The organism is Haladaptatus sp. AB618, from assembly GCF_024136965.1.
In the GTDB taxonomy this organism is placed as follows: Archaea; Halobacteriota; Halobacteria; order Halobacteriales; family Haladaptataceae; genus Haladaptatus.
The window spans coordinates 1-56,363 of record NZ_JAMYJX010000009.1; the positions used below are offsets into that span (position 1 = coordinate 1).

The window sequence follows — 56,363 nt, forward strand, 5'->3', positions numbered from 1 at the left end:
CCTGCTTCCGCGTCGAGGAGACCCACGAGTACTGGAACAGTCCGCCAATCGAAGACCCCCAGGAGGGCGATATCGACGTGGATGGAAGTCAAGGGACGTCCAACGCCGATTGAGTTCGTGGATTCGAATCGACGGAGTTGATTTTTGGAAAGTTGGAACGACTACACGAGCGATGATCGGGTGGCGATCAATATAGCGACATAGAATTTATCAGTGCCGGATCGGACGGAGAGTTTCGGCGAATCGCGAGGAGGCACGTTATTCGGGCTGGGCTTCGGAACGGGCACGGTCGAAGATCGCCTGTCGAATCCACATTCGCTTGTCCCGTTCGGATGGGAACGTCAGATCCATATCGTCGAGTGCGTCCTGGATGTGGAGATAGAACTCCATCGAGTCCTTGATTGATTCGGAACGGGAGTACGTGGGTTCTTTCGTTCCCAACTCTTCGTCGAAGCGCTCGATGAGGTCGTCGTCTTCTCCGATCCAGATTCCGACGGTATTTCCGGGCATACTGACAGCCACAGACCGGGCAGGAATAAACCTTACAGGTCGGAACGGTGAATCACGGTCGTTGCTGCACTGTCGAGGGGCAGGCGGTGGTGACGACCACGATGGGCATCGTAGACCGCCCAATAGAGAGTCGCCCGATGGGACGGTTGGGGGTCTCCATCGGCCGACGGACCGGGTGCCAACGACCGACGAGTCGAACAGTGCTGGCTAGGATGATAGCTACTCGGTGACTGGCGACGAATCGATGACCCCGCTCGTCTGCCAGTGTGGCCAAACGCCCTGCAGAACGACCCTAAAAAGAAATATGAATGAGACATATGTCCGAAGATTTTGAGGAAAATGACAAACGGTCGATCTACAAAACATTTATAAATAGTGCCCCCGTTGGACGACCGAATCAACACGAACGACCGCTCCGAAAAAGCCCGAAATGGACTGCAAGGCTGCAAGGAAATCCTGCAAGGTACACCGAATTAACCCTGCAAGGACGCGAGAGAATCGCAATACGTCGACGGGGAGGTTGTTGTCCCACAAAGGGAGATTAGTTCGCTTATCACAGAACGTGGGACAGCTTGATATGCCCTGCGTGAGATGGAAAATCATGGTCGAAGAGGGAACCGAACGGACCGTCGTCAAGACACACATTCCAAAATATCAGAAAGAAGAGTGGCGATCCGACGCCGACGAACTCGACATGAGCCAGAGCGAATTCGTCAAGGCGATGGTTCAAGCCGGTCGGCGGGGGTTCGAACTCGATCCCGCGGAAGGCACTTCTAGCGACTCAACCCCTAGGGGTGATGACCTCGAAGAGAGGGTGCTCGAAACCCTCGCAGAGGAGGGGAACCTGTCGGGGGACGAACTAATCGAGCAGCTCATGGGGGACTTCGAGGAGCGACTCGACGAAGTGCTCAGCGAACTCCAATCTCGGAACCGTGTTCAGTACAGCGTGCGGCACGGAGGGTACGTGCTAGTCGAGGGAACGGATGGCGGCGAGTAGCCCCACCGATCCGAATCCCGACGACCCGGTTGGGTACTTCCTCCAGGACCTCCTCTATCACGGTAAGAGCGAGCGAACGCGAGACGCCTACGAACGCGTTTTACGACGGTTCGAGGCGTTCATCACCGACCCCGACCGAAACCCGTCGGGTCGGTCGGTCGCCCCGGGGGAGGCGACACAGCGTGACTGCATGGCGTGGATTCACACCCTGCGGGGGAAGAACGCGGAGAGCACGATTGCGACCTACGCGGCCTATCTCCACCGGTTTTACGCCTACATGACGCAGGTCGGCGCGTTCGAATCGAATCCGATGGCGCTCGTGGTCGAGGAGATGAACGAGTCCATCGACAAGGACCCGACTCGGCGTGAGATTTCGGTCGCACAAATGCGGGAGTTTGTGGACGGAATCTCCCACCCGTTGGAGCGGGCGGTCGTCTGCACGCTGTTGAAGACGGGAATGCGCGTCGGCGAGGTGAGCAACCTCGACGTGCGGGACGTGAATATCACCGACGAAGTCGTCCGGTCGGCGTACGACCTCGGGAGACGGCCGCAGCTCAGTGGCCGTCCCGACTCGATCTTTATCGGAGCGGACGCGGTTCGTGGGAACGTCGTCAATGGGGAGGAACGAACCGCTTCGAACAAGCGAAAGCGGGAGACAATCGTCCCCGTGGACGACGAACTCCGAGAGGTGCTCCTTCGGTGGTTAGCGATCCGGCCGGACTCCCAATCGCCCGCAGAGCCGCTGTTCGTCAGTACGAGCGGCAATTGGGGCGAGCGGCTCACGCCGAAGATGGTCCGGAACATCGTGGAACGACACGCCCGCGAAGCCGGATGGTATCGAACCGGCGGCGGTGCGGAAGAGAACGTCACCCCCCACTACTTCCGGCACTTCTTCACCACACATCTCCGCGACCGAACCGGCGACCGCGGTATCGTGAAATACCTCCGCGGCGACGTGGCGAGCGACATCATCGACACCTACACGCACAACTGGGGCGACAGGGTCCGAGAAGTGTACGAGGAGAACATCTACTCGCTACTGTAACCGTCCTCGCTGCCCGAGCAAGGTATTCCCGTTCCCGCAAACCGCCACACTGGACAGTCGGTTCGTAGCGATAGGACTTACTTTTGCATGATAACAACCCACATAATTTTTCGCGGAACGAGGATCCTCTCGAACACATAAATCGTATCTCGCTATATCAAGCGTCCGGGGGAGCGGTTGGAAGAGGTGGCATTTTTCCATCATCTCTGGCGGGCGAAAACGGTGGAACCGATGACAGGAGACGACGATTGCCGAAATACGTCTCGAACGCTGCAGCAGGAGTAGTATGAGAAAATATTTAGCAGAAATGATCTGTACTAACCGGTATGGGTAGCGTCATGTTCAAATCGGCACTGCTGGGGGCCGTTATCGGATTTTGCTGCGGTTTGGTTTTGTTCGGAGTACTCGGAGCGGGTGTCGGTTTCCTGTTCGGCGGTGTCGTCGGCGTTCTGTTCGGGTCGTTACTGCTGAAGCCGATAGAGGAGGCGAATCGCAAAATCGTGGAGTTAGAACGGCGGGTCGAACGGTTAGAGAGCGAATAGGAGTGGAACCGACGGAAAATCGATGGTGATCTTATTCACGCCGGATTTCAGCCCGCTGTCCTTTTTCTATCGGCGCACCGACCGTGTTCCCCCACTCCACCCACGACCCGTAGTAGTTGCGTACGGTCTCGTAGCCGAGCAGTTCGTGTAGCACGAACCACGTCAGCGCGGAGCGTTCGCCGATCCGACAGTACGTGATGATCTCGTCCGTGCTCTCGATACCCGCGTCATCGTAGATTTCGCGGAGTTCGTCCGCCGATCTGAATCGCCCCTCGCTGTCGACGACTTGGCTCCACGGGACGTTGACCGCGCCGGGGATGTGACCGCCGCGCTGGACGCCCTCGTTCCAACCGGGCGGCGCGAGGATTTCGCCGCGGTATTCCTCCGGCGTTCGAACGTCGACGAGCGACGCTTCGCGTTCGATTGCGTCCATGACGTCGGGTTGGTCGGCGCGAATGGATCGGTTCGGCGCGGTGACGTGATACGACCGTTCCGTGAACTGGGGTATCTCGTCGGCGAGGGGTGCATCCTGGTCCACCCACCGGTCACGTCCGCCGTTCAGCAACCGCACGTCCTCGTGCCCGTAGTAAGTGAGAAGCCAGTAGGCGTGGGCAGCGAACCAGTTCATCATGTCCCCGTACAGGACGACGGTCGATTCCTCGGAGATACCGAGACTCCCGAGTAGTTCCTCGAAGGCCGCTTTCGTCGGCACGTCGAACCTGGTCGAGTCCTGAAGTTGGGTTTTCCAATCGATCTTCAGCGCCCCGGGGATATGCCCCTCGTCGTAGTTGCTCGGGTCGATATCGACTTCCACCAACCGAAAGGAGGGATCGTCGCGCTGGAAGTCGTCGAGTCGGTCGATCACCCACCCGACGGAGACCAGCGCGTTGGTGGCATCGTTTGTCATTGTGGAACGTTACACCGGGAGCCGCATTAATCCCATGTTGCCGATAGATGGGGATTCATTCGAGCCACCTATCGGCTTCGTCCCCACCGGCATAGCGACGAACGAGTTGGGCTTCGGCCTGCCGAAGGCGATAGGAGAGCGTCGAACGGGGGATTTCGAGGTCATCGGCGATTTCGTTGAGCGTCGCCGCGCGCGGCCGCTCGTAGTAGCCCGCTTCGAGCGAGGCGCGGAGTGCGACTTCCTGTTCCTCGGGGAGCGAGACGGTGAACGAATCCTGCCGCCAGCCACTCGCATCGCGGAGGTGCCCCATTCGAAACGAGAGACCGGGACCGAGTCGCGCCCCGAGGTCGTCGTAGAAGACGCCGACGTTCCGGTCCGAGCGCATCAAAATCCGCCACCAGTGGGTCGATTCGCGGCGGCGGGTTTCGAATATCAACCCCGCCGGGAGGTGTTTCCCCGCAAGGGTGTGAACGGACTCACAGCCTCGAATGTCCGTCAGATATGTGTAGAGGACGAGTTCGTTCGAGGAGCGTTCGAGCACGTCGTGATAGCGCGTCGCGTCACACCGTTGCTCGGTAATCGACTCGCCACAGCACGCGTCGTCGAATCGAACCGTTTCGATCCGGTCGAGCGCGGACTGTGGCCCGGAGATGCGTTCGATTCGCCAAAACCGGTCTTCGGTCACGAATCCATCGAGCGAGTGTGCGACGACGGTCGGATGATCGATGAAGACATCCATGATCGGGTCCGCACCCGCTTCGTATTCGATGGCAAACGTGAACTCCCGCATCTACGTTGAGGGAACTCCCGCGCGAGCAAAAAGACTGCCGTTGGCGATTTCAGAACAACGCCTGTACGACGAACAACATGGCCGTGGCGACGACGAGCAGGGCGAGGAAAACGACGAGTATCGGTTTGTACCCTGTCGAGCGGAGTTCGTCGAGCCGCGTTTCGAGCCCAAGCCCGGCGAACGCGAGCAGGAACGCCCAATCGGACGCGTTCGAAAGCGACGTGATCTGCTGGCCGGAGAGGAAACCAAGGTTCGCGACGAGGAGGACCCCCAGAAATCCGAAGACGAATTTCGGGAACGTCCGCCAGAGGAACCGCCAGCCGCCGGGGACGTCGCCATCGTGCGAGTCCGAAGCGTCGCCCGTCCGGCGAGCGTAGTAAACAGCGTACGCGATTGCGGCGAGTCCGATCATCGAGTTGCGGGTGAGTTTCACCAGCAGTGCCCACTGTCCCGCTGTCTGCGAGAACGAGAATCCGGCGGCGGTTACCGGTCCCGTACTGAACATGGTCAGCCCCGCCCAGATGCCGAAGACGGTACTCGAAAGGCCGAGCGCGTGACCGACGGCCGGATAGACGAAGAGCGTCGTCGAATCGAATAGCAGGACCGTCGCGGCCGCGTAGGCGATGTGATTTTCCTCGACGCGGATGCTCTCGGCGATGGCGACGACGGCGGACACCCCACAAATACCGGAGCCAGCGGCCAGCAACGATCCGGTCTCCTCGTGAATCGAGAAGACGAGCCGTGCGAGCAGTTCGACGAGGAGAACCGTCGTCGTGACGGTGGCGACGACGAGCAGGAGGATGATGGGTCCGGCGGCGACGACACGGTCGAGCGCGACGCTCGCACCCATGACGACGATACCCGCTTCGAGCCAAACCTTGTGCGTCTCGACGCCGGGACGTGCCCAGTCCGGAACGCCGTACGTGTTACCGATGAGGAGACCGATGAGTATCGTGACGATGAGATAGTTGACGCCGGGAACGACGGACGTGAGAGCCCGGGCGAGGAGTCCGATGGTGAGGAGGGCGATGATTCCGGGAACGACGGTTCGTTTCATGGGTTACCACGGAATGGTGATGCCGAACGAGACGATGGCGACGACTGAAAGACCGACACAGACCGCCTGCCAGTCGTTTTCGAGTTCGGTCCACCAGCGCCGGACGCGTTCGGAGATACTATCGCTCACTGTGGAAGATAGTCGGCACGGAACCGAGATACGAATTTGGTTGGCGCACGCCAAGGTTGGCACACGCCAACTGTCGAATCACCCGCTGAGTGATTCGACGGGGGGACGCGGTGAGTCGATGGGACGAGCGCGGTGGTCTATCGTTGGTCACTCCGGATCCCGTTCGATGTACCACGTCGTCCCGCCGCTGTATCCCCATTTGGTAATGGAAAAGTCGGACCCCGTCTCTCGGAATTGGCGAAGCATCGCGCCGATCTCCTTCGCGGACAGATCGATGTCAACCGCGATCTTCCTGCTTTTGAAATAGTGGCCACCGTCCGCGACCTCTCGCCGAAGATATGATTCTAGCATATCGCGCTTCGCACTGGCACCTTGTTGGGTGTCGGATCGTGCTCCCATGGAAGGGGAAAATACGCGAGCGGTCATCAGGGATTTCCGAGATTCCGTACTAGTTCTCCGGAAATCAGGCACAAATTCGCCCGAATTTATGCGCCCTCCGTTCTCGCACCGAGGAGTGCTGAGTGGACCGACGAGACCATGTGGGATTATTGATCAGTCCCCTCATTAAATACAACCATCGCGGCGATAGCCCGGTGGCGTCCAGTGGCCGACGAAACCGATCACGGGCGCTCGGCCCGCCGGAAACCATCGACCGGTTCGAATGCCGTCCGCTTCCGTCCCGTTCGAAACCGCTCCGCGTGGAGGATATCGATTCCCTTCTCCGCACCCTCCGGGAACGGCCACCGCTGACTGCCGTTTCCGATTCCGTCGTACGACATTCCACCGTAGAGGGGGTTGAGACGTGTGAGTTCGTCGAACACCGCTTCCGGGGAGTCGTATTCGAATCGGACGTCGGTCAGTCGGTTTCCGATCTCGGCGATGATATCGAGGTCGCGCCGCACGCCTTCGGGCGGCGTCCGCAACGGATGCCGTCGTTGCACCTGGCGGTCGAGATTGGTGACGGTTCCCCCTTTCTCGGCCCAGAGGGTCGCCGGAAGCACGACGTCCGCGTGTTCCACCGTCTCGGTCGGGAAGACTTCCTGCACGAGCAGGAAGTCGAGCGAGGCGAGCGACCGGGCAACGGCCTGTGTGTCCCGCTTCTCGACGGCGGGATTTTCGCCGATGACGTACGCGCCGTGAATCGATTCGCCGAAGGCACGAACCGCGTCGAGTTCCGAGAGTCCGGGCGTGGTCGGGAGTTCGGTCCCCCAAACCGCCTCGACGTTCGCTCGTGCGTCGTCGTCGGAAATCGGTCGAAAGCCAGGGAGCGTCCACGGGCGACAGCCGACGTCGTTCGCGCCCTGTTCGTTGGTCAGTCCCCTGAGAAGGTTCATTCCGGTTCCCGGTTTCCCGAGGTTGCCGGTCACGAGGAGCAGATCGATGAGTGCGTCCGGTATCGCGGTTCCCCGGTGGTCGTCCGCCTCGGCACCCGTCCCGACGATGACGGCCGCGCGGTCGGCACTGGCGAATTCGCGCGCGACGCGGCGGACCGTTTCGGCATCGACGCCAGTTCGTTCGACGGCGGCGTCGAGGTCCAACCGTTCCATCGACCGAGCGAAGGAGTCGAAGTCAGTCGTCCGCTCGGCGATGAACTCCCCGTCTTCCAATCCCATTTCGAGCACCTGGGCGACCACTGCGTTCACGAACACGGCGTCGGTTCCGAGGTCCGGAGCGACGTGAACGTCCGCGATTCGCGTGGTTTCGTTGGCCTGCGGGTCGGCGTGAATCAGCGTCGTGCCGTCGTTGACCGTCGGCCGAACGTAGGAGTTGAAGGCGATGGGTTGTTGAGCGGCCGGGTTCGCGCCGACGACGAGGAACACGTCGGCCTCGGTCAGATCGTTCAGCGTGTTCGTCATTCCGGGCGAACCGAGTCGCTCGACCATCGCCCTGACCACCGACCCATGACAGATTCGAGCGCGGTTATCGACGTTGTTGGTCCCGAGGACGCGCGCGAGTTTCTGAAACAGATAGTTCTCCTCGTTCGTGCATCGAGGCGCGCCGAAGAAAGTGAGCGAGTCCGGCCCATGGCGGTCGCGAAGCGTTTCGAATCCGTCCTCGATTCGGGCGAACGCGTCGTCCCACGTCGCGGGGACCAAGTCTCCGCCCTTCCGAATCAGCGGCGTCGTGAGCCTGTTCTCGGCGTCCAACACGTCGAACGCGTGGATGCCGTTCGCACAGAGCCGTCCCTGCGAGTTGACCGGGGCACCCTCACGGCCGACCGCACCGCCGCGTCGCTCGCTGTATCTGACACGGCAACCGACCGAACAGCGCGGACAGACGCTTTCGGCGGTTGGGTGGCCGTCGGCTTCCTCGCCCATGCTATCCTTTCGGGACATCTCCCGTGATGACGTTGTAAGCGGCACCCAATCCGGCCAACGTCACGATGACGAGCAGAGTGAAGAGCGCGTTCGGGACCACCGTTTTCGTCCGGAAGAGGTGGCTCCCGCACGCCGGACAGGTGAGCCCCGTCGTCTCGAACTGCTCGCCGCAAACGGTGCACTCGTGGACGTCGTGCTGGCGGTCGCTCTCGACGCCGACGACGCCGTTGTCGATGCCGAGCGCTCGTTTGATGACGTAGCTTCGGTTCATACGCTCCCCGTGTGTTCCTCCGAGATGTGGTCGCGGAGTTCGTCCTCGCTGTCGAACGTCTCGTGACAGAACTGACATTCGTGATCGGTCGCGGTTGGGTTGTCTGGCATATTCGTATGGAGGTGATGTGAAACGCCGTCCGGCGTCGGTTATCAGTCGGTTCTACCGCCGTCAGTGGCCGCCCGTTCGGACACGTCGACGTCCGGTTTCGTCTCGGCCGGGGTTATCCGTACGTCCGTGACCTTGAACTCGGGCACGTGAGCCTGGTCGTCGAGGTGCTGTTCGTCGGTGAGTTCGTTCGCGGCACCGCCCTGTCCGAAGTAGTGCATCGGGACGAAGACGACGCCTTCGCCGGGTCGCTCGGTGACCTGAGCGAGGGCCGTGATGGACCCTTTCCGGGAAGTCACATCGACGTACTGCGCGTCGGAAACCCCGAGTTCTTCCGCGGTGGCGGGGTTGATTTCCACGAACAGTTCGTCGGTGTACGAACGGATACCGGCGTCCCGGTTGGTCATCGTCCCGGTGTGGTACTGGTAGAGGACGCGACCAGTCGTCATCGCCAACGGGAAATCCTCGTCGTCCATGTCGGCTTCGACCGGACCGGAGACGTGGGTCGGGAACATGTGGGCCTTCCCGTCGTCGGTGTTGAACTCCTCGTCGTAGAGGTAAGGTGTTCCGGGGTGGTCCTCGTCCCAACACGGCCACGGGATGCTCCCCTCCGTTTCGATGCGTTCGTGCGTGATGCCGCCGTAAATCGGCGTCAGGTCGTTGATCTCGTCCATTATCTCGCTCGGGTTGCGGAAGCCCCAATCGTAGCCGAACCGCTCGGCGAGTTCCTGGGTGATGACCCAGTCGGGTTTCGCGTTTCCGGGCGGGTCGATGGCCCGCTTGACGAGTTGAACGTGACGCGTCGAACTCGTGTACGTCCCGTTGGTCTCGAACGGCGAGTTCGCGGGCAGGACGACGTCCGCGTACTTCGCCGTGTCGGTGAGGAAGATGTCTTGGACGGCAAGGAACTCCAGATCTTCCACGATCTCCTCGGCGTGTGCGACGTTCGGTTCGGAGTATATGACGTTCTCGCCCTGAATGAACATCCCTCGAATCTCTCCGCGCTCGGCGGCGAGGAACTGCTCGGTGATGGTGTAGCCTTCCTCGTCCGGAAGCTCCACGCCGTAAGCGTCCTCGAACTTCTCGCGTGCGTCGTCAGTCGTCACCTTCTGATAGCCGGGGAAGTTACCCGGAAGCGGTCCCATGTCGCCACCGCCACCCTGGACGTTGTTCTGTCCGCGGAAGGGCGCGAGTCCGGAGTGTTCAGTACCGACGTGGCCGGTGACGAGCGCCAGGTTCGCCATCGAGATGATGTTCTCGGTACCGTGACTGTGTTCGGTCAATCCGAGCGTCCAGCAGAACACGCACGAATCCGCGTTCGCGACGGTTTCCGCGGCGCGCTCGAGTTTCTCCGGCGGTACGCCGGTCTTCTCCTCGACGAACTCGGGTGTGAACTTCTCCAATCCTTCCTTGACGTCATCGAAGCCGACGGTTCGCTCCTCGATGAACTCCTCGTCGTGGAGGTCGTTTTCGATGATGTAGCGGGTCAATCCGTTGATCCAGACAGTGTCGTATCCGGGTTGAACGCGCGCGTACTGCGTGGCGAACTGGGCGATCTGGACTTTTCGCGGGTCGAAGACGAACATGTCCGCCCCGTCCTTGACGTTCTGCTTGATTCTCGTGGCGATGACGGGGTGGGCTTCCGTCGTGTTCGACCCCGTAATGAGATAGCAGTCGGTGTTTTCGAGCGCCTCAACGCCGACCGACCCGGCACCGAAACCGACCGTCTGGGACAATCCGGCGACGGTCGGCGAGTGACAGAGCCGGTTGCAGTTGTCGATGTTGTTCGTGCCGAACACCTGCCGAGCGAGCTTCTGCATCAGGTAGTTCGCCTCGTTCGATGTCTTGGACGACGAGACGAAGCTCAATCCGTTTCGACCGTGTTCGTCCTGAATCTCGGAGAGTCCTTCGGCGACACGGTCGAGCGCTTCGTCCCACGACGCCTCGCGGAACTCGCCGTCCTCCTTGATGAGTGGCTCGGTAAGCCTGTCGTCGCTGTTCGCGTACTTGTATCCAAACTTCCCCTTGACACAGGTCGAAATCCCGTTGATCGGCGCTTTCTCCGGGTTCGGACGGACGCCGAGCACTTCGTCGTCCTTGGAGTAAACGTCGAAGCGACAGCCGACGGCACAGTAGCCACACGTCGTGTCCGTGACGTCGACGTCGTCCAGTCGGTAGTCGCTCAGCGCGTCGGCCATGTCGAACAGCCGCCCTTCGGACATCGTGTTCGCCGCGAAACTCTCGGCGACGTGCTCGACGGGTTGGAACGCCTCGCTCCCGTCGAGTTTTCTACTCGCAGTTTGGGCCTGCTCTTTCGCTCGGGCCATGAATCCCGCAACGCCTTTCTTTTCGGTATCGTCGTCAGTCATCGTCGGATTGTGCACCTCCCTTACGTCCCTTTCGCTCCTCTTTCATCGGCGTCATCTGCCGAGGCTGATGCTCGTAGTCCTCGCCGATGGCTTTGCCGATGCTATTGTGCTGGTTGAAACCGGGTGCGGGAATCGTGGCGATGTCGGCCATGTCCTGTTCGACCAGCGATCCAGTCGGACAGACGGTGGCACAGTGGCCACACGAAACGCACGTCGATTCCATCATCGTCTCCGCGCCGTTCTGGAATCCGATCCGCGTGTCATCCCCGTGGCCTTCCATCCGCAGGACACCCTCGACCTGCACGTCGTTACAGGCTTCCACACAGCGATTACAGAGGATACACTTGTTGCGGTCGATCTGGATGAACGGCGAGGATTCGTCTATCGGTTCGTACTCGTCACGGTCGTCGAAAACACCGTAGCGCGGTTCCACGACGTCGTTCTCGATGGAGACGTCTTGGAGTTCACAGCGGCCGTTTTTCCCGCAGGTCGTACACCGCAGGTTGTGATTCGAGAGCAGAAGGTCCAGATTCACGTCGCGGGCGTTCGCCGCCTCCTCGGCGTCCGTCCGGACGACCATGCCGTCATCCGCCGGGAAACTGCACGACGGGACGACGCCGTGCTCCTCGGTTTCGACCATACAGGTCCGGCATTCGCTTCGCGGGCCGATCCGGTCGTCCTCGTCGTACGAACAGAGTGCCGGAACGTAGCCATCGGTTTCGATCTGCTCGACCGCGTCGAGCAGCGTGTCGCCTTCCTCGACCGTGATAGACTCACCGTCCACGGTAACGGTGGCACGGTTGGCTCCGCCCACGTCGGGGTCGTTCGCCGTTCCGGTCTCGATGTAGTCGTTCAGCGAAATATCGGGACCCTCGGTATCGCGCGAATTCTCCCAGATGGGATCGGTACTCATACGCCTGCCTCACCGCCCATATTGTCGGATATTGTATGATATATTGTGTGACCGCGCATTGAATAACACACCGCATACAAATATCACGAGATTTTACTTAGTACTGCTGGCTAAACAGTCACACATCGAGAGTCAGACAACGGCGAACGAGCGGGAAAAGCCAGTAAATCCGGTCGGTATTCGTCTTCTGATTAGCTGGTCGAAACTGATGGTGGAGTTTTGGCAGAATAGTTGTGTATCAAAGACGTACATTTCCCAGACGAAGATAATTATACCAATATCTTATTGTATTCTCTATAAATATTTCACGATTGAAAATCATTTGCCGCGATAGTATGACTCGAAACCATGGCCCGTAAGTCCCTCCCGCGCCGCCGCGTGCTCGCAGTGACCGGTACTGCCCTCCTCGGAGGTTGTCTCGGTTCGAGACGATCCGGAACGAAACCGGACCGGACGGAATCGGAACAGACGAAAACAGACGAAACGAAAATGCGCGGAACGCCCGCTGCCGAGGGGTCGTGGACACAGATGGGACGGAATTCGAATCACAGTGGATACAACCCGACGATTCCATCGACGTGTTCGGACGTTCGATGGGACGTCGAGATGGACGGTCCGTTGACGACGCCGACCGTCGTCAACGACCGCGTCTATCTCACTCGGGGGGAAATCGACCGATAAGGGTCCTGTGGCGACGATCGAAGCGTACGATTTGGAGACGGGGAAACGGCAGTGGTCGTCCTCGCTCGACACGACGTTCACGTTCCACGCACAGACGGGTTTTCCCGCCGTCCCCGTCCTTTAGGCGGCCATCACCACTGTTCGTCATTCGTCTTCAGGCCGTACGAAACGCCGCGTAATCTACAATATCACGTCGATAACGTAGAATATTCACGTTCAGTGGTAGGTAGGATATACTTGGAAAACTGAAAGGTCTGTGCCCTTTATCAGCGAGTCCGGCATAGACCGGAGGCGAGGTAGAGATGACCGAAAGTGAAACTAAAGAACACGTCGAATCGGAAGACCGACGCTCGTTCATGAAGAAAGGCGCGCTCGCGACAGGTGCGCTCGCATTGGGATTGGGGAGTGCAGGAAGTGCCTCGGCGCAGGGCCGAAACGTGTTGGTGTACACCTACGACTACCACCCGAACGTCGAGTTCCGCGTGGTAAACTCGTTGGAGAAGTCCACGACGGTTCGGTTGCTCGAAAAACCGGGTGGCGGCAACGTCTCCGAGATCAGCCAGCCGGACAACTACAACGGCTACATCATCCGCTACCTGCTCGGTGGTGGCGGCGGCGGCCAGGGACAGATAACCACGTTCATGTTCGCACAAGGTGTCTCGCTGAACCAAGGCGACACCCGGCAGTTCAGCGGCAACGCGTCGGTGTTCAGCAGCACGCTCAACCTGCTCAGCACGAACCTCGAAGGCAGCGGTGGCGGGATGACGACGACCAGCAGCGGTAATTCGTCGTCGTCGTAATCCCCCATCCCATACGTTCGCCATTTTCTGACGAGCGTTTCGGGAATCGACTTCTGACCACACCTTTTGATAAAAATCGGCGACGCGAATCAGTCGTCGGCAGTGACTGGCTGACCGTGTTCGATATCGGTTCCGAGCACGTCGAGGAACTGTGAAATCCACTCGACGTGATCACCCCAGTCACGACCGGAAACGAGGTTTCCGTCCGTCGTCACGCCGTCGTAGTACTCGCCGCCCGCACCCTCCACGTCCGCTTCCAGCGCGGAGTACGCCGAACACGTCCGTCCCTCGATGACGTCCGCCGCCGCGAGAATCTGGGCCGCGTGACAGATGGCGGCGATGGGTTTGTCCTCGTCGTCGAAGTGCTGAACCGCCTCGATAACTTCGTCGTGTGTTCGGAGGTACTCCGGTGCTCTCCCGCCCGGCAGGACGAGACCGTCGTACTCCGTCACGTCGATGTCGTCGAACGACGCGTTGAGCGTGAAGTTGTGGCCACGGCTCTCCATGTACGTCTGGTCGCCGCGAAAGTCGTGAACCGCGGTTTTCACCGTATCGCCCGCGTCCTTTTCGGGGCACACCGCATCGACCTCGTGGCCGACGGCTTGGAGCGCCTGGAACGGTACCATTATCTCGTAATCCTCGCCGAAATCGCCGACGATCATCAGCAGTTTTTTGCCGTCCATTTCGCAGAGAGCTACGGTTGCAGAAGGCATAATCGTGCGGGTGGTCCGTTAGGACTCACGGATCATGTACGCCGTCTCCAACGGATAGCGTTCGTGGCGGTAGAGCGCGTAGTGGGCCGCGAGTGCAACCCCCAACAGGCCGAAGTTCCAGATGGGCGAGTCGTAGTAGATGACGTCGACGATGATGGGTTTGGCGTACACCGGCCAGAGCGGTTTCAGCGGCGGAGCGATGTCGGGGGCCGAGAGGAGGTCGGCGAACAGGTGGCTCATCCCGCCGGTCAGAAAGCCGACGGTGGCGAAGGCGAACACCGCCTTCTCACCGATGTCGTCGCTTCGAACCCACCGACTGGCCTCGAAATGGGACGTGAGCAGGTATGCGGCGAGCGCACCGGCGACGACGCTGAAGACGGTAACGAACAGAATCGTGTGCGTCACACCGTGGTGGTGGACGCCCGGAATGACGTGCCGTAACAGCAGGTCGGAATCGGGAAGCATCGCGGTCACGAGCGTGAATGCCCCGAACGCGAGGCTTGCGCGTCGACCCCAGAGAAACCACGCCGGAGCAGCAAACAACAATGCCATCGCGAAGTGACCACTGACATCGACCATACGGACGGAACCGGTTGTCAGCCGTATATACGTTTTCGCCGATGCGAAACGCGCTCCACTCTCGGGTGGGGCGAAAATGCAAACTCCATCGGTGAAGCGCGTCTCGATGAGCGGATCAACCGCGTCGCTTCAACCGTTGGCTGACGAACAGCGGAAGAAAAAAGCCGATGACGAGGAGGACGAGCGCCGTCAGTTCCATGCTGTGGGAAAATTCGTCCGTGATGATGGCGACGACGACTGCGAGGATAACGGCGAGAACGGTGATCTTCGTTGGGATGGCCATCAGTAGCGGTTCCTACACAGTTCTACAATATATAAATTTTCAGAGAGAGGCGAGAACGGAGTGATTCTCGTTCGAAACCGGTACCCGGCCGACCACGATCGTAACGGTATATGTGATCATTCTGATACATTACGTGGTCCACGTAATCCTATTCGCCGTGTGATACCAGACGACAAAACCAAATAATCGACCATCCCATTTCGAAGGGAATGCAAATCGACTACGAGCGCGAACTTTCGGAGTTCGAGTGGGAAATTCCGGAGGGGTACAACCTTCCGGCGGTTATCGAGTCACACGCGGCGGAATTCGGCGAGCGGCGGGCGGTGAAGTTCCGCGACGACGAGGGGAACGAGGAGGAGCGAACCTACGCCGATATCCGGGACGACATGAACCGGTTCGCCAACGCGCTCGAATCGCTGGGCGTGGGCGAGGGCGACCGGGTGATCCACCTGCTGCCCCGCCATCCCGACGTGTTCGCGATTCAGCTCGGTGCGCTGAAGCGCGGGGCGATTCTGGTACCGTGTTCGGCCATGCTGAAGCCCAAGGACATCGGATTCCGGGCTGACGACTGCGAAGCGACGGCGGCCGTCTGTCACGACGAGTTGACCGACATGGTCGAACCAGTGATGGACGAGACGCCGCTGGAGACGTTTGTCGTCCTCGACGGCGAAGGATCGGAGGAGTGGGAGTCCTTTGCGGCGCTCATCGACGGCGAATCGACCGAGCACGACGGACCGGATATCGGGGCGGACTCGCCGATGTCGATCAACTACACGAGCGGGACGACGGGGCAACCGAAGCCCGTCCTTCACCGCCATCGCTGGATGCACTGCTTCGAGCGCGTCAACGGACGCTACTGGTGGGGCGTCGAGGAGGGCATGGACTTCTCGGACGAACTGCTCTGGGCGACGACCGGGACCGGGTGGGCCAAGTGGTTCTGGAGTCCGCTCGGCGCGGCGCTGACGACCGGCGCACCGCAGTTCATCTACCGGGGGGACTTCGACCCCGCGACGTTCCTCTCGCTACTGGAGGAGGAAGGCGTCACGCGACTTTGTGCGGTGCCGACCCAGTACCGGATGTTCACACAGGAGGAGGACATGGCCGACTACGACCTCTCGCTGAAGGAGACGCTGTCGGCGGGCGAACCGCTGAACCGCGAACCGATTCAGGCGTTCGAGGAGGCGTTCGGCGTGACGCCGCGCGACGGCTACGGCCAGACGGAAACCGTCGCGCTGGTGACGAACTACCCCGGAATCGACGTGAAACCGGGTAGCATGGGCAAACCGACGCCCGGCCTCGGGACGATGATCATCGACACGGTGGACGAGGAGGAAGTCGAGCGGGGTGAAATCGGCGAGGTCGCGGTGCCCGTCGATAGCCCGGCCATCTTCGACGGTTACTTCGAGAAACCGGAACTGGACGAGAAAACCTTCGCCGGGGAGTACTACCGAACCGGCGACTTGGCGAGCGAGGACGAGGACGGCTACTTCTTCTTCGAGGGCCGCGCCGACGACATCATCATCTCCTCGGGCTACCGCATCGGCCCGTTCGAAGTCGAGGACGCGCTAGTTGGCCACCCCGCCGTCGCGGAGGCCGCCGCCGTCGGCAGCCCACACGACGAGCGCGGAGACGTCGTCAAGGCCTACGTCATCCTCGCGGAGGGCCACGAAGGAAGCGACGAGCTCGTGGAGGAGTTACAGACGTACATGAAGGAGGAGACTGCACCGTACAAGTACCCGCGACGGATCGAATTCGTGGACGAACTGCCGAAAACGTCGAGCGGGAAGATTCGCCGTATCGAACTCCGGCAGCAGGAAGTCTCGAAGTTCGGCAACTAATTCCCGATTCTTAATCGACTGCGTATCCCTTGTCCTGTAGTACGTCGATGACCCGCTCGCGGTGGTCCCCCTGTAGTTCGATTGCCCCCTCGTGCACCGTCCCTCCGGTCGCCATCTTGCGTTTGAGTTCGGACGCGAGTTCCTTCACGTCTACTTCGCTCGGGTCGAACCCCTCTACGACGGTGACCGGCTTGTCGTAGCGCCGTTTCTCGGTTCGGATGACGAGGCGTTGCTCCGTTCGCCCTAAGTCTTCGTCGATGCCGAGTTCTTCCGGGAGTCCCGTTATGGAACTCAGGTCGTCTTTGTCGTTTGCCACGGCAGAAAGAAGTAGGCTATCCAGTACCTTGGCTCTGTCTCAAGTCAGTTCGTGGATATCAGTCCCGATTATCGTCAGTTCGAGCACTCGGACAGCCATTACTCGTGAGGTCCGTGAAGAACCCGATTCGTCCCGAGTTGTATTCGATTATCAGGTCGTTACAATCGTCTTTCGTCACTGTCACGTCGGCCCGTGAATCCTCGACTCGGACCGTGGCAGTGTATCGCGCCGGTTTCAGCCAGTGACCGGAAACGGTCGAGTGGCCGGACTTGTTTTTGCCGTCCGATGGGCCAACTCGCCGCGTGACTTGTGCGACGGTCGTTTCGTATCGCTTGAGTTCGACGTGGAAGTCGTGCGGTTTCGTGTCCTCGTTGATGAGTTCGAGGTTCCCGATTCTCGCGGCGGCGGAGTCGAGAACGTGAAGGCACCCTGCGGTCGACCCCACGACAAAGCCTGCAGAGCTAGCGAGGAGTGTCCGTCGTTTCATGGAGATCATAGAAAATCCGACATAATAGGTGTTTCTTCCCTGAATCTCAAACTTCTAAACCCGTCCCCTCCTCGTGGCAGGTATGGATAGAGTCGCAGTCATCAGCGCGTCGATGACCCAGTTCGGGAAACGAGACGCGTGGATACGCGAACTACTGGCGGAGGCCGGGCAGGCCTGTCTCAACGATGCCGAAGTCTCGCCGCTGGACGTGGAACACCTCTACGTCTCGAACATGGCGAGCGGCGAGTTCGAAGGACAGACCGGCGTACCGAACGCACTGGCACACGACCTCGGCGCGCTCCCGGCGTACACGCAACGAATCGACCAGACGAGTTCCAGCGGTGGGGCCGGAATCTACGCCGCGTGGCAGTCGGTCGCCTCCGGCGCGAGCGACCTGACGCTGCTCGTCGGCGGCGAGAAGATGACCCACAAAACGACCGCCGAATCGACGGACGTCATCGCCTCGCTGACTCATCCGGTCGAGTACAAACACGGCCTCACGCTCCCGAGTTTCGCGGGGTTGACCGCCCGGCGCTACCTACACGAGTACGACGCGCCGCGCGAGAGTCTGGCGAAGGTCGCAGTAAAGAACCACAAAAACGGCGTGGACAACCCGCACGCGCAGTTCCGCAAGGAAGTCGACCTGGAGACGGTGATGGAGTCGCCCATCGTGGCCGACCCGCTTCGCTTGTATGACTTCTGTCCCATCACGGACGGGAGCGCGGCGCTACTGTTCTGCCCCGAATCGAAGGCCAAGGAGTACACCGACGAGTACACCGTCATCTCGGGAATCGGCGGCGCGACGGACACCCACGTCGTCCACGAGCGCGACGACCCGACGGTGATGGGCGCGGCCGTCGAGAGCAGCGAACTCGCCTACAACATGGCAGAGCGAGGACCCGAGGACATCGACGTGGCCGAACTCCACGACATGTTCACGATCCTCGAATTCCTCCAGAGTGAGGCCGTCGGCTTCTTCGAGCAGGGCGAGGGCTGGAAGGCAGTCGAGGAAGGCGTCACGGACCGCGATGGGGAGTTACCGATCAACACGTCCGGCGGCCTGAAGTCGAAGGGCCACCCGCTCGGCGCGAGCGGCGTCGCACAGGCCTACGAACTCCACCAACAGTTGCTCGGCAACGCCGGGGAACGGCAGGTCGATGCCGAGGTCGGCCTCGCGTGTAACGTCGGCGGGTTCGGTAATTGTGTCATCACCACCATCATGGAGCAAGCATGAGCGGAAATTCCAAATTCGAAGCGCACCGCTGTCCCAACGGCCATCTCTCGTACCCCGGTCACCCGCGCTGCCCGGAATGTGCCGAACCGCAGGAGGAGACGGTCGATCTGAGCGAGAGAACGGCGACCGTCATCACGTGGACGACCAGCACCGCGACCCCGCCCGGCGTCCGCCAACCCAACCACATCGCCATCGTGGAGTTCGACGTGGACGGCGAGTCGGTGCGCGCGGTCGGACAACTGACGAGCGACGGTGTCGAAATCGGCGACGAGGTGCGACCGGTGTACGCCGAGGAACTGCGCGACCCCGACGCCGGAATCCGGGAGCAAGCGAGTCAGGAGTGGGACGGCTATCGGTTCGAACCGGTCGAGTGAGATAGCGAGTGACGTGTTTAGTTTTCTCGTGGTCGAAAATCCGGGGATTTGGGTACATCGTCCTCGTTCGGTCCCGATGAGAGAGCTCTGATTTTACCGAGAGAACACGACCGCCCCGCATCAAGTACCGAAGAGAGATCAAAAACCGATTATGCCGCAGAATCGCCGCTTTCGTCGGCATCATCGCTATCGTCGGATTCGTCACCCGACGCATCGCCATCTCCCATATCTCCATCCCCGTTCTCGGGGACGCCCAGTTCGCTCCGAATCGATTTGAGTTCGGCGTCCACGTCTACTTGCGGTGATTCCTCTTCGTCTTCTTCCATCTCCTCCTCCGCGGCGTTCGCGATTTCGCGGCCTTCGTCGGCCTGCTCGGAGCCAACGGTAACCTCCTCGCGGATGTCGTCGCTGAGTCGGCGGGCGTCTTCGAGGATTCTACGCGCGCGGGGTTCCTCCGGAAGGCCGCCTTCCGTAAGAGCACCTTCCACGTCGTCCAGGGTATCTTGGAGGCGGTCGAGGGTGGCACGGCTAGCGCGACCGGCGCGGGCGCTCAAATCCGAGCGGGCCTGCTCGGTCGGGTCGTACTCGGGATCAACGAGGCGGATGATCTGTTGGAGGGCTTTGAGGGCGCGGACGTTGGCCTCCAGCATGGTGATGAGCGTCGGGATGGCGTACTCGCCGGTAAAAGAGAGTACTTCCCGCGGAGTCGGCGGGCGCGGGAGTCCGAGTGGGCCACGCGGCGGTCGGCCGAGTTCGGTCTGGAGGCCGCGAAGCGTGGTTTCCAACTCCTCGATGCGGTTTTCGAGGTCCTCCCTGTCCTCCCGGTCATCGTGGCCACTTCGGTCGTCGTGGTCGTCCGGGTCGTTCGACATGGCTGACCCTACACACCGCAGAACAAAAGTATTGGTCGGTCGGAAAGAGTCAGAAATGCTCCCGCAGGTAGACGTCCTCCTCCGGGAACAGGGCGGCGAAATCGTCACGGGCGTCGCCTTCGTGAACGTCCAGTTCTCCGAATCGCTCGGCGTCCTCGACCGAGTGGTATCCAGCGACCAACTGCGAGAGCGTGTTCACGTCGATGGTCACGTCCGGGTCGGCGTCGGTGCGGTTACACCGAACGACCCCGTTCGTGTCGAGTTCGAACGTCCCGTCGTTCCACCCGACCAGCGGGTCGGTGACGCGGAGGACGACGCCGGTTTCCGCGTCGTACGAAATGGCTTCGAGCGCTCGGGGGACGTCCACGAGGCGGAACATCGGCCCGGTTCGAATCTCACACTCCACGTTGCGCGGGTTGGCGACGATGTCGAGCAGGTCGGTGTTTTCCGGGACGAAGGAGAATTCGACCGTCTCGACCTGTGAATCGTGGTATTGGATGAACCGAAGGAGGTGGCGGTAGGCCTCGTCGTCGGCGGACGCCATCTCCCACACCTTGAGTCGTTTGCCGTCGTCCTCGTCGTCCACGCTGTAGACGATGTAGCTTCGTGCCTCGCCATCCCGTAGCCACGCGTACACGTAGGGGTCCTTCTTCCAGCCCTCGAACACCCGCTCGCGCCACCAGTCCTCCGTTCGGTCGACGCTGAGAGCGTAGTTCTCACCGTGGGCGTCGAACACCGGGACGAGCAGTTCCCAGTCGTCGGCGTCGAGGCGACGGAACTCGCCCGCCGCTTCGGTACCCAAATCGAGCGCGTCCGGCGTGGTCTCGTATCGCGTGTACTTGTTCACCGTCGCCCACCCGTACTTGCCGTAGAACTCGTACGAGAAGGGCCAGAGGGCCGAGAAGTACACCTCCTTCTCACGGTACTCGGCGAGCGATTCGGCGAGCATCTCCCGCACCAATCCCCCGTGGCGGCTTTCGGGAGGCGACGCGACGGCGGACAGGCCAGCCATCTGGTGCCAGTCGCCGCGGACGTTCGTCGTGAACCAGTACTGCTTGCAGACACAGAGCAGGTCGTCGCCGTCGAACATCCCACGGCGGTCGCCGAGATTCGATGTCTCCTCATCCTCCTCGTCGCTCGGATCCGTCTCCGGTTCGAAGGCGTAGCGGAGAAACCGTCGATACTCGTCCTCGTATTCGACCGGCAGCGGGCGATAATCGGACATAGTTGACAATTGATTGGCAATGAGAAATAGGTTCGTATCGACCATATGAATCGCATTTTGCTATATAAAATTGGGTGGTGTTCGAAGAGGGACCGGTCCGAACGGACACATGAACAACCACGTTGTTGTTTACGATTTGGGAACGATTTTGCGCCTGCATACCGTCCGTCGATTCGATGTCGGAATCGAATCCGGCCGCGCGAATCGCGCGACCTCCAGCGGAGATAGCGAATCCTGACGCGCACCTCGAACCGTTCGATTGGTATCGGGAGATGCGTGAAGAAGTCCCCATCCGATACGACGACGACCGCGAAACGTGGGACGTCTTCCGGTACGAGGACGTCGAGCGAGTCCTCATGGACCCGGACACGTTCACGTCGAATCGAACCGAGGCCGTCGGACCCGGGAGTGTATCCGACGACCGTCCGGTCGCACGGACGATGATCGCAACGGACCCTCCCGAACACGAGCGCCTCCGTAGCGTTGCGGACGATTGGTTCCTCCCCGGTGCGATACGAGACCGACGATCGGATGTCGAGCGCGTCGCCCGCGACGTACTCGATGACTGCCCCGATGACGGAACCTTCGACCTCGTTTCGAACTTCGCATACCCATTCCCGGTACTCGTCATCGCGGAGTTGCTCGGTGTCCCCGGCGAGCGCCGCGATCAGTTCAAGAAGTGGTCGGACACCGTCGTCGGGTCGCCGGAAGATACGTCGAAAGAAGGGCTACAGGCGTTTAGACGCGAACGACAACGGGCGATGGACGAGATGAGCGAATTCTTCCGCGGCCTTCTCGAAGAGCGGGAAGCAAACCCGCGTGACGACCTGTTGACGGTCGCGGCGGAGGACGACTCGCTCACCGAATCCGAGAAGGTCGGTTTCTGTATCCTGTTGCTCGTCGCCGGGAACATCACGACGACGAACCTCATCACGAACACCGTCTGGGCGCTCGACGAACACGACCGCTTGGAGGACGTGCGTTCGGGCGAAGTCGACCGAAAGGCCGCGATCGAGGAAACGCTACGCTGTCGCTCGCCCGTACAGGCGATCACCCGCGTTGCTGCGGAAGACACCGAAATCGCCGGGGAAACGGTGGAGGCCGGTGATTTCGTCGTGTCGTGGACGGGGTCGGCAAACCGTGACCCGGCAATGTTCGACGCACCCTCCGAGTTCCGCCCGGAACGCTCGCCGAACCGCCACATGGGCTTCGGAAAAGGAATCCACCACTGTCTCGGCGCATCGCTCGCACGCCTCGAAGCCGACGTCGCCCTCGAACTGCTCCTCGAAAAATATCCCGACCTCGAAGTCGTCGAGGACGACTTCCGACCGGTCGAGAGTCGTATCGTCTACGGTCTTCAGTCGCTTCGTATCGATACCTGAGTTTGGGTAATTCGAAGCCGCCGTTTTACGATTTGCTTCCCCAACCGAACGAAAGCCATCCGCCGTCAGGGTGCAGAATCTCGCCGGTCATGAAGTGCTCGCCCTCCGCGAGGAACGCCGCGCAGTTGGCGACTTCCTCGGGCGTTCCGAACCGGCCCACAGGCGTACGATCGATGACGTCGTCCTCGTCGAAGCCGATCTGGTCCTGGGCGTCGCCCACCATTTCGGTCCGGATGTAGCCGGGCGAGATGGCGTTGACGAGAATGTCGTGTTCGGCCCACTCGACGGCCAGACAACGGGTAAGGTTGTTCACGCCACCCTTGGACGTGTTGTACGGTGTGCGACCCGTCTGTCCCTGTTCGCCCATCATGCTGGAGATGTTGATGATGGCCCCGCCCGTTCCCTGTTCGATCATCTGCCGACCGGCCAACTGTGCCCCGCGGAACGGGGCGGTGAGGTTCACGTCGATGACCTTCTGCCAGTCCTCCATCGCCATCTCTTCGGCCGGACCACGGATGTTGATACCGGCGTTGTTCACCCACACGTCCAGCGAGCCGAACTCCTCGACGGTTCGCTCGACGAGGGATTCGAGCGAATCGCCATCCGTCACGTCGGCTTCGATCGCGAGGAGGGATTCGGCCTCCGCATCGGTTTCGTCGGCGATTTCCTCGGCGGCCTCCGCCGCACGCTCTTCCGAACGGGAGTTGACGACGACGTTTGCGCCGCGGGACGCGAACTCCCGTGCGATAGCGTTCCCGATACCACTACTCGAACCAGTCACGACGGCAGTCTTGCCGTCGAGTGTGTTCACCATGGTTGGGTGCTCGCCCCCCTCGCTTTTTATTTTTCCGGAAATCTCATTGCGATTTCCACGTTTGCCGCATAAATTGCGGTGAAAGATTGTGAAGATTCCTGAAGAAGGCGAGAAAATCTCAATCCGTGAGAACGGTAACCGGGCCCTCGAAGTCGAGAATGACTCCCTGTGTCGCGTCGCCGAAGAGGGCTTTGCCGGTCGGTGACCGCTGGCGGCCCGTCAGGAAGACGTGGTCACAGTCGTACTCGTCGGCCGCATCGAGTATCTTTTCGGCTTTGTTGCCGAGGAATCCCGTCACCTCGTACTCGACGTCGAGTTCCGAGAGCACTTCGTCGCCGATGTCGCGGGCGAACTGGGTCGCCCCTTCCTCGGCTTCACCGACCGTGTAACTCGCCGAGCTACTCATCAACGATTCCATAGCGTCCCGACGAGCGCCGTACTCCTGTTCCGTTGTGATATGCGTCAAAATCATGTCGGCCCCCACTCCTTCGGCAATGGTTCCCGCTTCGTACGCGAGTTCTTTTGCCGTTTCCGTCGGTTCGACGACCACGAGTGCACGTTCCATATCGGACACCAATAAACGGCCAACAATAAAACCAGCGTTCATTTACATAGTAAAAGAATAGTACAATCTAAATTAAACACTTTTATCTTTTATTAACGATGTTTATTAAAATGGCACATTTAAAGGAAAATGTTTTCAATGAACATCAATGACATGGAGTCGCAATCTATGGCAATTGAATTGGCACAGAGTCCGCTGCTCACGTTCGCAGTCGGGCTTATTTTGGTCGTCCTCTTACTCGTCGTCTGGGACCTCCCGGCGTTCGTCGGATTGGCAATCGCCGCGTTCGGTGTTGGACTCCTCAACGCAGTATTCGTCGCCGACTTCACGTTCGCCGATGCGGCGGCGAAGACGGCGACCGAGTTCGGGAACGGTATGGCAGGTATCGGTATCCCGATTCTGATGGCATCGGTCATCGGCAAATCGATGCTCGAAAGCGGTTCCGCCCAACGTATCGTCCGGGGATTCCAGTCAGCTGTCGGAAAAGAGAATTCGGACATCGCGCTGTGGGGTAGCAGTACTGTACTCGCCATCCCGGTGTTCTTCGACAGCGTGTTTTACTTACTGGCACCACTCGCACGCTCGATGCGTGCGCGAGTGGGGGATAATTACGCGCTGTACCTCATCGTCGTCGGTGCAGGTGCATCCGTGGCCCACGTGTTCGTTCCGCCGACACCGGGCCCGCTGGCCGTCTCCGACCAGCTCGGCATTCAAAACCTCGGACTAACCATCCTGATCGGTCTGCTGGTAGCCATCCCATCGGCAATCATAGCCGGTCTGGTGTACGGCCGCTGGCTTAACAAGCGAATCGACATCCCCCTTCGGGACGCGATGGGGACGACGACGGAGGAACTCCAGGAGCGTGCGAATCGGAGTTCGGACACGCTTCCGAACTTCCTCGAATCGGCGCTCCCCATCATCCTCGCCATCGGGCTCGTCGCTTCGTACACCATCGTGGATACGTTCAAGAAACCGTATCCGATTCTCGAACCGCTCCAACCCGTCGTCGCCTTCGTCGGTGACAAGAACGTCGCGCTGACCATCGCCGCCATCGCGGCGGCGTACACCTACCTCCGTTGGTCCGACCTCTCGCGCTCGCTCTGGGAGGAGGAACTCACGGAGGCATTGAAAAGCGGCGGAAACATCGCCGCCATCACGGCGATGGGTGGCGCGTTCGGTGCGCTCCTGGCCGCGTCCGGAATCGGCCCGTACATCGCGGACCACTTGCAGGGACTCGGCATCGGCCTGTTGGTGACCGCATGGCTCGTAGCGGCCATCGTTCGCATCGCACAGGGTTCGGCGACCGCCGCGATGCTCACCGCCGCGGGAATCATGGCACCGCTGACCGGACAGCTTTCGGTTAGCCCGGTGTACATGGTAATGGCCATCGGCGCTGGCGGAAACATCTGCTCGTGGTACAACGACTCGGGATTCTGGCTCGTCAAAGAAATCGGCGGCCTCACGCAGCGTGAAACCCTACAGACGTGGACGATGGTGACGACCATCATCTCCATCACCGGTCTCGTAACGGTGCTCGTACTCTCGACGATCATCCCGCTGGCGTAAGCAGCGGTTTCGGCAACTATCACGGATTTTTCGGAGTCGTGCCGGTAGCAAGACAGTCTCACATGCGCTCGGCTCAAATGATAGACTGCGGTTACATGGTCCCAGAAATCGTCTTTGAAACGGAGTACTGCGGCCCCTTTTCGGGAACGGACGACTAAAAAATAGCGGCGACTACAGCACTATCGAGAACTACAACACCATCGAGAGGAACTGTCGCGCGCGGTCGGTGCGCGGGTTTTCGAAGAACTCCTCCGGTGGAGCCGTTTCGATGACGCGCCCGTCGGCCATGAGGACGATTCGGTCGCCCACTTCGCGGGCGAAGCCCATCTCGTGGGTGACGACCATCATCGTCATGCCCTCGTGGGCGAGTTCGCGCATGACGCCGAGCACCTCGCCGACGAGTTCGGGGTCGAGCGCGCTCGTCACCTCGTCGAACAGCATGACGTGCGGGTCCATCGCCAGCGCGCGGGCGATGGCCACGCGCTGCTGTTGCCCGCCCGAAAGCTGGTTCGGGTAGGAGTCCGCCTGATCGGCGAGGCCGACGTCGGCGAGGAGTTGTTGGCTCCGCTCTTCGGCATCCATCTCGGACAGTCCCTTCACGTCCATCGGCGCGAGGGCGATGTTTTCCAACGCGGTTTTGTGCGGGAAGAGGTTGAAGCTCTGGAACACCATGCCGATGCGCTGGCGCAGGAAGTTGATATCGACATTCGGGTCATTGATGGACTCGCCCTCGATGCGGATGTCGCCGCCCTGAATCTCTTCGAGGCGGTTCGTGCAGCGGAGCAACGTCGATTTCCCGCTTCCGCTCGGCCCGACGACGACGACCACTTCGCTTTCGTCGATGTCGAGGTCCACGTCCTTCAGGACGTGCGCCTCGCCGAAATATTTGTCAACGCCGTCGAACTCGATCTTCGGGGTTCTCATTGTTCCTCACCCCATGCGGCGCGGCTTTCGAGCATGCGAACGAGTTTCCCCAGCGGAAGCGTGACGGCGAGGTACGCGACTGCAACGAGAACGATGGGCGTCCACGCGTCGAACTGGTTGCTGTTGACGTTCCGAAACACGCTGATGAGTTCGGGGATGGCAAGAACGGTCAACAATGACGTGTCCTTGACGAGGATGATCTGGTCGTTACCCACCGCGGCGAGTGCGTTACGAAGCGCCTGCGGGAGGACGACTTTCCGCATCGAGCTAATATACGACATCCCGAGTGACCGTGCTGCCTCCATCTGTCCGTCCGGAATGGCGGTGATACCGCCTTTGATGGCCTCGCCGGAGTACGCTGCGTGGTTCAACGTGAGTCCGATGACTGCAGCGTACCATCGCCATTCTGAGAACCGGCCGATACCGAACGCCGGTAGCCCGGTGAAGATAACGAGTAACTGGAAGAGGAGCGGTGTTCCTCGGAAGAACTCAACGTAGCCCGTCGCAACGGCGTGGGTGAATTTTGTTTTCGATACGCGCCCCAATCCGACAAACAACCCGCCGATGAGCGAGAGGACGCTCGAAATGATGACGATTTCGAGGACGAGGATGTACGCATCGACGAACCGGGGGAAAACAGCCACCAACAGGTCGTAATCGACGAACTCCGTCAGGATTCGGAAGAGGAAGTACGCGACGAGAAGCGTAAACCCACCTGCGAAGACGATTCCAAACCATTTGAGCCGAGTATCCGTCAACAAACCGTCACCGGAGCGGTCTTCGGCGGCCGCGTCTTCGTGATATGTCTCTGCCATGATATCTAATCTTTTAAATTTTGACGATCCGAGGATCAGCCCTCGAAGTACTGGCCGTATATGTCGTCGTACGTGCCGTCGTCCTTGATAGTCTTGATAGCATTGTTCACCTTCTTCCGCAGTTCGTCGTCATCCTTGCGGAAGGCTATCCCGTATTCCTCGACAGTGAGAGTGAGATAGTCGGGTGCCTTCTTGCCCTGTTTTGCGGCCTCCCCTTTCCCTTTGAGGAAGACGATGCCATCCATCTCGTTCACAAACTGTGCGTTGACAGTGTTGTCGTTGATGACGGCGGCCGCTTGCTGGTTCCGCAACGCGTTGAACGCACCTGTAATCTGGTCGTAGCTACTGATGGTGAGGTCGCCGCCGAGGTCCTTCTTGAGGTCCTCTGCCGCACTTTCACCCGTGGTTCCTTTCTGAACGCCGACCGTCTTACCTTTCAGGTCGTCCAGTTTCTTGATATTACCATCCTTTCGGACCGCGACCGTCTGATAGGCCGTGAAGTAGGGGTCGGAGAAATCGACCTTCTCGGCGCGTTCGTCCGTGATGGTCATTGCGCTCATGATGACGCGGAAGCTCTTGTTTTTCAGGCTCTGAATGATGGTGTCGAAACTGGTCTTCTGGAACTCATACTTCCGGTTGAGTTGCCCCTTGAAGATCGACTCGGCAATCGCCGGGTCGAACCCCTCGAGCGACCCATCCTGTTTGCGATATTCGAACGGCTTGTACGGGATGTCGGAACCGATGATGATTTTACCGTTATCGGCACCGCCGTTCCCGTCCGAACTGGTTTTTCCGCCATTGTTGTCGCCGCTGCCACCGTTGTCAGAGTCGCCGAGACAGCCAGCCAGTGCCAACGCGGAGAACGCGCCACCACTCGCTTTGAGGTAGGTCCGTCTATCCATGCTATGAAAACATATAGCATAATTATATTAGCTTTGCGTCTCAGTTCCGCTCGAATCTTTGGATTAGAAAAACAATCCCGGCATCTCCTGAGAATTGTGGTGGTGAACGAGTTTGTTACCAAATTTTGCCACAAAATGAAACGATTGTGGTAATTATTCCGTCCTGCCGAGTTGCCACCACAGCCTGAGAACGCGATAGCCCATGAAACCCCCGTCCCGGAGGACATCGACCGTCGTGTCCCGGCCGGGGTTCCAGACGACGGGGAACTCGTGAATCCGGTAGCCCATCCGCTGGGCGCGTATCAGGAGTTCGGTGTCCCAGAACCAATGGCGGTCCTCGACGGCCGGGAGGAGGTCGTCGAGCGCCGTTCGGTCGAACGCCTTGAACCCGCACTGGTGGTCGTGCATCGACGAGGAGAGACACATCCTGACGAGGCCGTTGTAAACGCGACTGGCGGTGCCGCGTTTCAGCGAGCGGTTCGCTTGGCTGCCCGGAAGGAGGCGCGACCCTGTCGCAACGTCGTACGGTCCGACGCGGACGCTCTCGACCAGTTCTTCGAGGTGTTTCATGTCCGTGGCGAGGTCGGTGTCGATGTACCCGACGACGTCGCTTTCGACTGCCCCGAACACGCGCGAGAGCGCCGCACCGCGCCCGGCGCGGTTCTCGCCGTGGAAGTGCCGGATTCGGTCGTGGTCGCGCGCGAGCAGCGCGGCTATCTCGGGCGTCTCGTCGGTACAGCCGTCCTCCGCGATCACCACTTCGAACGAATCGGAGGGGAGGAACCCCGCCAGCGTCTTGATCGTCATCTCGGTCGCACTGGCGATTGTCGATGCCTCGTTGTAGGCGGGCAGGACGATGCTCACTTCGGGAACGTCACCGGTCATCTCGCTCATCTCACTGGGTCCACTCGTCTCGTCCGTCTCATTGGTCCCATTCGACCCGCTCATCGTACCGGTCTCCCTGGTCTCACTCGACTCACTCATGTGCGCGATTCACCCCCGAAGGTCGGAGCACCGCTCGTCGCGGGTGTCGTCGTCAGTTCGATGGGAACGCGAAGTCCGACGAGCGAGAGCAGGACCCCGACGCCGACGACGCTCCAGTAGCTGATCAGCCGATTGAGGATGGTGACCGCCGCGACGGCCGTCGAATCCACGCCGACCCAGCCGAGGACGAACGCGATACCGACCTCCGTGACGCCAAGCCCGCCGGGCGTCACCGGAACGGTCGAGAGCAGGACGGCGACGAGCGCGGTGACGAACGCGCCTGCGATGGGGAGCGACACGCCGATGGCGACCGCGACGAGATACATGGTTACCCCCTCGATGATCCACCCGACGGCGGTGTAGCCGACGAGGGTCGGAATCCGATCGAGTGACCCGACCGTTCCCCGCCGGAGATGGACGTAGTAGCGCCGAAATCGGGTCGGGATCAGTCGTTCGACAGTCCTGTTGGAGTGTCGCAACGCCAACACGCCTGTGAGTCCGAATCCCGAGAGAGCCGCGCCGACGAGGAGTGCGTTCACGACGAACGTCGGGAAATCGCCCCAGAAGGCGAACAGGGTCGAGATTCCCAGAACGACGACCAGAACGGAGAAGTCGACGACTCGCTCGGTCAGCACCGTCCCAGCCGTGACGCCGAATTCGACGTCCGCCGAACGTCGGAGCAGCGAGCAGCGATACACGTCGCCGAGTCTCGCCACCGTGATGCAGTTGACGAACCATCCGAGGTAGATGATGCGCGTCAGTTCGGCGACGGTCCCGAGCGCTCCGGTCGCGGTCAGTTCGTACCCGGCGTTCCGCAACAGCGTCCGCCATCGGAGCGAACGGACGAGCGACAGCGCGTGGAACACCACCAGCGCGAGTAGAAACCAGAGCAGGTCGGTCTCGCCGAGGTAGCCGATGACCGAATTCCAGTCGATATCGGCCATACTCCATGCGGTGAGCACCAGCAGTACGCCCGCAAAGAGGATAGACAGCAGGTTCTTCGGGGTCCCGAACCGCCGTACGATGGATAGCCGTTCGCCCATCAGTTGCTCACCGCACTGGTGCAGTTGTAGAGGGTGCCCGCGGATCCAGACTGGTTGCTATCGGACGACTGGTACTCGTCGCTGGAAACGACGGTACAGCTGTTTTCGACCCACTGGGACACCCCGTTTTGCTGGCTATCGCCGAAATTCATCGCTCCGGAGCTCGCGTTCCCGCCGTTCGGACCGTTCGACGAATACTGGCCGTTGGCTGCGGATTGGGACCCGTACGAGCCGTTCGTTTCCGATGGAGCGTTACCCCCTGCACCGCCGCCCATTCGACCGCCGACGAGAACGTATTTGAGTTCGCCGCTCCGGACGAGCGAGGCGAGTTCGCTCTTGGTCATGACGGGGTCGCTCCCGCCGAACCCGCCGAGCGAGATGATGGGTTCGTCGCTGTTCAGCATCAGCGGGGCGATACTGTTCGCTCCCGAATCCGCGGCCACCAGATACGTTGCGTTACCCTGGTGAGCTTCCAAATACGACAGCAGCGCAGTGTTCGCCTCGCTGCTTGCACCGCCGGATCCCGAACCGAATGCACCGCCTCCGCCGGTGAATCCGGAGGCGTTCGACGGTCCCGCGAACTGACTGCCGTTTCCGGCGGTACTGTTGTCGAACGAGGCGTTCCCACCGAATCCGGACGGGGGTGAGCCGTTGCCCGTTCCACTCGGCCCGCCGCCGCCACCGAACGCGCTGGACGACGGACCCGCCGAGGGGATGGAGACGTTCGTCCCCGACGCGATGGACATCGAACCCCAAACCGTCGGCGCGACGAGAAGGACGACGAGACCGAGCGCCGTCGCGGTTCCCATCGCGGACCGCCAACGACGGCCGGTCCGTCGGCGAACCCGTCCGATCACGAGCGCCGCCGCGACGATGACGACACCACCCACGATGACAGGAGTGAGCGTTTGGCTGTAGGAAGGATATCGCGACAGGATGTACGCCTGAACGGCCGCGGTCCCGAGCAGCGTCGCTGGCAGTAGCCATCCGAGGAGGGTGCTCGAATCGGTGTTCCAGTACTCGTCCCATAACTCCACCAACCCGATGCCGACCAACGCGGCGACGGGCGGGGCCAACATGACGAGGTAGTAGAGGTGGAAGAATCCGGCGACACTGAAGAACGTCGCGGCCGTGAGGAACCACATTCCCCACAGTACGACCGACCGACTCCGACCGTCGAACGGCCACTGACCGCGCTGTCGGTAAACGAGCAGTACCAGCGCGACGACTGCCACCGGCAGCAACCAGCCGATTTGCCCGGCGAGTTCCCCGTTGAACAGCCGAAGCGGTCCGATGGCTCCGTGACTGAAACCGCCGCCACCGCCGCCGAACCCACCACTGCTACTGCTGCCACCGATGCCGCCACCACCCATTCCGGTGAGGCGTTCGATACCGTTGTAGCCGAAAATTAAGCTGAAGATGGAGTTGTTGTCGGTCGACCCGATGTAGGGACGCTGACTGGCCGGGGTCAGCGCAACGACGGTTGCCCACGCGAACGAGACGACGAACAGGACGCCCGTCGAGAGCACGAGGTCGGTGATGCGTCGCCGTATGGACACCTCCGCGCCCAGCAGGTAGACGAGGTAGAACGCCGGGAGCACGAGGTAGGCCTCCATCATCTTGATGTTGAAGCCGAGACCGACCGCGGCCGCGGAGGCGAAGAGCCACCGTCGGCGACCGGTTTCGGCCGCACGGAGTACGAAGTAGGCCCCGCCGAGCACGGCGAGGACGACGAGCATGTCCGCAGTGTTGTTTCGGCTGGTCGGGATGACGACCGCCGTCAGCGCCATCGTCAGCGCGGCGGCAAGTCCCGCACGCGAACCGAACGTCCGGCCGACGATGCGATACAGCAGCGCGATCGACAGCACGCACGCGATCGCTTGCGGAAGTATCAGACTCCAGCCGTGGAACCCGAACAGCCACGCGCTTGCCGTCTGAATCCACAGGCCGAGCGGCGGTTTATCGACGGTGACGAACCCGGCGTCGAACGAGACGAAGAAGAAGTTGTGCCAACTCGTGAGCATGTTTTTCACGGCTGCCGCGTAGTAGAGGTTGGCGTATCCTTCGTCCGAAACGCGATACAGGTTCAAAAACGCCGACAGACAGAGGATGCCGAGCAGCGCGACTTTCTCCATCGGCGTCTCGTCGGCGAACGACGAGAGCCGGTCGGAGAGCGAGGTGTCCGTCGTTTCGTTACTCATCGAAACCACCCACGTCGGCGGAGCGGGCGTCGCGGTGGAAGCCCCATCCATGGTTTACTGGTCGTTCTCGAACGGATAGTCGAATCATCGTTTTCGGGAAGGCCTGCTCCCCGATGGATTATATTCGATTGCCGAAGTTGCGGATGGATTCGTCGGAAAAGAGGCACAAATTCGGCACAGATACCCCAATTATTCAGTTCGATTTAGTTCGAGAACAACCGGCAATGGCGGCGCGCGCAGAGAAACAATTCGTGTGAATTTGGGCCTGAATTTCCCCTCATCAGTGACCGATCCATCCATCAGTTCGGTGAACGTTTATGGATGATCTACACAGTAGCCACAAACGGATGAAACACTATACGGGGGTTCGTGAGCGGTGGAGAACGAGAGTGGAAAACTGTGGCCGACACCACTTGCGACGGCGGTCGGTGCGGCGGATTTTCGGGCAACACCTCGTCGAGTAGAAAGATGGAAGTTAACGAGAGCGCGAATAGATACACGATTCCGGAACCCGCTACCGATGCAACGCACGAGTACCACAGGGGTCGACAGGCAAGCGAATCGATGAGACAGCTACTGTGGTGGCTCATCGGCGGGACGCAGGGCGGCAAAAACCGATTGCGTATCGTCCGGTCGCTGAACCGACGCCCGATGAACACGAACCAACTCTCCAACGAACTGGACCTGAACTACAAAACCGTCCAACACCACCTCGAAATGCTCGAAGAAAACGACGTGCTCACCACGACGGGTGACGAGTACGGGAAGATGTACTTCCTGACCGACCGGATGGAATCGAACCTCGACCTGCTCGATGAAATCGCCGAACAAGCATCCCTCGACGATGACTGAAGACCGCGCGCTCGTTCGGACGCTCGTCTATGTCGTCGGCTCGCTCGTAGCCGCGGCGCTCATTTCGTTCCTGCTGCCGCAGTATATCTTCCGGCATCCCGGGCCGCCACAAGGCGGGATGGAGCCGTTGGCCGAGATCATTCAGGTAAAAACGTTCTTCTCCACGTTCACGAGCGTCCTGCTACTCGTCCTCCTCACGACGTACGCTCGGATTTACCGTAATCTACCGAACCGGTTCACGATGAGCCTGCTGTTGTTCACCATATCACTGACGCTGTACGCCCTCACCGCGAACCCGTTGGTCACCACCCTGTTCGGCTTCAGACCGCCCGGCGGGCTCGGACCGTTCACGTTCCTGCCGGACATGTTCGCCAGCGTCTCGGTCATCATCCTGCTCTATCAGAGCTACAAGTGACGGGGACGAGCGGCGGATGAGATAGCAGGAAACAGAACAAGAAAACTGTGAGTGTCGGGGATGGGGGATTTGTGAGTATTAGCGGCGGTATTTTTCCGAAAAAATCGATTCGAGAGGTGTTCGCAGCCACGCCGTCGTCAGTGTCGGAGCTCATCCGAACGACGCATCGGCGAACCGAATGGAGGCGGATGACGGCTCGCGTCCAGCGTCAGACAGTGATAACGCGTGGGTAGTGATGAACGGGTTCGACGGTGCGCGGACGAAACCATGAAGGTGAGTGATGCGTTCTGTCAGGGGTGACAGGGGTGACATCCGTCGCACGCGTCGGGGTGATTCGATACTGCTGTGTTCTACTGTGGATTCTGCCCGAAACGACGTTCATCGCGTGGGTAGCGTGTGGGCCACGTCGGCGCACGTTTTCGACCATCGTTTCGGGTGTGCCTCCGATTTCATCGATGGCCGGGTACCCTAAAGCGATTGTCCGAGATCGCACACGACTGTGTGGAAAATCGGGCATAAATGGATACAGATCGGACCCAAATTCGGTTTCAAGTCGATTACTGTGTCATTTTGGACCGGTAGTTGGAAACGATTACGACGGCGCGGGGGACCCGTACCCCGCTCTAGAAATCGTGGGCGAATATTCGAAGGAGGATCGCGCGATGGCGGGAAGCGCTGGTGACGGCAGGCGCGGGGTGGACCGACAAAACTGTTTGTTGGTACCCTAATACACAGTATCAATGACTGATACCCCTTCGTTTCTCGATGAGGCGGACGGCACACGGGAGGAGATCATGAAAGCGACCTTCTATGCGCTCTGTGAATACGGGTACAAGGATCTCACGATTCAGCACATCAGCGACGAGTTCGGAAAATCGAAATCCCTTCTCTACTACCACTACGACGGCAAAGACGACCTGCTATTGGATTTCCTCGATTTCATGCTGGAACGGTTCGAGGACCAGATACCGTACCCCGAAGGAGGGAGCGCCGCGGACCATCTCGACGAACTCCTCGATCAAGTGCTCTTCGACCCCCGTTCGAGCGACTTCCACGGGTTCGCCCAAGCGATGGTCGAACTCCGCGCACAAGGGACACACGACGCCGAGTTCCGCGAGCACTTCACGCGCAGCGACGATTTCATTCGGAAGCAGATCGCACGGATCATCCGCAAGGGTATCGATGAGGGTGTCTTTCGGGACGTGGACTCCCGACGGACGGCGACGCTGCTGCAGACGATCATCGTCGGCACGATGACCGAGCAGATGACGACCGACGACGACCGCTTCGAAGCGATACGGGACGAGACGGACCGCTATCTTCAACGGTGCGTTCTGGCGGACGAATAAACGGTGTCAACTAGTTTTCGTGCGACCCGTCGGTTGCCGAGCCATCGCCGTCGAGTTGCGTCGTACACCAGTGGCAGAAGTCGAGGTCGGCGTCGAGGGCGCGACCACAACTCGGGCAACGAACGGCTTCCGCGTCGCTCTCGGTCGGTTGGCTGACCTCTATCGTCACGAGTCGCTCGAACGTGTTCTGGACGTGTGCGAGGAGGTAGGCATCGAGGACGCAAAGGCCGCTGACAAGGAGAACGGGTGCGGCGGCGAGGAGGTCGACCGGTCCACCCGTGAAGAGGGCGTCGAGCACGCTGGAAGGGACGAACAGCACAGCAACGACGTAGAGCGTTGCAAGCCATCCGAGCGCACGCTTCCAACGACGGAGATAGAGATGCCCAAGGCCGGTTGCGAGGACGGACAACATCGCCGCGAGCCACGGCCGTTTCCGTGTCGTCATTCGCTCCATATACTGAATGAACGTTCAGTACAACATAAGCCTTTCTCAGGGGAAGACCCGTACTACCGACGTTCACCACCAGCAACTGTCGATGGACGACAGCAATGAATCGACATATAGACGGATATGACCGCTGTATTAGCGATATCGTTCCAATTTCAAATCATAAAGGAAATTCTTAATTTCTCTTTTTCAAGTTCGAAAGATATACAACTAATTGACTGAATGTTCAGTACATGGGGTCCTCCAATCGAGGTACGGCCTTCCGTACGCCACCCGAAGCATTGTCCGACGAACAAGCCCGACTGGAACCGTTCGACTGGTACGCTGAAATGCGCAGCACCCAACCCGTGCGGTACGACGAGCAACGACGAAGATGGGACGTGTTCGGTTACGACGACGTGAGCGAAGTTCTCGGCGACCACGAGCGATTCACCGCGGATATCGCCAGTGCGGACATTCGGTTCACGGATGGAAGTCCGCTCGGCACGACAGCCGAGACACCGTCGATGATCCGGACCGATCCGCCGGAACACGAACGACTCCGTAATTTCTCCAACCACCGATTCCTCCCCGGGACGTTGGCGGAGAGTCGGGAACGCTTCGAGCGAATCGCCGACGATATTCTGGATACCGCCGAAACCGGGACGACGGTCGATATCATCGAGGAATTTTCCCATCCGTTCCCGGTGACCGTCATCGCCGACCTGCTGGGCCTTCCAGCAGTGGACCGCGAACAGTTCCGCGAATGGTCGATAGCGACCACCGAACTGGCGATGACGGACGAGGAAGAGGCAAAGAAGGCCCAACGCGAGATGAGCGACTATTTCTCGGAACTCATCCCGGACCGCGTCGACGGGGACGGAGACGATCTGATCACCCTCGCCGCTTCGAACGACGAGTTGAATCACGAGGAGGTCGTCAGGTTTTGCATAACGGTCCTCGTCGCCGGTAACGTCACGACGGTCAACCTCATCACGAGCACGCTCTGGTGTCTGGAAGAACACGACCTGTTCGACGCGGTCCGGGCGGGCGAAATCGACCGCACGAAGCTGATCGAGGAAGTTCTCCGCTATCGTTCACCGGCCCAAGCGGTCCGACGTGTGACGACCGAACCGGTCGAGATCGGCGGACGCCAAATCGACGAAAACGAGTTGGTCGTCGCACGGATCGGGTCGGCAAACCGTGATCCGTCCAAGTTCGACGCGCCGAACGAGTTCCGACCCGAGCGGAATCCCAATCCACATCTGACGTTCGGCGGCGGAATTCACTTCTGTCTGGGGGCGCAGTTGGCCCGATTGGAAGCGGACATCGCTTTGGAGCGACTCCTGGACCGGTTCGGAGTGATCGAACCGGACCTCTCGGATCTCTCCCCGCAGTCGCTCGTTTACGGCGTCGATTCGCTCCCCTGTTACGTCAGCGAATAGCGAACCGTATCCGTATCGGCGACGAGCATCACACAACTCTTGTCGCTCGGTCCGTCGAGGATGCGGGTGTCGCGGTTCCCAAACGAGCGGCCGAATTCATGTTCGATAGATAGACAGTTTGGAAAAAGCTGATACGGATACGTACATCAATTACTAGGGATGAGTTCCTCCAACCCGCAGGGTTTGCAGGCATTTCCCGACGAACTATCCGAACGGAAAGCGTGGCTCGAACCGTTCGACTGGTATCGGGAAATGCGCGAGCAGGAACCGGTTCGGTACGACCCGGTTCGGCACGTGTGGGACGTGTTCCGGTACGACGACGTGAAGACCATCCTCGCCGACGACGAGCGCTTTTCCGTGAGTCCGCGGAACGCGGACGGCTTTCAGGAACCGGAGGGCGAGGAGGCAGGTGTCATGCTCGACACGATGCTCCTGCAGGACCCGCCGCGACACGACGAACTCCGCGGCGTCGTGGACGACGAGTTCAGCCCCCGTTCGATTCGGGAGCTAGAACCGCGCATCCGCGAATTGACGACAGAACTGTTGGACGACATCCTCGACAACGGAGACGAGATCGACCTCGTGGAGGAGTTCGCCTACCCGCTTCCGGTCATCGTCATCGCCGAACTTCTCGGCGTTCCGGCCGAGGACCGCGACCAGTTCAAAACGTGGTCCGACGCCATCGTCTCCGCCGCGAGCGAGGACGAGAACACGGAGGAGTTCTACGAACGCCAAGGCGAGATGCGCCAAGAGATGGCGTTCTACTTCGTCCAACTCATGGAGGACCGACGGGAGAACCCACAGGACGACCTCATTTCGACGCTCGTCAACGCCGAAATCGACGGGGAACCGCTCTCGCACCGCGAAATCCTCGGGACGTGTATCCTATTGCTCGTCGCCGGGAACATCACGACGACGAACCTCATCACGAACGCGATGCGGTGTTTCGACGAGGACGACACGTTCGATTCGTTGACGGGCGACGACAAGGCGCTCACCACCGCCATCGAGGAGGTGCTTCGCTACCGGTCGCCCGTCCAGGCCATGACCCGCGTGGCGATGGAGGACGTGACGATAGGGGGCGAAACCATCGAGGAGGGCGACCGAATCTCCGTCTGGATGGGTTCCGCCAACCGCGACGAACGGAAGTTCGACGACGCCGACGAGTTCCGCGCCGACCGCGTTCCGAACCAGCACCTCGGATTCGGCTACAGCACGCACTACTGCCTCGGCGCGCCGCTCGCCCGACTCGAAGCCAAAGTCGCCCTCTCGGAACTGTTCTCGCGCGTATCGAACATCACGATTCCCGAGACGACGCTCGAACCGACGCGGAGTTCGTTCATCTACGGCGTCGATTCGCTCCCGATTCGGTTCGAGCAGAAGTAGTCCGTCTCCAGCGGTCTTCCAATTTTGTTCCACGTGCGGAGCGTCGGCTGTTATGGGTTAGCTATCGACAGTGGGAATCGTCGATCGGAACTCGGGGCGACTGAGTCGAGTGAAAAGACGGTATTTAAGCCGTCACCATCCAGGCCACCGAATCGTCTCTAAAGTACTGGACCGCCACTGCGCTTATTCATTCCCAAACCGTGTATTCGCTATGAGTGTTATCGCTGAATTTACGGTCCCAGCCGATGCTCTTGCGCTCTCAGAGACCCTCGAACAAGTGCCGGAGATGACCGTCGAAATCGAACGCGTCGTAGCCCATGACACGGACCGAGTGATGCCGTATTTCTGGATCCGAGGCGGCGATTACACCGAGTTCGAAGCGGTAGTCGACGACGACCCCACTACCCAGTGTATCACGAAACTCGATGAATACGAGGATGGAACGCTCTATCGGGCCGAATGGACACAAAATATCGAAAGTATCGTCTATGCGTACGTCGAAATCGGAGCGACCATCCTGGAAGCGACTGGCCGCGCGGATAATTGGGAACTTCGAATGCGATTCGATAACGAAGACCTCGTTGCCGAGTTCCAGGACTTCTGCCGAGAGAAGAACGTTCCCTTCAAATTACGCCGACTGTACCATCCCTCAGAGCCGAGGGGTGGCGGCCAGTACGGCCTTTCTCCGAAACAACGTAATGCCTTAGTTACGGCATTAGACCGTGGATATTTCGAGATTCCACGATCCGTATCGATGGGCGTGATAGCTGATGAGATGGGCATTTCACAACAATCATGTTCGAAGTTGTTACGCCGTGCCCATAGAAATATAATCACGAACGTATTAACAGTAAGCCATCCGGAGGATGAAAGCAGATCGTAATATATATCGGGCGTAAATACGCACCGCGAACATTTCCCGTTCTCTGATCTTTGTTCTCTCATGCCCGATGAACCGGAAGCCCTCTACAGAATTCTTGGTGACGTTGGTGGCCAGTCAGAAAAACGGTTATCGAAAACGCTCGCAGAGAGACAACCTGAATCTGCGTGTCTAGGCGATGTAGCCGACGCAATCGTTCGATGTAAAACGGAAACAGAACCGACGGAGGTACAAGCCGAACGCGAACGGATTTATGTCTCGCTGTCCCACCATCACGTGCCGAAGTCAATCGATGCGAACCTCGTCTCGTTCGATGTGTCGGAAAATCGTGTTGCCTTTCGTGAAAGTGACGAGGTCGCAATTCAGGAGGTGCTCCTCGAACGATGACTGGAACGATCGTCGAAATAACGGTTCCAGCCGCACAGTTTGCCCTCGAATACACGCTCAGTGAATTTGAGCACGTGACATTCGAAGTCGAACAGGTGGCCGCCACCAATCAAGACAGTCTGATGCCGTTCATGCGGGTTGAAACGACCGATCGTGTACGACTCGAAGAGGCGTTCGCCATCGACGACAGTGTCGATGGCTTCGAGCTAATCGCCACCTTCGAGACGGATTGTCTGTATAAATTCGACTGGGCCGACCGAATCGACCACCTGATTCGCGTGCTGGTCGATCAAAATGCGACGATTCAGACCGCGGTGGGGCAAACCGATCACTGGAACTTTCGACTCATCTTCGCTGATCGTGAAGCGGCCGCCAGTACCAACGAGTACTGCAAAGAGCAGGGTATCGACTTCGAAGTCAGGAACATCCAGGAGTTCGGCGACCGTGGTAGTAATCGATTCGGACTCACTGACTGTCAACGCACCGCGATTCAGCTTGCCGCTGATCGGGGCTATTATGAGGTACCACGCGAGGCCACAGCGGACGATCTCGCTGAGGAATTCGGGATCAGCCATCAAGCGCTCTCCGAACGACTCCGTCGTGCCCATGGAAGTTTGATTCAACATGTCCTCGGGATCAGAAATGAAAAACCGGACCCAGCAGAATCACCACCAGAGACTCACTCGGAGACGAGCGTGGACTAACAGCCACCTGTGATCCTATCATAGATCCTCATCAGTGACAGTGAACATATCGATTGTGAGTTCGTCACTCCTACCGATCGGTTCCGAACTATCGCTGTTGGTAGAGTAGGGTTGGCAAGTTTGTGTCGTTGCACTTCTCGTTCATTCTTCCGATTCGTTCGAGCAGGAGTGAGGATAGAATCGGTCGAGTGAGAGTTTATCCTCGTGGGAAGCCTCTCTACTATCATGAGCCTCGATGTAGCGACGCCCACCGCACCGACCATCTACCGGGAAGCACGGGACGAACAGTACGAGTCCGACGTGGACAAACGGGCCGACTTGCAGTCGTATCTGGACGACGAGGAGAACGCGTGGGAGGAGGGGTTCAGCGACTGGGCGGACGAGACCGCGCTCTCGGCCGACGACTACCGGGTCGCGCTCGACCTCGGGTTCATCGAGGAGTTCGACTTCTACTGGAGTCCAGAACGGGAGGAAGTCGAGTACGAGACGCCCGAAATCCCGGACGACTGGGAAGACAAGGAGCGATACGAGGAGGTGGATTCGTGGTCGACCGTCTCGGCCATCAACGAGGAGTTGGACGAACTCGGGGAGACGGTCGCGGGACTCCTCACCGACTACTACGTCGAATGGGGGAGCGAACGCGACATCGTGGAGACGTTCGGCGACCAGTACAACGGTCGGGACGATGCGATGCCGGAGAACATCCGCGAGGACAGTCGCTACGAGGAGGATTAAGACGGGGAATCGATTCCGAAGCGTGACGAGGACTCCTCTTCTCGGATGTGAAGCGTCGTGCGGACGGGCGGATAGTCGTCGAGCGAGAAGCGGACGACGACGAGGTCGTCCGCGACCGTTGCGAGGTCGTCGACGGTCGGCGTTTCGTCGCCCGTGATTTTCAATCCGAGCCACTTCGCTCGCTCGATACCGTAGCGGACGAGGGCGCTCCGGACGAATTCGGCGATATCACGCGCGTCGGTGATGGCGAGTCCGGTCGCCTTTCGGCGATACCCACGAAGCCAGATGGTCGCGGGATGTTCCTCGCGAAAGTTCTTCCACCAGTTGCTCTGCTGACGAAGCGTGGTCGCGATGAGGGTGTCACCGCGACGGTCGTAGGCGACGGGCGTGGTGTAGCGGGTCCCCGAATATCGACCGACGTAGGAGAGGAGCATGAGTCGGTCGCTCACCAGCCAGTGAAGCTTCGAACGGAGCAACCGCCGCAGGACGGGGTTGGCGACGTACTTTTCGGCGAGAAAAAACGGGGTTGGCGGGGCCCGAAGTTCGACCGACGGCTCCGACTCGTCCGGACCAGTCGTGTCGTCAGTCGGCATGAACGTTCCTCCGTCCCCACGGGACGTAATTCCTGCGACTGAATGCCATACAAATCGATGGACGAGTGGCGGCTTAAATCGTCCGTCGGACGAACGGCGTGGTTCCGGAATTCACACAGCGCGGCGATACTGTCGGGGCCATTCGACGCGGTCTTCGGCGTCGAGTTCCGCCGCGGCGTGGAGCGTGAAGTACGGGTCACGGAGATGCTCGCGGCCGATGATCGCGAGGTCGCCCCGACCGTTTCGGATGAGCGCGTCCGCCTGTGCTGGTTCGGTGATGCCGCCGACAGCGCCGACGGGGATGTCGGTATCCTCGCGGATTCGCTCGGCAAACGGGACCTGGTAGTTCGGGCCGGGATTCGGTATCTGCTGGTCGGGGTGCAGTCCACCCGCGCTCACGTCGATGAGATCGGCACCCAGGTCGTGGAGTTCCTCGGAGAGGTGAACCGAGTCCTCGATGGTCCACGATTCCCGGTCCGGCAGCCAGTCGGTCGCGGAGATGCGAACGAAGACGGGTTTGTCGTCGGGCCACACCTCGCGGACCGCTTCCGTGACTTCCCGAACGATTCGGGTTCGGTTCTCCAGACTGCCGCCGTACTCGTCCTCGCGGCGGTTCGTGACCGGCGAGAGGAACTCGTGGAGGAGGTAGCCGTGCGCGGCGTGAACTTCCGCGATCTCGAATCCGGCGTCGAGCGCTCGCTCGGCCGCCGACGCGAACGAATCGACGACGGTTGCGATGTCGTCGGTCGTCATCTCGCGCAGTTCCGGCGGCGTGTCGTCGTACGGCCACGGTTCGGGACTCGGCGCGATGGTTTCCCACCCATCGTCGTCGGGTTGGAGGGGTTGGTTACCATCCCATGGGCTGGTCTTGCTCGCTTTGCGGCCCGCGTGGGCGAGTTGAATCGCCGGAAGCGCACCACGGTCGCGGATGAATTCGGCGGTCGGAGCGAGCGCGTCGGCGTGCTCGTCGCTCCAGATGCCGAGGTCGTCCGGCGAGATTCGACCGCGCGGTTCGACGGCGGTCGCTTCGGTCATCACGATGCCAGCACCACCCGTGGCGCGGCTTCCGAGGTGCACGTGATGCCAGTCGGTAGCCAGCCCGTCACCGGCACAGGAGTACTGACACATCGGCGACACCATCACACGGTTTCGCGCCGTCGATTCTCGAAACGTGACGCTACTGAACAGGTCGTCGGTCATCGGTTTTCGATAGGGGTTGGATGCTTTAAACAGCTACAAACGCCGCCGGATTTGCCGACTCTTCCTCCCGACGTAATCCGAAAACTTATCATACTTTAGGTATTGTGTCCGGAACAATGGACGAGCGTGGCGAAAACAGTGCCGAGACAGGGGAAACTGCTGTAACCTTTACTCGGGAGCTGGAGCGGCTCAAGCGCAGGGGATGTGGTCTCTTGCTCGTTGGTCCGAAACCCGCCATGCACCGGGCGTGCGACCGTCTTCTCGGAGATGCCACGGCCGAGCCACGGCGACGGGTGTTCGTTCGAACGGCCGGAAAACCCTCCCAGATACACACGCCGAGCGACGACGCCACGGGGCCGAAGGCAGACACCAACGCGAACGCGAACGCCAGCGACGTGAAGATTATCGAACAACCGACCGCCGTTCGAAGCACCTCGACGACATCGAGCACGGAGAACCTCCCCGACAGAACCGTGCTCGAAACCGATGGCCTCGCCGAACTCGGCATCGAAATTTCGAACGCGATAGACGAGTTCGAACGCGAGAGCGGGGCACTCTCGTCGGGGGAACTCCGCGTCTGTCTCGACTCGCTCACGCCGTTGGTCGAGACGCACGACCACGAGTCCCTCTTTCGGTTTCTCCACGTGTTGACCGGCCGCATCAAAACCGTCAACGGAATGGGTCACTTCCACCTCCCGGCGGAGATGGATTCGAGGGTCGTCCGCACCCTGCTTCCCGTTTTCGACGCCGCCATCGAACTTCGAATGATCGGCAGCGACGTGGAACAACGATGGCATTTGGTCCAACGGAACGTGACGACCGAGTGGCTATCGCTCTGAAGCGGCCGTTTCTCGTTCGGTTTCGATTCGCTTTTGATTCGGTTTCGATTCAGAATTCCGGCGGCAGATGACCGACGCTCCCAACAGTACGTACTACCCTCACCGTTTTCATCCACTCCTCACCGCTTCTATCCCCTTCTCCTCACCGTTTTCATCCACTCCTCACCGCTTCTATCCCCTTCTCCTCACCGTTTCCATCCACTCCTTACCGCTTCTATCCCCTCCTCGCTCACCGTTTTCATCCCTCTCCAAACCCGTGCCAACTCGGACGATAGTTGGTGGTTGATTCGCGTGACTAATCAACAATATAACACTGGAATCATCGTGTGGATAACAACGGAATTATCATGTTGATCCTTGGGTTGGGTATCGATTTTGACACGCGACCGAGGTTGACATCTGTTCAGTTTTCGTCACTATCGAGATGAATCTGATTTCGGCCGAATACATCGTCCACTCGGTTCGAGAGCGGGTTTCGAACAAGTGGTCGGTGTTCTGAAAACAGCTCCGAATCGATCCAAAACGAGTCGTTTGTCGTATTTCTGGGGTAGCGTTCCGTTGTCGAATCGATAAAAGCAAACTTCCGGTGTTAATCCGGTTGTGAGTAAATAATTTACCTACTGAGTCCCAAGGTGTAACCATGTCACAGAAACCGATTCATCGACGGGAGCAACTCTACATCGATGGTGAGTGGCTAGACGCCGACGGCACCCTCGACGTTACCGACCTCGCGGACGGTGGCGTCTTCGCGGAAGTCGCCGCAGCGGACGCCGAGCAGGCTGATAAAGCGCTCGCCGCCACGGAACGGGCAGAGGCCGAAATGCGCGAAACCACCATTCCACAGCGCGCCGAGTGGATGGAGGAAATCGCGGACGGACTCCTCGAACGAAAGGAGGAACTGGCCGAAGTGATCGTGCGCGAAGCCGGTAAGCCGATTTCGAGCGCTCGCGGCGAAGTCGAGAGCGCGGCCGAGCGCTTCCGCCGTGCGGCGGAAGAGGCCCACGACCTGCAGGGTGAGTTCCGCAAAGGGACGACCGGCGGCCACGAAGGTTGGGAAGCGATCCTCAAGCCGGAACCGGTCGGAACGATTCTGGCGATTACGCCGTACAACTACCCCCTTGCGACGACCGCGCTGGAAGTCGCACCAGCGCTCGCGGCGGGTAACTGCGTCATCCTCAAACCGGCCAGCAAGACGCCGGTCAGTGCGGCGATTCTGGCCGACGTGATCTCCGACCTCGACCTTCCCAAGGGGGCGTTCAACTTCACGCCTGGACGCGGGAGCGAAATCGGCGACCTTCTCGTCGGCGACAACCGTATCAACATGATCACGATGACCGGCAGCAGCGCGGCCGGAAAACACGTCGCACGCAAGAGCGGGATGGTCAACCTGCACATGGAACTCGGCGGCAACGCGCCTGCCGTCATCTTCCCGGACGCGGACCTCTCGGAAGTCGCCGGTGCCTGTGCGAAAGGGTCGCTGAAGTACGCCGGACAGCGCTGTTCGGCCGTCAGCCGAGTGCTCGCGCACGAGAGCATCCACGACGACGTCGTCGACCGAATCGACGCCGCGATGGACGAGTGGACCGTCGGCGACCTCTTCGACGAGGACACCCAGATGGGACCGCTTATCAGCGAGAGTCAAGCCGAATGGGTGGAAGAACTCGTCGAAGATGCCGTCGAGAAGGGTGCCGACCTCGTTCGCGGTGGCGACCGAGATGGTCAATTCTTCGAACCGACGCTGTTGGCGAACGTCCCACACGACGCTCGAATCATCCACGAGGAACAGTTCGGTCCCGTCGCTGCGGTCACGACGTTCGAGACCGAGGAGGACGCCATCGAAATCTCGAACGGCGGTGACCTCGCGTTGGACGCGGCCGTGTTCACGGACGACTACGACCGTGCACGACGGATGGCCGACAAACTCGACGCCGGGGCAGTCCGGATCAATGGCGCGCCTAGCCACGGACTCGGTGACATCCCGTTCGGCGGGAACAAGGGTTCGGGAATCGGTCGGCAGGGTCTCAACCTGACGATCAAAGAGATGGTCCGACACAAGAGCATCATCCTCTAAATTCGACGGAAGAGAATCTGCCGCTAAATCTGATTTCGTTGATTTTCCAACGGTCGTCGTTCCGGGCGGTAGTAACGTCTCATCGGAGCGTAGCCATGGCTGTTTTGACACAGGAACGCCATCAGGGAACCCCGTCGTTCCGCTGTGTCTGACGGGCACGAAAATCGGGATATTCCCTCCGTTCCGCGGAACAGGCCGAAATTCAAAACTGGTTTTTTACGCGTCGTTCCGCTTTTTTCTGTGATTATAGGGAGGACACCCCTCCGAATCGAAGAGACGGGCAACCCCGTCGTTCCGCTGTCTTTTGGTGGGCCAAATCGGTGTTTTGACCCCCACCGTCGTTCCGCTGTTTGTTCCCGTGTTCCAAAAATGAGCCATATTAGTAGAACAATGTGAAAAGAGAAACCAGTCAAGTTCGGCACCGAAGGGTCCGGTGCCGAAACTGATCGGTTCGATCGGTTCGGCTCACCTGTTAGCGGAGATGTGGTATTGTCGTTGGCGGAGATGTGGTATTGTCGTTGGACGGAACGTCTATCTTGGACGTGATCAATGCGGATTCTCATCTCACCAAACCCCATCGTTCCGCTGTTCATTCCACACCGATGCTCCGATTGACCGTTCGGTCGTGGTCAGTTCTCCACCGAACGTTGCTGTACAGCTACCCCGTCGTTCCGTTGTCTTTTGTCACCCTCAGTTCCGAAATTGACGATTTAGTGGGGCTCGTGTCAGGATTTTGTTCTCCCACCCCATCGTTCCGCTGTTTTTTGATACCGAATTGCAGGAAATAGTTCGGATTCGTCGTCCCTATCCGTTTGATTGGACCCCGTCGTTCCGCTGTTCGTCGTGCTACGAGAGCGGTGGGACACCGATCCGCTAGCCGTTGAAAAGAGACGATTGTCGAAAAGTGAGGATGCAGGTGAAAGAGAAGTTCCAACACCAATGGAAGGAGACCGGTTCCAACATTAGTGTGAAACGGCACCAACGTCAGTACAGGATACCGACTCGGTGGCGACTGTACTAAGTTTGTCTCCGAGGGAGGTGGTCGCTCGTCGCGGAATATGCCACACCCAGGACATTGAGTGGCATGGAACATACACCGTCGTTCCGCTGTCTTTCTCAAAAGGTTATTCGCTCGTCCCGGGTTTTACCGACTTGAACGGTAGTTCTTCCCCACCCCACCGTTCCGTTGTTCTTCATAGTCATGGGGAGTGACGAAGCAAAGGGACATTTCCGATGTTTCCTTTGTCAACGTAGATTTATAAACACCCCCACCCCTCGATTCCGCTGAACTCCACGTCGAAGGTGGGTCGACGAAAATACGACGTCGACGAACGACCGGGAGCCGAATATCATTCATCGACTATATCGGTGAAATAGTCGATTTAGTCTAGTTTACGGATGTTGTTGTGATGATATCGACTTGAATCTTCCCATTCTAGAAACCCCATCTTCCCCCACCCCACCGTTCGTTCCTCACTCAGCGGAATCGAGGGGTGGGGGTGTTATTTAAGCAATCGGAACAGAAGAAACACCGGAATCAGAGGAACGGCTGGTTTACCGTGTCTTTTCCTCGACACCGTTCCCGACGTATCACACGAGAACGGGTGGCTCGGGTAGGCTATGTCCGTTTTCCACCATTCAGATGAAACTCAGGAATCAAAGGAACGGGTGGTTCGGAAGGGTTATGCCACTCCTCCGTTTGCGATGGAATAATGGGTTCATTCGAATTTGTTCGCGAACATTCTCCGTACAAAAATCGTGAAGCACTGTTGGACGATTACACGCCCGACACGCTGGTGGGACGGGATTCCGAGTTGGAAGAATATCACGGTGCGCTCCAACCCGCGATTTACGGGGAACAACCGGACAACATCTTCCTCTACGGGAAAGCCGGTGTGGGGAAAACCGCCGCAACGCGATTCTTGCTGAACAAACTGGAGAACAACGCCGACGAGTACGACGACCTCGACATCTTCACCGAACTGGTCAACTGCGACGGTCTCAACTCCAGTTATCGCGTGGCGAGCCACCTCGTGAATACTCTTCGGGACCCCGCGAACCGAATCAGCGAGACCGGCTATTCGCGCTCGCAGGTGTACGAACTCATGTGGGACGAACTCGACAGCCACGGCGGAATCATCCTCCTCGTACTGGACGAAATCGACCACTTGAAGGACGACAGCATCCTCTATCAACTCTCGCGTGCACGCGAAAACGGCAACCTTACCGAAGCCCGGATCGGCCTCATCGGAATCAGCAACGACCTCACGTTCCGTGACGGACTCTCACCGAAAGTCCGTTCCTCGCTCTGTGAGCGGTCCATCTCCTTTTCGACCTACGACGCGAACGAGCTCCGCGCGGTCCTCGACCAGCGCCGGGAAGTCGCGTTCAAGGACGACGTGCTGACCGACGACGTGATCCCCCTCTGTGCGGCGTTCGGCGCACAGGAATCCGGCGACGCGCGAAAGGCACTCGACTTGCTTCTGAAGGCGGGCGACCTCGCTCGCGAGGAAAACGCCGCTCGCGTGTCGGAAGAACACGTTCGACGCGGTCGCGACCTGCTCGAACGCGAGCAGGTCGCTCGTGGTATCGCCGATTTGAACGATCACGAGCGACTGGTCGTCTACGCGCTCGCGACGCTCGAAGCGGAAGGTGAGACGCCCGCCCGTTCCCGGGAGATTTACTCCCGATACAAGGCGCTCTCGGTGACCGCCCAGCGCGAAGCCCTGACCGCTCGCTGGCTTCGCGAGCACCTGGACGACCTCGCGATGCTCGGAATCCTCTCGGTTTCGGAGATCAACGAAGGTTCCGCGGGTGGAAAGTATCGCGAATACGCGCTTCAGCAGGACCTCGCGGTCGTGTTGGACGCGCTGGAAGAAACCCTCGAAGCGATGGGGGTTCACACGAGCGTCAAGGGCTACGTATAACGGACGATACCCGAGCCTTCAGACGTACTCTTCAATTTCGGCCTCTACCGACGCAGCTTTTTCTTCTATCGATTTCCGCTCGAAGTACGCCACCTCGACGACGACGACGACGATCGTAATGATGGCGACCGTCCAGAACACCGAGTTCTCCGCCGTGTAGAGGTGCCAGACCAGTGCGACGATGGTCGCTATCGCGCCGACGGTCCCGATGGCGGGAACGATTGCCGTCTTCAGGTCGTCGCTGCTCCGATTTTTCAGCGCCAGATAGCTCGCGGCCCCGAAGATGGTGATGAATGCGAGGGATGCGAACGACGATATCCCGTTGAGACTCCCGACGACGGTGAACGCCGCCGTCAGCGTCCCGAGAATGACCAACGCTCGAACCGGTTCGCCGCCGCCGTTGGCACCGATCTGTGCGGGAAGATAGTCCTCGGTTACCATCTCGCTGAGGAGGCGCGAGGAACTGAACAGCGTCGCGTTGATGGCGCTCCCGGTCGAGAACAGCGCGGCGATCGAGATGAGAACGAATCCGATCTGCCCGAGGAACGGCCTCGCAGCCACTGCCAGCGCTGTTTCCGCGTTTTGCTTGATGACGTGTGGGGGCACGAGGTTCGTCGTGACGATGGCGACGATGATGTAAATCGCCGTTACGCCGACGATGGAGATGTAGATCGCCTTTCGTATCGTCTCGGCCGGATCCTTGATGCTGTCACGGTCGAACAACAGCAGTTCCCAGCCTTCGAACGCGACGAACGAGAGCGCCGCCGCGATGACCGGACCGACGCCGAGTTTCGCGAACCCGGTGTGGAGCTTTCCATTTTTGTATCCGTAATAGAGACCACCGAAGCCGAACAACAGCAGTATGAGTACTTTCAACCCGACGAGCACGTCTTCCGTTCGGCCGGACGCGTGTGCGCCGAGCACGTTCAGACCGACGAACAGGACGATGACGAGTCCGGAGACGAACGGCCGTGCCGGAATACCCGCGATCCTCGTGAGGCCGACGAGTTCGGTGAAGTAGCCGCCGAACGCGTAGGAGTACATCGCCATCGTGCCGATGTAGCCGACGATAAAGGTCCATCCCGTCATCCCCGCCAGTTTCGTACTTCCGGTGAACCGCTCGATGTAGGTGAGCGGCCCACCACCGTCGTTCGAGAGTTTGCCCAAACGAACGAACGAGTAGCCCGCGGCCATCGCGATGATCCCCGCGACGATAAACGCGAGCCATGCCAGTGTGTCCGCAGCGGCCGCTACGACGCCGAGAACGGCGAAAATACCGCCACCAACCATCCCACCCACCGCCATCGAAATCGATTCGGTCAACCCGATCTTTTCGGACGCCATATATCACCACCGGCGTTCCAGCATATCAATAGTACCGAAAACCTGTCGATTAAATCACCAGAGGGGGCGGACAAATAGTCGATGACTCCCGGTCGTCCGAACGGGGCGGATACCCACACCGACCGATTTTCGCTGGATGGGAACCGTGGGGTAATCGCACCCTTATCCGGTCGATATTCGGTTGTCGTGATTACCGTCACGAAACGATGGCCCGTCGTTCGCGTGCCGCCGTTTCACGATACGAACGATAGTCGTCGTTTATTGGCTCTCGCCAATCGTTTGTGGGCATGTCTCGCGACAGATCGATCAGCCAGACACGACGACAGTTCTTGACGATGACAGGCGGTACGCTCGTCGGTATGACGGCCGTGGGGGCCGCTCAGCAGAACGGACATCGAATGGACGAATCGTTCCAACTGGGTGGGCGCGTTCAAGGGTGGCAGGGGAGAGCCCCGAACTCCATCAAAGGGCAGAAGAACCCGACGCTGAAGCTCCAGACCGGACAGGTGTATCAGGTGACGTGGACGAACATGGACGGCCAACCGCACGATTTCGCCCTCCAGGATTCCAACGGGAACAACCTCAAAGTCATCTATCCGAACGTACGGACGAACGAGAACGGCGGTGGGGGCGACAGTATGGGGAACGGCGGCGGAAACATGGGTAGCGGCAGCACAAAACCGCCGAAAAACGCCATCAGCAAGACGAAAATCGTTCAGAAGAAGGGCGCGACGCAGACTCTCCGGTTCGTCGCCACGAGCGAGATAGAGAAGTACTACTGCACCGTCCACCCGACGACGATGGTCGGGAAGGTACGGACGAGCGGCAAAGGTGGTTCGGGTGGAAGCGGCGACCATAGCGGTCACAACGGGGACCACATGGGTGGAAACGGTCACGATGGCGACCACAGTGGCGGAAGCGGTCACAACGGAGACCACATGGGTGGAAACGGTGACCATAGCGGGAACGATGGAGGTCACATGGGAGACGGTCACAACGGTGGGAGCAACACCGACCACGACGGCGACGGAAACTAACGACGTCCCTCGATTTTTTTCGACTCGTCGTACTGGCAACCAGAACTATCGGACATCCCCTCGAACGATGTGCATGAACGCGAAGACCGGGTACGTTACCCAAACCGGCATGGAGTACGAGGAGGCGTTCGACATCGCAAGTGACCTCGATTTCGACTACGTGTAGTTAATGATGGACGGCACGCTCTCGGTCGAAATGTTCACCCTCGACTACGGCTACATGGGGACGAGCAAGACGTATCTGGACGAACTGCTGTAGGCGCTGTGTCGCACCGAACAGTTGCTTTCCATCGGAAGGACCGAAATCGCCGTTTCGACGGACGTGACGTTCTGGTATTCTTTCATGTAGTGTCCGACGTCGGAAGTAAATCCTTTCCTACTAGCCCGTCCACGAAAAACCATGTCGAACTCATCGACGCCACGGATTCTCGTCTCCGGCGAGACGCTTATCGATTTCCTCCCCGAACGATCCGGCCCGCTCTCGGAGGTACCGACGTTCGAGCGCCGTCCGGGTGGTGCGCCCGCGAACGTCGCGGTGGCACTCTCCCGACTGAACGAGACGCCGTGGTTCTGGACGCGAATCGCCTGCGACCCGTTCGGCGACTACCTCTCGAAGGTGCTCGATGTGGACCTTCCGGATCGGTTCGTGGAGCGCGACGCGGACGCGAAGACGACGCTGGCGTTCGTTACCCACGACGAGACGAACGACCGGGCGTTCACCTTCTACCGCGACGAGACGGCTGACACGCGACTGCAACCCGGTGGGGTGTCGGACGAGGCGCTCGCCGAGGTCGATTGGGTGTACGTCGGCGGCGTGATGCTGGCGAGCGATCCGGCGCGAACCGCGACGTTCGACCTCGCCGAACGCGCCAACGAGGCGGACTGTTCGGTGATCTTCGACCCGAACGCGCGTCCGGAACTCTGGTCCGAGGGCGGCGGCGCGGACGAAGGGGTCGAATTTGCTGAGGCCGTGGACGAAATGCTGTCCCTCGTGGACGTCGTGAAGGCGACGCCTGAGGACCTCGAAATGGCTGGATTCGACGGCGAGGATGCGGCCTCGCTCGCGGCGAGCGTCTGCGAGGCGGGGCCACACACGTGCCTCCTCACGCTCGGTGGGGACGGTGCCCACGCCCACGCGAGCGACGATGCACCGTGGGAGGCGGGGTCCGCGACTCACGGGGGCTACGACGTGTCAGTCGTCGACACGACCGGCGCTGGGGACGCCTTTACCGCCGGGGCGCTCGCGGCGCTGGCCGACGACGAATCGGGCGGTTCGCTCGACGCGGTCCTCGAATTCGCCAACGCCGTGGCCGCCCTGACGACCACCGAACCCGGCGCGATGACGGCGCTGCCCGATCGCGCCGCAGTCGCCGAATTACGAGAATCGTAATCAAAACGGCGGGATTCGTAACGTCACTTTTAAGCATCCTTCGGAAAATCGGAGAGTAGAGTACGTTCAACGAGCTATGAGTGACAGCACAGGCGAGACGACCGGGGATTCGGCGCTCGAAGAGGCGTCGTTCGTGGAGTATGGTATCGAAGAGAAACCGCCGCTGGGGGAATCGGTCCTGCTGGGATTCCAGCACTATCTGACGATGATCGGGGCGAACATCGCGGTGCCGCTGGCGCTGGCTGGCGCGATGAAGATGCCGCCAGCACAGACGGCCCAGTTCATCGGGACGTTCTTCGTCGTCTCCGGAATCGCGACGTTGGCCCAGACGACGTTCGGCAATCGCTACCCCATCGTGCAGGGAGCGACGTTCTCGATGCTCGCACCCGCGCTCGCCATCATCGGCGTCATCGGCGCGGGGTGGCGCGTAACCCTGCTCGAACTGCAGGGCGCAGTCATCGCGGCCAGTGCGGTCGAGGTGTTGGTCGGCTATCTCGGCTTGATGGGTCGACTGAAAAAGCACCTCTCGCCGGTCGTCATCGCGCCGACCATCGCGCTCATCGGTCTGTCGCTGTTCAGCGTTCCACAGATCACCGCTTCCAACCAGAACTGGTTGCTCGTCGGTCTCACGCTCGGCCTCATCGTCCTCTTCTCGCAGTATCTCGACAACCATCGCGCGTTCCGCCTGTTTCCCGTCCTCCTCGGCGTCATCACGGCGTGGGCAATCGCGTTCGTGCTCTCGTACACGGGCGTCTACACGCCGTCGAATCCCGGCTACGTGGACTACATGAGCGTCGTTCACGCCAACCTCTTCCAGCCGGTTATGCCCCTCCAGTGGGGGATGCCGCGCTTCACGCTTCCGTACATCGTCGGCATGTTCGCGGGTGTCGTCGCCTCCATGATCGAGAGCTTCGGCGACTATCACGCCGTGGCCCGCCTGTCGGGCGTCGGCGCGCCGAGCAAGAAGCGCATCGACCACGGTATCGGAATGGAAGGTCTCGCCAGCGTCTTCGCCGGACTCATGGGTACCGGCAACGGTTCGACCTCCTACTCCGAGAACATCGGCGCGATCGGCCTGACTGGCGTCGCCTCGCGCTACGTCGTCCAGATCGGTGCCGTCGTCATGCTCATCGTCGGGTTCGTCGGCTACTTCGGCCAACTCGTGGCGACGATTCCGAGCCCCATCGTCGGCGGCCTGTTCATCGCCATGTTCGGCCAGATTTCGGCCGTCGGGCTCTCGAACCTGAAGTACGTCGATCTCGATTCCTCGCGTAATCTCTTCATCGTCGGTCTCGCTACGTTCTCGGGGCTCGCCATCCCGGCGTACATCGGGAACATCGACGCTGCGGCATTCCAGCAGGGAATGCAGGGCGTGTCAGTGCTCGGCCCCGCTCTCGGGACCGACATCGTCTCGAACACGCTATACGTTGTCCTCGGAACGGGGATGGCCGTCGGCGGTCTCGTCGCGTTCGTGCTCGACAACACGGTCGAGGGAACCCGCGAGGAACGCGGCCTCGAAGCGTGGGAGTCCATCACGGAGGACGAGGGCGACTTCAAGAGCGCGTTGGAGCGGTTCGAATCGAAATCAGGTTCCGACTCGACACGGGCCGACTGAACCGTCGAATCAACACGCTCGACGCGACCGATTGAACGACGGAAACGATCGATCCGGCCCACAACCTTTTATTCTGACGAATCGTGAGTAGGGGTAGCACCCATCACGGGTGAAACCCATGACGACGAACGAATCGGAGTCCACGACGGAATCGTCCCCACGCGGATCGTCCACCGCAGAATCAACCCCGAAGTCGGAAGTCGAAACGCTCCGTGAAGAACTCGAAGCGACGAAGGACCGCCTGCGTATCGTCGAACAGAACGTCAAGTGGATGGCTCAACACCAAGCCGTCGAAACCGGAAAGAGCGTCTGTCCGTCCTGTAATTCGAACGGGTCGCTGCGAGTCGAACGAACCGCGACAGGCAAGAAAACGGTCTCGTGTCGCAACTGTGGTGATCGGCTCATCTGACGACGATACGACGCGTCCGCGGTCCGTCGCAATCCACAAAGAGGATGGACTGCCACGTCCCGAGCAGCAACTCGCCGTCTTCGACGGGCACGGTGACGTGTTCTCCGAGCAACATCGAGCGGAGATGGGCGTCGGCGTTCCCGTCCAACTGGTCGTGACTATAGTCGTCACCCCGAGGGACGAGGCGTGACAGGAGGGTTTTGAAGTCCGAGCGGAGTCGGCGCTCGTTTTCGTTGACGACCACGCCAGCGGTCGTATGGGGGACGAAGACGGTACACGTCGTTTCGGTGTTCTCGGCGTGTTCGGCCACTCGATCCGTGATGTCGATGATGTCCACGTGCTTCGAAGTGGTAACCTCGAATTCCATGGCTCGGTTTCGACGTTCGATCATAAAACGCTTCGCTGAACGACGGTAAAAAAGAGGGGGCGCTGCGGCCGTCGAACGGGCGCTTCGAACGCTGTCGGTGTGTTCACTGGTCACAAACAAAACATATCTTGATCGAAAGGTACTTTGGCTGGTTTGTTATTCGTGGCAATATATGTTGGATGATGTGTCTAGAAGACAATATATTCGTCTCGCGGGAGGTTCCCTTCCCGCAATCAGCGGTCTCGCTGGTTGTCTCGGTGGGGAACTGAACCAGCAACCGATCCGCGTCGGTGCACTCCTTCCGCTTTCGGCCTCGGGCGCTTTCGGTACGGTGGCGAAACACCACCGTCGCGCCATCGAGGCGGCGGTCGCGGATATCAACGATGCTGGCGGGCCGCTCGACCGGAAACTCGATCTCACGGTCGGTGACAGCGAACTCGACCAGTCGGCCGCAAAGACGGCGTTCGACTCGTTCGTGGACGACGACGTCGTCGGATTCGTCGGCCCCGTCACCACGGATATCTCGATGTCCCTCGCCGACGACCTCACCCGGGAGCGGATTATCGCCATCAGTCCGTCGAGCACGTATCCGGACCTCGCGACTGCGGCCGTACGGGACGGAACGAAGTACTTCGCTCGGACCGCCGCCAACGACGTCCAACAGGCGCGCGTGATGGCGAAGATACTCGACGACGACCACTACGTGGCCGCCGATACCGTCGCCATCGCGCACGCCGACAACGATTTCGGGACGGGGCTTGCGACGGCCATCGACGAGCGCATCTCCGGCGAGACGGTCGCGACCGTTCCGTTCACACCCGGAAAGGACGACTACTCGAAGCGGGTCGAGACGGTCGTCCAGTCCGAGGCCGACGCCGTCGCGTTCGTCAGCGAACCCGGTAATACGGCGATGCTCGAACAGCTAATCAGCTACCCGTATTACGGCGAGTCCGTCCTCAGCGAGGGACTCATCCCGGAGAACGTTCCGCTGTACATGAACAACATGTACAGCGCGTCGGTCGCAACCGAGCGGACGTCGAGTTCCATCGAACTGTCACAAAAACTCGACGATATCACACCGCTCGCACCCTACACGCAACACGCCTACGACGCCGCGTTCCTTCTCGGCCTCGCGATAGAACAAGCGGGAGAGGCGGATGCGACCGCCATTAGCGACTCCCTCGTTTCCGTTTCCGGCGGGGTCGGGCAGACCGTCACCGTCGGCGAGTTCGAGCGGGCGAAGACGATCATCTCCGCGGGCCGAGCGGTGAACTATCGGGGCGCGTCGGGACCGGTCGATCTGAACGACGACCTCGAACCGCTGGACTCGTACGTGATCGAACGCGTGACCGATTTCGAACTCGATGAACTGGAACTACTGCGTGCGTGGGTTTTCGAGGAGGAGTCGACGGAATGACCGACTCCGACCCCTCGCGC

Annotated in this window: 57 protein-coding genes and 1 pseudogene (1 of these 58 running past the window's edge); 28 read left to right on the forward strand and 30 right to left on the reverse strand. The window is 60.0% G+C overall.

Going from position 1 to position 56,363, the window contains the following annotated elements; genetic code table 11:
- Positions 1-258 precede the first annotated feature (258 nt).
- Complete coding sequence (locus NKF26_RS20560) at positions 259-510, reverse strand: hypothetical protein (protein WP_066138166.1); 252 nt, start codon at positions 508-510, stop codon at positions 259-261.
- A gap of 601 nt (positions 511-1,111) precedes the next feature.
- Here NKF26_RS20560 and NKF26_RS20565 point away from each other — a divergent pair.
- The 3 genes from NKF26_RS20565 to NKF26_RS20575 all read left to right on the forward strand — a co-directional run bounded on the left by NKF26_RS20565 (position 1,112) and on the right by NKF26_RS20575 (position 3,094).
- The gene (locus NKF26_RS20565) at positions 1,112-1,507 is read left to right on the forward strand and encodes a DUF5805 domain-containing protein (RefSeq protein ID WP_253228703.1); all 396 of its coding nucleotides are present in this window, start codon (positions 1,112-1,114) and stop codon (positions 1,505-1,507) included.
- Positions 1,494-2,552, forward strand: a complete 1,059-nt coding sequence (locus NKF26_RS20570) for a tyrosine-type recombinase/integrase (RefSeq protein ID WP_253228702.1) — start codon at positions 1,494-1,496, stop codon at positions 2,550-2,552. Before NKF26_RS20565 ends, NKF26_RS20570 begins: the two co-directional genes overlap by 14 nt.
- Positions 2,553-2,878: 326 nt before the next feature.
- Entirely contained in the window at positions 2,879-3,094 is a 216-nt protein-coding gene (locus NKF26_RS20575; protein WP_253228701.1) for a hypothetical protein, read from the forward strand.
- A gap of 31 nt (positions 3,095-3,125) precedes the next feature.
- Here NKF26_RS20575 and NKF26_RS20580 read toward each other — a convergent pair whose 3' ends face one another.
- The 9 genes from NKF26_RS20580 to NKF26_RS20615 form a co-directional block, all read right to left on the reverse strand.
- On the reverse strand, positions 3,126-4,001 hold the full coding sequence (locus tag NKF26_RS20580; protein WP_253228700.1) for a sulfurtransferase: 876 nt from the start codon (positions 3,999-4,001) through the stop codon (positions 3,126-3,128).
- 55 nt (positions 4,002-4,056) lie between these two features.
- Positions 4,057-4,791 carry a helix-turn-helix domain-containing protein gene (locus NKF26_RS20585; RefSeq protein ID WP_253228699.1) on the reverse strand — a complete coding sequence of 245 codons (735 nt, stop codon included), beginning with the start codon at positions 4,789-4,791 and terminating at the stop codon, positions 4,057-4,059.
- A gap of 49 nt (positions 4,792-4,840) precedes the next feature.
- The gene (locus NKF26_RS20590) at positions 4,841-5,848 is read right to left on the reverse strand and encodes a YeiH family protein (protein ID WP_253228698.1); all 1,008 of its coding nucleotides are present in this window, start codon (positions 5,846-5,848) and stop codon (positions 4,841-4,843) included.
- A gap of 3 nt (positions 5,849-5,851) precedes the next feature.
- A complete protein-coding gene (locus NKF26_RS24220) occupies positions 5,852-5,977 on the reverse strand; it encodes a hypothetical protein (RefSeq protein ID WP_256487780.1) in 126 nt (41 codons plus the stop codon).
- 147 nt (positions 5,978-6,124) lie between these two features.
- Entirely contained in the window at positions 6,125-6,376 is a 252-nt protein-coding gene (locus tag NKF26_RS20595) for a hypothetical protein (RefSeq protein ID WP_066138540.1), read from the reverse strand.
- Between the two features lie 221 nt (positions 6,377-6,597).
- Positions 6,598-8,313 carry a molybdopterin oxidoreductase family protein gene (locus tag NKF26_RS20600; RefSeq protein ID WP_253228697.1) on the reverse strand — a complete coding sequence of 572 codons (1,716 nt, stop codon included), beginning with the start codon at positions 8,311-8,313 and terminating at the stop codon, positions 6,598-6,600.
- The gene (locus NKF26_RS20605; RefSeq protein WP_253228696.1) at positions 8,297-8,566 is read right to left on the reverse strand and encodes a hypothetical protein; all 270 of its coding nucleotides are present in this window, start codon (positions 8,564-8,566) and stop codon (positions 8,297-8,299) included. The genes NKF26_RS20600 and NKF26_RS20605 overlap by 17 nt, the downstream gene beginning before the upstream one ends.
- 152 nt (positions 8,567-8,718) lie before the next feature.
- Positions 8,719-11,043: a formate dehydrogenase subunit alpha gene (gene fdhF, locus NKF26_RS20610; protein ID WP_253228695.1), complete on the reverse strand. Its 2,325-nt coding sequence runs from the start codon at positions 11,041-11,043 to the stop codon at positions 8,719-8,721.
- Positions 11,036-11,956: a 2Fe-2S iron-sulfur cluster-binding protein gene (locus tag NKF26_RS20615; RefSeq protein ID WP_253234826.1), complete on the reverse strand. Its 921-nt coding sequence runs from the start codon at positions 11,954-11,956 to the stop codon at positions 11,036-11,038. The genes fdhF and NKF26_RS20615 overlap by 8 nt, the downstream gene beginning before the upstream one ends.
- 348 nt (positions 11,957-12,304) lie before the next feature.
- Here NKF26_RS20615 and NKF26_RS20620 point away from each other — a divergent pair, with 348 nt between their 5' ends.
- Both NKF26_RS20620 and NKF26_RS20625 read left to right on the forward strand, forming a co-directional pair.
- The gene (locus tag NKF26_RS20620) at positions 12,305-12,637 is read left to right on the forward strand and encodes a hypothetical protein (protein ID WP_253228693.1); all 333 of its coding nucleotides are present in this window, start codon (positions 12,305-12,307) and stop codon (positions 12,635-12,637) included.
- Between the two features lie 302 nt (positions 12,638-12,939).
- Positions 12,940-13,437: a twin-arginine translocation signal domain-containing protein gene (locus NKF26_RS20625; RefSeq protein WP_253228692.1), complete on the forward strand. Its 498-nt coding sequence runs from the start codon at positions 12,940-12,942 to the stop codon at positions 13,435-13,437.
- Positions 13,438-13,526: 89 nt separating this feature from the next.
- On the opposite strand, the gene NKF26_RS20630 is transcribed toward NKF26_RS20625, so the two are convergent.
- The 3 genes from NKF26_RS20630 to NKF26_RS20640 all read right to left on the reverse strand — a co-directional run bounded on the left by NKF26_RS20630 (position 13,527) and on the right by NKF26_RS20640 (position 15,012).
- Positions 13,527-14,120, reverse strand: coding sequence for a DJ-1/PfpI family protein (locus NKF26_RS20630; RefSeq protein WP_253228691.1), 594 nt, complete (start codon positions 14,118-14,120; stop codon positions 13,527-13,529).
- Positions 14,121-14,168: 48 nt separating this feature from the next.
- On the reverse strand, positions 14,169-14,729 hold the full coding sequence (locus tag NKF26_RS20635; protein ID WP_253234827.1) for a metal-dependent hydrolase: 561 nt from the start codon (positions 14,727-14,729) through the stop codon (positions 14,169-14,171).
- Between the two features lie 115 nt (positions 14,730-14,844).
- A complete protein-coding gene (locus NKF26_RS20640) occupies positions 14,845-15,012 on the reverse strand; it encodes a hypothetical protein (protein WP_190303655.1) in 168 nt (55 codons plus the stop codon).
- A 209-nt stretch (positions 15,013-15,221) separates the two neighbouring features.
- Here NKF26_RS20640 and NKF26_RS20645 point away from each other — a divergent pair, with 209 nt between their 5' ends.
- On the forward strand, positions 15,222-16,850 hold the full coding sequence (locus NKF26_RS20645; RefSeq protein WP_253228689.1) for an acyl-CoA synthetase: 1,629 nt from the start codon (positions 15,222-15,224) through the stop codon (positions 16,848-16,850).
- Between the two features lie 10 nt (positions 16,851-16,860).
- Here NKF26_RS20645 and NKF26_RS20650 read toward each other — a convergent pair whose 3' ends face one another.
- Entirely contained in the window at positions 16,861-17,166 is a 306-nt protein-coding gene (locus NKF26_RS20650) for a stress response translation initiation inhibitor YciH (RefSeq protein WP_253228688.1), read from the reverse strand.
- A 58-nt stretch (positions 17,167-17,224) separates the two neighbouring features.
- Entirely contained in the window at positions 17,225-17,653 is a 429-nt protein-coding gene (locus NKF26_RS20655; RefSeq protein WP_253228687.1) for a hypothetical protein, read from the reverse strand.
- 82 nt (positions 17,654-17,735) lie between these two features.
- Here NKF26_RS20655 and NKF26_RS20660 point away from each other — a divergent pair, with 82 nt between their 5' ends.
- The gene (locus tag NKF26_RS20660) at positions 17,736-18,887 is read left to right on the forward strand and encodes a thiolase family protein (RefSeq protein ID WP_253228686.1); all 1,152 of its coding nucleotides are present in this window, start codon (positions 17,736-17,738) and stop codon (positions 18,885-18,887) included.
- Complete coding sequence (locus NKF26_RS20665) at positions 18,884-19,261, forward strand: Zn-ribbon domain-containing OB-fold protein (protein WP_253228685.1); 378 nt, start codon at positions 18,884-18,886, stop codon at positions 19,259-19,261. Before NKF26_RS20660 ends, NKF26_RS20665 begins: the two co-directional genes overlap by 4 nt.
- Positions 19,262-19,410: 149 nt before the next feature.
- On the opposite strand, the gene NKF26_RS20670 is transcribed toward NKF26_RS20665, so the two are convergent.
- Both NKF26_RS20670 and eis read right to left on the reverse strand, forming a co-directional pair.
- Positions 19,411-20,133, reverse strand: coding sequence for a hypothetical protein (locus tag NKF26_RS20670; protein ID WP_253228684.1), 723 nt, complete (start codon positions 20,131-20,133; stop codon positions 19,411-19,413).
- A gap of 49 nt (positions 20,134-20,182) precedes the next feature.
- Complete coding sequence (gene eis, locus NKF26_RS20675; RefSeq protein WP_253228683.1) at positions 20,183-21,358, reverse strand: enhanced intracellular survival protein Eis; 1,176 nt, start codon at positions 21,356-21,358, stop codon at positions 20,183-20,185.
- Positions 21,359-21,534: 176 nt separating this feature from the next.
- On the opposite strand from eis, the gene NKF26_RS20680 reads away from it, so the two are divergent.
- Positions 21,535-22,740, forward strand: a complete 1,206-nt coding sequence (locus NKF26_RS20680) for a cytochrome P450 (RefSeq protein ID WP_253234828.1) — start codon at positions 21,535-21,537, stop codon at positions 22,738-22,740.
- A 25-nt stretch (positions 22,741-22,765) separates the two neighbouring features.
- Here the strand turns inward: NKF26_RS20680 and NKF26_RS20685 are convergent, their stop codons facing one another.
- Both NKF26_RS20685 and NKF26_RS20690 read right to left on the reverse strand, forming a co-directional pair.
- Positions 22,766-23,554, reverse strand: coding sequence for an SDR family NAD(P)-dependent oxidoreductase (locus tag NKF26_RS20685; protein WP_253234829.1), 789 nt, complete (start codon positions 23,552-23,554; stop codon positions 22,766-22,768).
- A gap of 118 nt (positions 23,555-23,672) precedes the next feature.
- Positions 23,673-24,119, reverse strand: coding sequence for a universal stress protein (locus NKF26_RS20690; RefSeq protein ID WP_253228680.1), 447 nt, complete (start codon positions 24,117-24,119; stop codon positions 23,673-23,675).
- A gap of 168 nt (positions 24,120-24,287) precedes the next feature.
- Here NKF26_RS20690 and NKF26_RS20695 point away from each other — a divergent pair, with 168 nt between their 5' ends.
- Complete coding sequence (locus NKF26_RS20695; RefSeq protein WP_369682176.1) at positions 24,288-25,685, forward strand: GntP family permease; 1,398 nt, start codon at positions 24,288-24,290, stop codon at positions 25,683-25,685.
- 189 nt (positions 25,686-25,874) lie between these two features.
- On the opposite strand, the gene NKF26_RS20700 is transcribed toward NKF26_RS20695, so the two are convergent.
- From NKF26_RS20700 to NKF26_RS20725, 6 genes and pseudogenes are all read right to left on the reverse strand, one after another.
- Positions 25,875-26,609: an amino acid ABC transporter ATP-binding protein gene (locus tag NKF26_RS20700; protein ID WP_253234830.1), complete on the reverse strand. Its 735-nt coding sequence runs from the start codon at positions 26,607-26,609 to the stop codon at positions 25,875-25,877.
- The gene (locus tag NKF26_RS20705) at positions 26,606-27,424 is read right to left on the reverse strand and encodes an amino acid ABC transporter permease (RefSeq protein ID WP_066138245.1); all 819 of its coding nucleotides are present in this window, start codon (positions 27,422-27,424) and stop codon (positions 26,606-26,608) included. Before NKF26_RS20705 ends, NKF26_RS20700 begins: the two co-directional genes overlap by 4 nt.
- 35 nt (positions 27,425-27,459) lie before the next feature.
- Entirely contained in the window at positions 27,460-28,326 is an 867-nt protein-coding gene (locus NKF26_RS20710; RefSeq protein ID WP_066138248.1) for a basic amino acid ABC transporter substrate-binding protein, read from the reverse strand.
- Between the two features lie 168 nt (positions 28,327-28,494).
- Positions 28,495-29,211, reverse strand: a pseudogene (locus tag NKF26_RS20715) (dolichyl-phosphate beta-glucosyltransferase); the annotation flags it as partial.
- Positions 29,212-29,306: 95 nt separating this feature from the next.
- Entirely contained in the window at positions 29,307-30,353 is a 1,047-nt protein-coding gene (locus NKF26_RS20720; protein ID WP_253234831.1) for a lysylphosphatidylglycerol synthase transmembrane domain-containing protein, read from the reverse strand.
- On the reverse strand, positions 30,353-32,554 hold the full coding sequence (locus NKF26_RS20725) for a glycosyltransferase family 39 protein (protein WP_253234832.1): 2,202 nt from the start codon (positions 32,552-32,554) through the stop codon (positions 30,353-30,355). The genes NKF26_RS20720 and NKF26_RS20725 overlap by 1 nt, the downstream gene beginning before the upstream one ends.
- Before the next feature lie 564 nt (positions 32,555-33,118).
- On the opposite strand from NKF26_RS20725, the gene NKF26_RS20730 reads away from it, so the two are divergent.
- From NKF26_RS20730 to NKF26_RS20740, 3 genes are all read left to right on the forward strand, one after another.
- Positions 33,119-33,406 (forward strand): winged helix-turn-helix domain-containing protein, encoded by a 288-nt coding sequence (locus tag NKF26_RS20730; RefSeq protein ID WP_066138550.1) that lies wholly within the window; start codon positions 33,119-33,121, stop codon positions 33,404-33,406.
- Positions 33,399-33,821, forward strand: coding sequence for a hypothetical protein (locus tag NKF26_RS20735; protein WP_082837656.1), 423 nt, complete (start codon positions 33,399-33,401; stop codon positions 33,819-33,821). The genes NKF26_RS20730 and NKF26_RS20735 overlap by 8 nt, the downstream gene beginning before the upstream one ends.
- Before the next feature lie 740 nt (positions 33,822-34,561).
- Complete coding sequence (locus NKF26_RS20740) at positions 34,562-35,170, forward strand: TetR/AcrR family transcriptional regulator (RefSeq protein ID WP_253234833.1); 609 nt, start codon at positions 34,562-34,564, stop codon at positions 35,168-35,170.
- A gap of 10 nt (positions 35,171-35,180) precedes the next feature.
- Here the strand turns inward: NKF26_RS20740 and NKF26_RS20745 are convergent, their stop codons facing one another.
- A complete protein-coding gene (locus NKF26_RS20745; protein WP_253228671.1) occupies positions 35,181-35,624 on the reverse strand; it encodes a zinc ribbon domain-containing protein in 444 nt (147 codons plus the stop codon).
- 227 nt (positions 35,625-35,851) lie between these two features.
- Here NKF26_RS20745 and NKF26_RS20750 point away from each other — a divergent pair, with 227 nt between their 5' ends.
- The 6 genes from NKF26_RS20750 to NKF26_RS20775 all read left to right on the forward strand — a co-directional run bounded on the left by NKF26_RS20750 (position 35,852) and on the right by NKF26_RS20775 (position 41,134).
- Positions 35,852-37,042 carry a cytochrome P450 gene (locus tag NKF26_RS20750; protein ID WP_253228670.1) on the forward strand — a complete coding sequence of 397 codons (1,191 nt, stop codon included), beginning with the start codon at positions 35,852-35,854 and terminating at the stop codon, positions 37,040-37,042.
- 159 nt (positions 37,043-37,201) lie between these two features.
- Positions 37,202-38,428: a cytochrome P450 gene (locus NKF26_RS20755; RefSeq protein ID WP_253228669.1), complete on the forward strand. Its 1,227-nt coding sequence runs from the start codon at positions 37,202-37,204 to the stop codon at positions 38,426-38,428.
- 211 nt (positions 38,429-38,639) lie between these two features.
- Positions 38,640-39,311, forward strand: coding sequence for a bacterio-opsin activator domain-containing protein (locus NKF26_RS20760; RefSeq protein ID WP_253228668.1), 672 nt, complete (start codon positions 38,640-38,642; stop codon positions 39,309-39,311).
- Positions 39,312-39,371: 60 nt separating this feature from the next.
- Positions 39,372-39,695 carry a hypothetical protein gene (locus tag NKF26_RS20765; RefSeq protein ID WP_253228667.1) on the forward strand — a complete coding sequence of 108 codons (324 nt, stop codon included), beginning with the start codon at positions 39,372-39,374 and terminating at the stop codon, positions 39,693-39,695.
- Entirely contained in the window at positions 39,692-40,399 is a 708-nt protein-coding gene (locus NKF26_RS20770; protein ID WP_253228666.1) for a helix-turn-helix domain-containing protein, read from the forward strand. The genes NKF26_RS20765 and NKF26_RS20770 overlap by 4 nt, the downstream gene beginning before the upstream one ends.
- Positions 40,400-40,624: 225 nt before the next feature.
- Entirely contained in the window at positions 40,625-41,134 is a 510-nt protein-coding gene (locus NKF26_RS20775; protein ID WP_253228665.1) for a hypothetical protein, read from the forward strand.
- Here NKF26_RS20775 and NKF26_RS20780 read toward each other — a convergent pair.
- Positions 41,131-41,727 carry a hypothetical protein gene (locus NKF26_RS20780; protein WP_253228664.1) on the reverse strand — a complete coding sequence of 199 codons (597 nt, stop codon included), beginning with the start codon at positions 41,725-41,727 and terminating at the stop codon, positions 41,131-41,133. The genes NKF26_RS20775 and NKF26_RS20780 overlap by 4 nt on opposite strands.
- Before the next feature lie 111 nt (positions 41,728-41,838).
- Positions 41,839-42,927 carry an NADH:flavin oxidoreductase/NADH oxidase gene (locus NKF26_RS20785; protein WP_253228663.1) on the reverse strand — a complete coding sequence of 363 codons (1,089 nt, stop codon included), beginning with the start codon at positions 42,925-42,927 and terminating at the stop codon, positions 41,839-41,841.
- Between the two features lie 116 nt (positions 42,928-43,043).
- Here NKF26_RS20785 and NKF26_RS20790 point away from each other — a divergent pair, with 116 nt between their 5' ends.
- The 3 genes from NKF26_RS20790 to NKF26_RS20800 all read left to right on the forward strand — a co-directional run bounded on the left by NKF26_RS20790 (position 43,044) and on the right by NKF26_RS20800 (position 48,764).
- Positions 43,044-43,766: a hypothetical protein gene (locus tag NKF26_RS20790; protein WP_253228662.1), complete on the forward strand. Its 723-nt coding sequence runs from the start codon at positions 43,044-43,046 to the stop codon at positions 43,764-43,766.
- Between the two features lie 640 nt (positions 43,767-44,406).
- The gene (locus NKF26_RS20795; protein ID WP_253228661.1) at positions 44,407-45,837 is read left to right on the forward strand and encodes an aldehyde dehydrogenase; all 1,431 of its coding nucleotides are present in this window, start codon (positions 44,407-44,409) and stop codon (positions 45,835-45,837) included.
- A 1,712-nt stretch (positions 45,838-47,549) separates the two neighbouring features.
- Complete coding sequence (locus tag NKF26_RS20800; RefSeq protein WP_253228660.1) at positions 47,550-48,764, forward strand: Cdc6/Cdc18 family protein; 1,215 nt, start codon at positions 47,550-47,552, stop codon at positions 48,762-48,764.
- Positions 48,765-48,782: 18 nt separating this feature from the next.
- On the opposite strand, the gene NKF26_RS20805 is transcribed toward NKF26_RS20800, so the two are convergent.
- Positions 48,783-50,108: an APC family permease gene (locus NKF26_RS20805; protein WP_253228659.1), complete on the reverse strand. Its 1,326-nt coding sequence runs from the start codon at positions 50,106-50,108 to the stop codon at positions 48,783-48,785.
- 335 nt (positions 50,109-50,443) lie between these two features.
- On the opposite strand from NKF26_RS20805, the gene NKF26_RS20810 reads away from it, so the two are divergent.
- The 4 genes from NKF26_RS20810 (at position 50,444) to NKF26_RS20825 (ending at position 54,559) form a co-directional block, all read left to right on the forward strand.
- On the forward strand, positions 50,444-51,145 hold the full coding sequence (locus NKF26_RS20810) for a hypothetical protein (RefSeq protein ID WP_253228658.1): 702 nt from the start codon (positions 50,444-50,446) through the stop codon (positions 51,143-51,145).
- Between the two features lie 400 nt (positions 51,146-51,545).
- Positions 51,546-52,535: a carbohydrate kinase gene (locus NKF26_RS20815; RefSeq protein WP_253234834.1), complete on the forward strand. Its 990-nt coding sequence runs from the start codon at positions 51,546-51,548 to the stop codon at positions 52,533-52,535.
- A 76-nt stretch (positions 52,536-52,611) separates the two neighbouring features.
- Positions 52,612-54,150: a uracil-xanthine permease family protein gene (locus NKF26_RS20820; protein WP_253228656.1), complete on the forward strand. Its 1,539-nt coding sequence runs from the start codon at positions 52,612-52,614 to the stop codon at positions 54,148-54,150.
- Positions 54,151-54,268: 118 nt separating this feature from the next.
- Positions 54,269-54,559 (forward strand): hypothetical protein, encoded by a 291-nt coding sequence (locus NKF26_RS20825; protein ID WP_253228655.1) that lies wholly within the window; start codon positions 54,269-54,271, stop codon positions 54,557-54,559.
- Here NKF26_RS20825 and NKF26_RS20830 read toward each other — a convergent pair.
- Complete coding sequence (locus tag NKF26_RS20830) at positions 54,552-54,926, reverse strand: secondary thiamine-phosphate synthase enzyme YjbQ (protein WP_253228654.1); 375 nt, start codon at positions 54,924-54,926, stop codon at positions 54,552-54,554. The two genes, NKF26_RS20825 and NKF26_RS20830, sit on opposite strands and share 8 nt — an antisense overlap.
- Before the next feature lie 184 nt (positions 54,927-55,110).
- Between NKF26_RS20830 and NKF26_RS20835 the strand changes: the two genes are divergently transcribed.
- Both NKF26_RS20835 and NKF26_RS20840 read left to right on the forward strand, forming a co-directional pair.
- Positions 55,111-56,343, forward strand: a complete 1,233-nt coding sequence (locus tag NKF26_RS20835; protein WP_253228653.1) for an ABC transporter substrate-binding protein — start codon at positions 55,111-55,113, stop codon at positions 56,341-56,343.
- On the forward strand, positions 56,340-56,363 hold the 5' end (the start) of the coding sequence (locus tag NKF26_RS20840; RefSeq protein ID WP_253228652.1) for a methyl-accepting chemotaxis protein. Its footprint extends 2,430 nt past the window's final position; only the first 24 of its 2,454 coding nucleotides appear in the window; the start codon lies at positions 56,340-56,342; its stop codon lies off the right edge, out of view. The genes NKF26_RS20835 and NKF26_RS20840 overlap by 4 nt, the downstream gene beginning before the upstream one ends.

Coding starts and splice junctions, on each gene's coding strand:
- NKF26_RS20560 (WP_066138166.1), bottom strand. CDS start 510: ATGCCCGGAAATACCGTCGGAATCTGGATCGGAGAAGACGACGACCTC.
- NKF26_RS20565 (WP_253228703.1), top strand. CDS start 1,112: ATGGTCGAAGAGGGAACCGAACGGACCGTCGTCAAGACACACATTCCA.
- NKF26_RS20570 (WP_253228702.1), top strand. CDS start 1,494: ATGGCGGCGAGTAGCCCCACCGATCCGAATCCCGACGACCCGGTTGGG.
- NKF26_RS20575 (WP_253228701.1), top strand. CDS start 2,879: ATGGGTAGCGTCATGTTCAAATCGGCACTGCTGGGGGCCGTTATCGGA.
- NKF26_RS20580 (WP_253228700.1), bottom strand. CDS start 4,001: ATGACAAACGATGCCACCAACGCGCTGGTCTCCGTCGGGTGGGTGATC.
- NKF26_RS20585 (WP_253228699.1), bottom strand. CDS start 4,791: ATGCGGGAGTTCACGTTTGCCATCGAATACGAAGCGGGTGCGGACCCG.
- NKF26_RS20590 (WP_253228698.1), bottom strand. CDS start 5,848: ATGAAACGAACCGTCGTTCCCGGAATCATCGCCCTCCTCACCATCGGA.
- NKF26_RS20595 (WP_066138540.1), bottom strand. CDS start 6,376: ATGGGAGCACGATCCGACACCCAACAAGGTGCCAGTGCGAAGCGCGAT.
- NKF26_RS20600 (WP_253228697.1), bottom strand. CDS start 8,313: ATGTCCCGAAAGGATAGCATGGGCGAGGAAGCCGACGGCCACCCAACC.
- NKF26_RS20605 (WP_253228696.1), bottom strand. CDS start 8,566: ATGAACCGAAGCTACGTCATCAAACGAGCGCTCGGCATCGACAACGGC.
- fdhF (WP_253228695.1), bottom strand. CDS start 11,043: ATGACTGACGACGATACCGAAAAGAAAGGCGTTGCGGGATTCATGGCC.
- NKF26_RS20615 (WP_253234826.1), bottom strand. CDS start 11,956: ATGAGTACCGATCCCATCTGGGAGAATTCGCGCGATACCGAGGGTCCC.
- NKF26_RS20620 (WP_253228693.1), top strand. CDS start 12,305: ATGGCCCGTAAGTCCCTCCCGCGCCGCCGCGTGCTCGCAGTGACCGGT.
- NKF26_RS20625 (WP_253228692.1), top strand. CDS start 12,940: ATGACCGAAAGTGAAACTAAAGAACACGTCGAATCGGAAGACCGACGC.
- NKF26_RS20630 (WP_253228691.1), bottom strand. CDS start 14,120: ATGGACGGCAAAAAACTGCTGATGATCGTCGGCGATTTCGGCGAGGAT.
- NKF26_RS20635 (WP_253234827.1), bottom strand. CDS start 14,729: ATGGTCGATGTCAGTGGTCACTTCGCGATGGCATTGTTGTTTGCTGCT.
- NKF26_RS20640 (WP_190303655.1), bottom strand. CDS start 15,012: ATGGCCATCCCAACGAAGATCACCGTTCTCGCCGTTATCCTCGCAGTC.
- NKF26_RS20645 (WP_253228689.1), top strand. CDS start 15,222: ATGCAAATCGACTACGAGCGCGAACTTTCGGAGTTCGAGTGGGAAATT.
- NKF26_RS20655 (WP_253228687.1), bottom strand. CDS start 17,653: ATGAAACGACGGACACTCCTCGCTAGCTCTGCAGGCTTTGTCGTGGGG.
- NKF26_RS20660 (WP_253228686.1), top strand. CDS start 17,736: ATGGATAGAGTCGCAGTCATCAGCGCGTCGATGACCCAGTTCGGGAAA.
- NKF26_RS20665 (WP_253228685.1), top strand. CDS start 18,884: ATGAGCGGAAATTCCAAATTCGAAGCGCACCGCTGTCCCAACGGCCAT.
- NKF26_RS20670 (WP_253228684.1), bottom strand. CDS start 20,133: ATGTCGAACGACCCGGACGACCACGACGACCGAAGTGGCCACGATGAC.
- eis (WP_253228683.1), bottom strand. CDS start 21,358: ATGTCCGATTATCGCCCGCTGCCGGTCGAATACGAGGACGAGTATCGA.
- NKF26_RS20680 (WP_253234828.1), top strand. CDS start 21,535: ATGTCGGAATCGAATCCGGCCGCGCGAATCGCGCGACCTCCAGCGGAG.
- NKF26_RS20685 (WP_253234829.1), bottom strand. CDS start 23,554: ATGGTGAACACACTCGACGGCAAGACTGCCGTCGTGACTGGTTCGAGT.
- NKF26_RS20690 (WP_253228680.1), bottom strand. CDS start 24,119: ATGGAACGTGCACTCGTGGTCGTCGAACCGACGGAAACGGCAAAAGAA.
- NKF26_RS20695 (WP_369682176.1), top strand. CDS start 24,288: ATGGCAATTGAATTGGCACAGAGTCCGCTGCTCACGTTCGCAGTCGGG.
- NKF26_RS20700 (WP_253234830.1), bottom strand. CDS start 26,609: ATGAGAACCCCGAAGATCGAGTTCGACGGCGTTGACAAATATTTCGGC.
- NKF26_RS20705 (WP_066138245.1), bottom strand. CDS start 27,424: ATGGCAGAGACATATCACGAAGACGCGGCCGCCGAAGACCGCTCCGGT.
- NKF26_RS20710 (WP_066138248.1), bottom strand. CDS start 28,326: ATGGATAGACGGACCTACCTCAAAGCGAGTGGTGGCGCGTTCTCCGCG.
- NKF26_RS20720 (WP_253234831.1), bottom strand. CDS start 30,353: ATGGGCGAACGGCTATCCATCGTACGGCGGTTCGGGACCCCGAAGAAC.
- NKF26_RS20725 (WP_253234832.1), bottom strand. CDS start 32,554: ATGAGTAACGAAACGACGGACACCTCGCTCTCCGACCGGCTCTCGTCG.
- NKF26_RS20730 (WP_066138550.1), top strand. CDS start 33,119: ATGAGACAGCTACTGTGGTGGCTCATCGGCGGGACGCAGGGCGGCAAA.
- NKF26_RS20735 (WP_082837656.1), top strand. CDS start 33,399: ATGACTGAAGACCGCGCGCTCGTTCGGACGCTCGTCTATGTCGTCGGC.
- NKF26_RS20740 (WP_253234833.1), top strand. CDS start 34,562: ATGACTGATACCCCTTCGTTTCTCGATGAGGCGGACGGCACACGGGAG.
- NKF26_RS20745 (WP_253228671.1), bottom strand. CDS start 35,624: ATGGAGCGAATGACGACACGGAAACGGCCGTGGCTCGCGGCGATGTTG.
- NKF26_RS20750 (WP_253228670.1), top strand. CDS start 35,852: ATGGGGTCCTCCAATCGAGGTACGGCCTTCCGTACGCCACCCGAAGCA.
- NKF26_RS20755 (WP_253228669.1), top strand. CDS start 37,202: ATGAGTTCCTCCAACCCGCAGGGTTTGCAGGCATTTCCCGACGAACTA.
- NKF26_RS20760 (WP_253228668.1), top strand. CDS start 38,640: ATGAGTGTTATCGCTGAATTTACGGTCCCAGCCGATGCTCTTGCGCTC.
- NKF26_RS20765 (WP_253228667.1), top strand. CDS start 39,372: ATGCCCGATGAACCGGAAGCCCTCTACAGAATTCTTGGTGACGTTGGT.
- NKF26_RS20770 (WP_253228666.1), top strand. CDS start 39,692: ATGACTGGAACGATCGTCGAAATAACGGTTCCAGCCGCACAGTTTGCC.
- NKF26_RS20775 (WP_253228665.1), top strand. CDS start 40,625: ATGAGCCTCGATGTAGCGACGCCCACCGCACCGACCATCTACCGGGAA.
- NKF26_RS20780 (WP_253228664.1), bottom strand. CDS start 41,727: ATGCCGACTGACGACACGACTGGTCCGGACGAGTCGGAGCCGTCGGTC.
- NKF26_RS20785 (WP_253228663.1), bottom strand. CDS start 42,927: ATGACCGACGACCTGTTCAGTAGCGTCACGTTTCGAGAATCGACGGCG.
- NKF26_RS20790 (WP_253228662.1), top strand. CDS start 43,044: ATGGACGAGCGTGGCGAAAACAGTGCCGAGACAGGGGAAACTGCTGTA.
- NKF26_RS20795 (WP_253228661.1), top strand. CDS start 44,407: ATGTCACAGAAACCGATTCATCGACGGGAGCAACTCTACATCGATGGT.
- NKF26_RS20800 (WP_253228660.1), top strand. CDS start 47,550: ATGGGTTCATTCGAATTTGTTCGCGAACATTCTCCGTACAAAAATCGT.
- NKF26_RS20805 (WP_253228659.1), bottom strand. CDS start 50,108: ATGGCGTCCGAAAAGATCGGGTTGACCGAATCGATTTCGATGGCGGTG.
- NKF26_RS20810 (WP_253228658.1), top strand. CDS start 50,444: ATGACAGGCGGTACGCTCGTCGGTATGACGGCCGTGGGGGCCGCTCAG.
- NKF26_RS20815 (WP_253234834.1), top strand. CDS start 51,546: ATGTCGAACTCATCGACGCCACGGATTCTCGTCTCCGGCGAGACGCTT.
- NKF26_RS20820 (WP_253228656.1), top strand. CDS start 52,612: ATGAGTGACAGCACAGGCGAGACGACCGGGGATTCGGCGCTCGAAGAG.
- NKF26_RS20825 (WP_253228655.1), top strand. CDS start 54,269: ATGACGACGAACGAATCGGAGTCCACGACGGAATCGTCCCCACGCGGA.
- NKF26_RS20830 (WP_253228654.1), bottom strand. CDS start 54,926: ATGGAATTCGAGGTTACCACTTCGAAGCACGTGGACATCATCGACATC.